Raw genomic sequence first — 55622 nt, forward strand, 5'->3', positions numbered from 1 at the left:
CGTAGCAGAAGCCGTAGTAGAGGCAGCCGGGTTCGCTCTGGGTGCGCTGCAGCATGGCCTCGCCCAGGCGCTTGAACGCCTCGACCTGATCAGGCTGGATGGCGAAGACGGGGGCCAGGCTGCAGACGGAATCGCTGGGAAGAGTGGGCATGGGAGCTCCAGGGGGCAGGGATCGTCTCCATGCGACCCCTGCGCGCGGACAGTGCTCCCGCCAGCTGACGGACGTCAGCCGCCGACCTGGGCGATCCAGTCGTTGAGGTTGTAGTAGTTGGTGACCCGCGCCACCTTGCCGTCGCGGATCTCGAAGAAGGCACCGGCTGGCAACTGGTAGGTCTGGCCGTTGGCAGCGGGCAGCCCTTCATCGCTGGCCAGGTATTCGCCGTGGACGACGAACTCGGCGGCAGCGCGCCGGCCGTTGGGTTCGCTCATCACGACCAGATCGGTCAGCCGCTCGCGATAGCAGCGATTCATGTGCGCCATGAAGGTGGCGAAGGCGGCCTTGCCCACCTGCCGCTCGCCCTGATTGATGTCGTGGACCACGTCCTCGGTGAGCAGGTCGAGGAAACGCTCCATGTCGCCAGCGTTGAAGGCGGCATAGTAGGCGTCGATGAGATCGGTCGTTGGCATGGCGGCTCCTGTCGTTATGAAAAAAACGGCGTTGCCGACACATGGTAGGGTGCCTGGACAACGCCGACATAGCCATTCACGTCTCCTGCTTAACCAGAAGAGTCCATGGACATCCAACTTCTTCACGGCGCCGCCATCGCTCCGCTGATTCCTGAGCTTGCGGCGCTGCGCATCGCGGTCTTTCGCGAGTTTCCCTACCTCTACGACGGCACCCTGGACTACGAGTCCCGCTATCTGCAGACCTACGCCAAGGCGCCAGACAGCCTCTGCGTGCTGGTCCGCGATGCCGGCCGGGTAGTGGGCGCTGCCACCGCCCTGCCGCTGGTGGACGAGACCCTGGAATTCCAGCAGCCCTTCCTCGCCCATGGTTGGCCACTAGAGCGGATTTACTATTTCGGCGAGTCCCTGCTGCTACCGGCCTACCGCGGCCAGGGACTCGGCCGGCGCTTCTTCGCCGAGCGTGAGGCCCGCGCGCGGCAGCTGGGGCGCTTCGCCTGGTGTGCCTTTTGCGCCGTGCAGCGCCCGGATGACCATCCGCGCCGTCCGGTGGGGTATCGACCCTTGCACGGTCTTTGGCGTGGCGAGGGCTTCGTCGAGCATCCGGAGTTGCTGACCCACTACCTCTGGCAGGATCTCGACGAGACGGCCGAATCGCCCAAGCCCATGACCTTCTGGCTCAAGGAGTTGCCATGATCCGCCTCGCCGCCTGCCAATACGCCATCGACCTGCTGGAGTCCTGGGACGCCTATGTCGCGCACCTGACCGACCTCTGTGAGGAGGCCGCAGCCGAAGGCAGTCAGCTGCTGCTATTGCCCGAATACGCCGGCCTGGTGCTCAGCGGCCAGCTGCCGCCCCACGAGCGTAGCGACCTGCAGGGCTCCATTGCCGGCATCCAGCCACTGATTCCGGCTTGGCGCGACCTCTGTGAAAGCCTAGCGCGCCGGCTGCGGCTGTATCTGTTGCCCGGTTCGCTTCCCGTCCTCGATAGCGACGGCCAATACCGCAATCGCGCCTGGCTGTTCGGTCCCGAGGGCTGCCTGGGCCATCAGGACAAGCTGATGATGACCCGCTTCGAGCGGGAAGAGTGGAACATCTCCAGCGGCCGCGAAGGCTTGCGAGTATTCGATACGGCCCTCGGGCGTCTTGGCATCCTGATCTGCTACGACAGCGAATTTCCGCTGCTGGCCCGCCACCTGGCCGAAGCGGGGGCTGATCTGCTCCTGGTGCCGAGTTGCACCGATACCGTCGCCGGTTTTCATCGGGTACGGGTCGGCGCCCAGGCCCGGGCGCTGGAAAATCAGCTGGCGGTGCTGCAGGCGCCGACGGTGGGCTTAGCGCCCTGGTCGCCGGCGCTGGACGAAAACGTCGGCCGCGCCGGACTCTTCGTCCCGCCGGATCGCGGCATGCCGGGCGACGGGGTGGTCGCCCAGAGTAGCGAACTCTGTCCCGCACTCAGTCAGTGGCTGTATGCCGATCTCGATCTGGAGGAGGTGCGACGGGTCAGGTCCCACGGCCAGGTATTCATCCGGCGCGATTGGCCGGACCAGTCGCGGGCATTGCAGCTCCGCCCCTGAATGAAAAAGCCCAGCACTGGGCTGGGCTTTTTCGTCGGGCGGCGCTTAGATCTCGACAGCGAGGCTGTCGGCGATCTTCTTCTGCCACACCTGCGGGCCGGTGATGTGCACCGACTCGCCACGGGTGTCGACGGCCACGGTCACCGGCATGTCCTTCACCTCGAACTCGTAGATGGCTTCCATCCCCAGTTCCGGGAAGGCCAGCACCTGGGAGCCCTTGATGGCCTGGGCCACCAGGTAGGCGGCGCCACCGACGGCCATCAGGTACACCGCCTTGTGGTCCTTGATCGCCTCGATGGCGATGGGGCCGCGTTCGGACTTGCCGATCATGCCCAGCAGACCGGTCTGGTCGAGGATCTGGCGGGTGAACTTGTCCATGCGGGTGGCCGTGGTGGGACCGGCTGGCCCCACCACCTCGTCGCCTACCGGATCGACGGGGCCGACGTAGTAGATGAAGCGGCCCTTGAGGTCCACCGGCAGCGGCTCGCCCTTGTTGAGCATGTCGACCATGCGCTTGTGGGCGGCGTCGCGACCGGTGAGCATCTTGCCGTTGAGCAGGACGGTCTCGCCCGGTTGCCAGCTCTGCACCTCTTCCGGGGTCAGGGTGTCGAGGTCAACGCGACGAGCGCTCGGACCGGCTTCCCAGACGATTTCCGGATAGGCGTCCAGTGGCGGGGCTTCCAGCGCTGCGGGGCCGGAGCCGTCGAGCACGAAGTGGGCGTGGCGGGTGGCGGCGCAGTTGGGGATCATGCACACCGGCAGGGAGGCGGCGTGGGTCGGATAGTCCTTGATCTTGACGTCCAGCACCGTGGTCAGGCCACCCAGGCCCTGGGCGCCGATGCCCAGCTGGTTGACCTTGTCGAAGATCTCCAGGCGCAACTCTTCCAGACGATTCTGCGGGCCGCGGGCCTTCAGCTCATGGATGTCGATCTCGTCCATCAGCGATTCCTTGGCCAGCACCGCGGCCTTCTCGGCGGTGCCGCCGATGCCGATACCCAGCATGCCCGGCGGGCACCAGCCGGCGCCCATGGTCGGCACGGTCTTGAGCACCCAGTCGACGATGGAGTCGGACGGGTTGAGCATGGCCATCTTCGACTTGTTCTCGGAGCCGCCGCCCTTGGCCGCGACATCGATCTCCACGGTGTTGCCGGGGACGATCTGGTAGTGGATCACCGCCGGGGTGTTGTCCTTGGTGTTCCGGCGAGCACCGGCCGGGTCGGCCAGGATCGAGGCGCGCAGGACGTTTTCCGGCAGGTTGTAGGCGCGACGGACGCCTTCGTTGATCATCTCGTCCAGGCCCAGGGTGGCGCCGTCCCAACGCACGTCCATGCCGACCTTGGCGAAGACGGTGACGATGCCGGTGTCCTGGCAGATTGGACGGTGGCCGGTGGCGCACATCCGCGAGTTGATCAAAATCTGGGCGATGGAGTCGCGCGCGGCGGCGGATTCTTCGCGCAGATAGGCCTCGTGCATGGCCTGGATGAAGTCTACGGGGTGGTAATAGGAGATGAACTGCAGGGCGTCGGCAACGCTCTGGATCAGGTCATCCTGCTTGATCACGGTCATGTACGCGCTCCTCTTGGCGGTTTCTTGCGTCTCGGCCACGGGCGGTGGCGAGACGGGCGCGCAATTCGGGTCGCACGGACCGGGCCGCGAAGGGGCCCGATCGGAGGGGTGGCCTGGACACACTGAGAGAGGCCCACCCGGCCGGGCGGCCGACCCGAGAGCGGCGCGGCAGTATAGCCTTTAAGGGGCCGTACGGCACGCCGCCTGGGACGGCAGCGGGCGATCAGCGCTCAGCGGCGCTCCAGAGCCGCCGGATTGACCAGGTCGGTCGGCTGCTTGCCTTCGAGGGCCGCGATCAGGTTGTCCACCGCCCGCTCCGCCATGGCAAAGCGCGTTTCGTGGGTGGCCGAGCCAATGTGCGGCAGGGTCACCACATTGGGCAGCTCGAACAGTGGCGAGGCGTCCAGGGGCTCGCGGGTATAGACATCCAGGCCCGCGCCGCGGATCTGGCCACTGCGTAAGGCCTCGATCAGCGCCGGCTCGTCGATGACCGGGCCGCGCGCCAGATTGATCAGGATGGCGCTGGATTTCATCAGCCCCAATTCGCGTGCACCTATGAGCCCTTCGGTAGCCGCCGACAGAGGCACCACCAGGCAGACGAAGTCGGCCTCGCGGAGCAGGTCGTCCAGCTCGCGGCGCTGGGCATCCATCTGCTCTTCCAGCTCGGGTTTGGCACTATTGGCGGTGTAGAGGATCGGCATGTCGAAGCCGAAATGGCCGCGCTTGGCGATAGCCGCGCCAATGCGGCCGGCGCCGACGATGCCCAGGGTACGGCCATGGATATCGGTGCCGAAGTGCTCTTCACCGATGCCCTTGCGCCAGAGACCGGCCTTGACGAAGGCATCCAGCTCCGGCACCCGCCGGGCGGCGCTCATCAGCAGGGTGAAGCCCAGGTCGGCAGTGGTGTCGGTGAGCACGTCCGGGGTATTGGTGAGCAGGATGCCCCGCTTGGTCAGGTAGTCCACATCGTAGCTGTCGTAGCCAACCGACACGCTGGCGATGGCTTCCAGGGTGGTGGCCATTTCCAGCTCCTTCTCACCCAGCTTGCGGCTGGCACCGATCAGGCCCTGGGCCTTGGCGGCGGAGGCAGCGAAGAGGTCGACGTTGGCACTGAAGGGAATCACCTCGACCGTGAAGTGCTGGCGCAGACGCTCCACCAGCTCTTCGGGCAGGCGGTTGAAGACCATTACGTGCTTCTTGCTCATCGATACCTCGGCGTGTGGAAAAAGGGTTAGGCCAGACCCGCCGCCGCGAAACGCGGTAGCGCGGGATGCTGGTCCAGCAGCGGCGCCAGGCCCTCGCGGGTGGGCTCCTGATTGAAGTCCAGCCCCAGGGCCTCGCGGTGGATGCCGGTGGCGGCCAACCAGAGACAATCGATCTCCGCGGCCACCGCACCCGGCACATCGGTCACCAGGGAGTCGCCGACGAACAGCAGGCGCTTGGCGCCACGCGTGGCCAGTTCCTCTGCAGCGCAGCGGAAGGCATAGGGATCGGGCTTGCCGTACCAGGTGACCTCGCCACCCAGGGCGGCGAAGCGATCGGCCAGCTTGCCGGCCGCATAGAAGGGTAGACCCCCGGATACCACGTTACGATCCGGGTTGGCGCAGAGAAAAGGCTTGTCCAGGGCAGTCGCCAAGGGCGCGAAGCGGGTCTCCAGCTCGTCTTCCGGAAAGCTGCCGACGCCGAGGATGATGGCTGCCTGGTCGATCTCCTCGACGAAGCGCTCGCGGATCTCTGCGGGCCAGCCCGCCTGGCCGGTTCCAGGGCCGGACAGGTAGATGCCGCCCTCGCGGAATTTCGCATCCTGCAGGAAGGCATCGATGGCCAACTGGCCCGAGGTGGTAATGCCGGCGAAGAGTTCGCGTGGCACGCCCAGCTTGCCCAGTTCCTCGACCATGCCGGCGGCGTCGCGGGAGGCGTTGCTGAGGAACCATACCGGCTTGCCCTCGGCCGCGCGGCGCTCCAGCCAGGCGCGGGCACCGGGAAAGGTCTCGTAGCCGTCGATCAGCACGCCCCAGAGGTCGAGAATGAAGCCGTCGTAGGCGGCCAGCGCCTCGTCCAGTTGATCGAGGCGGAGCAGGGTGGGAGAGGTCATGCAGCAGATCCGGTGGCGAGAAAGAGAAACGACAAGCCTAACCGGTTTGCCGAGCGATTGCCGAAAACGCAGACACCGGCCTTGGCCGGTGTCTGGGGATTGCCGTGAGGCGGGGCTTAGCGGGTGGACGCCTTGCCTGCCTTGGCGACTTCCAGGGCCTGGGTGTCGACGCGGCCGTAGATGTCTTCGAAGCGAACGATGTCGTCCTCGCCCAGGTAGCCACCGGACTGCACTTCGATCAGCTCCAGCGGTACCTTGCCGGGGTTGGCCAGGCGGTGCACGGAGGTCATCGGCAGGTAGGTGGACTGGTTTTCGGTCAGCAGGAAGACCTTGTCGTCACAGGTGACCTCGGCGGTACCGGACACCACGATCCAGTGCTCGGCACGGTGGTGGTGCATCTGCAGCGACAGCTGGGCGCCCGGCTTGACGGTGATGCGCTTGACCTGGAAACGCTGGCCCATGTCGATGGAGTCGTAGGAACCCCAGGGACGGAAGACTTCTTGGTGCGCCTTGACCTCGTTGCGGTTCTGCTTCTCGAGGGCGTTGACCAGCTTCTTGACGTCCTGGACCTTGTCCTTGTGGGCGATCATGACCGCGTCCTTGGTTTCCACCACGACCACGTTTTCCAGGCCGACCAGGGTCACCAGCTTGCCGTTGCCATGCACCAGGCAGTTGCGGCTGTCATGCAGGACGACGTCGCCCTTGATGACGTTGCCATTGCTGTCCTTGGCATGGACGTCCCACAGCGCGGACCAGGAACCGACATCGTTCCAGCCGGCGCTCATGGGCACCACGCAGGCGCGAGTGGTCTTTTCCATGACGGCGTAGTCGATGGAATTGTCCGGGCAGACGGCAAAGGTGGCGGCATCGATGCTGATGTTGATGCCGTCGATGCTGCTGCGCTCCAGCGCCAGCAGGCAGGTGTCATAGATGTCGGTGTCGTGCTTCTTCAGCTCTTCCAGGAAACGGCTGGCGCGGAACAGGAAGATGCCGCTGTTCCAGCAGTAGTCGCCGGAGGCCACGTATTCGGTGGCGGTGACGGCATCAGGCTTCTCGACGAAGCGCTCGACGTGGGCCACGCCCTGGGGCAGACCCTCGTTGGAGCCGGTCTTGATGTAGCCGTAGCCGGTCTCGGGCGCGGTGGCCGGGATACCGAACAGCACCATCTCGCCACGCTCGGCGGCGGCGGCGGCCTGCTGCAGGGCGGCCTTGAACTGGGCTTCGTCCTCGATCACGTGATCGGCGGGCAGCACCAGCATCAGGTCGTCCTTGCCGTCAGCGACCAGCTGCATGGCAGCGATGGCCACGGCTGGCGCGGTGTTGCGACCGAAGGGCTCCATGATCAGGGCCTGGGGCTTGCACTCGACGGCCTTGAGCTGCTCTTCCACCAGATAGCGGTGTTCAGCGTTGCAGACGATGATGGGGCAAGCGATGCTCCCCTCGCAGCCCAGGCGATTGATGGTCTCCTGGAACATGGTCTGTTCGCTGGTCAGAGCCAGGAACTGCTTGGGGTAAAGCTTGCGCGAGAGGGGCCAGAGTCGCGAGCCGCTACCACCGGACAGGATGACGGGAATCATGGGCGTTACTCCTTCAGCGTCTGCTGATTTTGTGGCCGCTGTCCCTGAGGTCGGGACGAAGCGTCCGTGCTTCGAAAGATCAACCGGCCGAATGGTCGGCCGGTACAAATTGAACGTGCGGACTGATTGCCATTGGCCATCATGGCCTAGGGCAAGGACCAGACAAAGACAGAATCAAACGAAAGTGGTTCTCAGCGAAGTTTCCTTTTTCCGGAAAGACAGCGGTTTTGAGATGTCCGGCAACTTTTCGTGCCTGGAACGCCACCGCCGCGCGGCTGAAACCTTTTTATTGGAGGGAGATGACAGTCTTTCATGGCCATACTTCCATGGTTGTGACTGTCTAGCCACTTTGATGCAAAGCGAGCCAGTTCTTCTGCCATCCGTCGATTATCTGCTATTCGAAAGGCGTATCTCTTAAGAATACCAGCTTGTCGGCTGTAGATCGCTCCGTCGAGTAGTGGTAGCCCTGATCGTCGAAATCCCGCAGGTCATCCACCAGGGTGATGCGTTGCTTGATCACATGCCGTGCCATCAGGCCCCGTGCCTTCTTGGCATAGAAGCTGATGATCTTGTAGTCGCCATTCTTAAGGTCGCGAAATTCCACATCGACGACCCGGGCCTGCAGGCGGGCGCGGCGCACCGCGCTGAAATACTCGTTCGAGGCCAGATTCAGCAGGACGTCATCGCCCTGGGCCGCGAGGTCCGCCTTGAGCCAGTCACTGATACGGTCGCCCCAGAAGGCATAGAGGTCCTTGCCGCGCGGATTGGCGAACTTGGTGCCCATCTCCAGGCGATAGGGCTGCATCAGATCCAGCGGACGCAACAGGCCATAGAGTCCGGACAGCATGCGCAGGTGGCGCTGGGCGAAGTCGAAGTCGTCTTCCTGAAAGTCTTCGGCGGCAAGGCCCGTATAGACGTCACCCTTGAACGCCAGCAGCGCCTGCTTGGCATTGTCCGGCGTGAAGTGCGGGCTCCAGCTGCCGAAGCGGGCGACGTTGAGGGTGGCGATCTTGTCGGACACGCCCATGAGCTGAGCGACCTCAGCCGGTGCGAGCGTCTTGAGCCCGTCGATCAGCTCGCGGGAGTGGTCCAGGTATTGCGGCAGGGTATGGCGGGACGTGCTCGGCGGTGTGCTGTAGTCCAGCGTCTTGGCAGGTGAAATCACCATCAGCATCGGCTTGGCTCCTCTTGGCGAGGCGCCATTCTAGAAGCCTCCGTCGCCGGGCTCCAGTGGGCCTTGCCCATGGGATCGATAGGTATTGACCACGGCCGCGGGGCGACGTTGCCTGGCCGGATGGCAAGATCGACGGGTCCGTGAAAAAAATCGGACGCGGCCAAAAAAAGCTTTTGTGCCCAAGGGCTTTTGCGTTATTACCGAAGTGTCCGTCGCATCTCCCGGGTCCCGTGCCCTTATGTTGGCCGGTCCGTGAACCCGTTGCTGGAGCGACGGCACCTTTCGCCGCGGAGCGTCTGCTGACGCTCCGTCGACTGGCTTGCGAGTCAAGCGTTTATGACGAGGTGACCGAGTATGGATGATCACGGACGTTCCCGCCCCACCCAGCCCACCCTCTATGTGCTCGACACCAACGTACTGATCCACGACCCCAACGCGCTGCTCAATTTCGAAGAGCATCACGTCGCCATTCCCATGACGGTCCTGGAGGAACTCGACAAGCTCAAGACCGGCAAACACAACGTTGCCGCCGAGTGCCGGCAGGCGATCCGCCTGATCGACAGTGTCCTCGCCGAATCCTCGCCCGAGGACGTCGAGCGGGGCGTACCCATTCCCCGCGGCAAGGGCGAGGCCAAGGGGCGACTGTCCATTCTCATGAGCCGCCGTGCCGGCCCCATGGCCTGCCTGCCCGACGACATCAACGACAACCGCATCATCAACCAGCTCGTCGAATTGCGTACCCAGCATCCCCAGGAGCGGGTGGTGCTGGTCACCAAGGACATCAATATGCGCCTCAAGGCGCGTGGCTGTGGCATCGCCGCGGAGGACTACCAGACCGACCAGCTGCTCGACGACGTCTCCCTGCTATCCCAGGGTTATCACAATCTACCCGGGTCCTTCTGGGACAACGTGAGCAAGGTGGAAAGTCGCCAGGAGCTGGGCCGGGTCTGGCACCGGGTGCAGCTGTCTGCCGAGTTGCCGCCGTTCAACGTCAACGACTTCGTGCTCGACGAGCAGGGTTTCGTTGGCTGGGTCAAGGCGGTACGCGACGGTGAGGTCATCCTGCTGGACATGCATCAGGAGCCGTTGATGCATCAGGAGGCCTGGGGCCTCAAGCCGCGGGACATCTATCAGGCATTGGCACTGTTCGCCCTGCTGGAGCCGGACATCCACCTGGTCAACCTGACCGGTGCCGCGGGTTCGGGCAAGACCATCCTGGCGTTGGCCGCGGCCATCGAACAGACCATGGTCACCAAGAGATACCGGCGGATCATCGCCACCCGCAGCGTCCAGGGCCTGGACGAGGACATCGGCTTTCTGCCCGGCACCGAGGCCGAGAAGATGGAGCCCTGGCTGGGTGCCATCACCGACAACCTCGAAGCCCTGCACATGGATGACCACAACCCCCACGGCAGCGTGGACTACATCCTCAGCAAGGTGCCGCTGCAATTCAAATCCCTGAACTACATCCGTGGTCGCAGCTTCCAGCAGAGCCTGATCCTCATCGACGAATGCCAGAACCTCACCCCGCACCAGATGAAGACCATCATCACGCGCGCCGGTAGCGGCTCCAAGGTGATCTGCCTGGGCAACCTGGCGCAGATCGATACGCCTTACCTCTCCGCCACCAGCTCGGGTCTCACCTACCTCTCCGAGCGCTTCAAGGGCTTCAACCACGGGGTGCACATCACTCTCCAGGGCGTGCCCCGGTCCATCCTCGCCGAATACGCCGAGGCTCATCTGTAAAGGCCATGATCCCCGCCTGCCCAGGGGCGGGGATCAAATCTCCCACGGCAGGTCTACAATGGCAGGTCCTTTTCAGGAGTCATGCCGTGCTGACCCATCTCGATTCCCAAGGCCGTGCCAACATGGTCGACGTCACCGACAAGCAGGTGACCTTCCGTGAAGCCACGGCCGAAGCCCGGGTGCGCATGCGTCCGGACACCCTCGAACTCATCCAGAGTGGCGGCCACCCCAAGGGCGATGTCTTTGCCGTGGCGCGCATCGCCGGTATCCAGGCGGCCAAGAAAACCGCCGATCTCATTCCGCTCTGCCATCCGCTGATGCTGACCAGCGTCAAGGTCCACCTGACCGCTGAAGCACCGGATGCGGTACGTATCGCTGCCACCTGCAAGCTGTCCGGCCAGACCGGGGTGGAAATGGAAGCCCTGACCGCAGCCAGCGTGGCGGCCCTGACCCTCTATGACATGTGCAAGGCGGTTGATCGCGGGATGATCATCGAGGCGGTGCGCCTGCTGGAAAAGAGCGGTGGCAAAAGCGGTCATTTCCGCGCCGAGGAGCAAGCATGATCCGCGTGCAATTCTTTGCCCGCTATCGCGAGGTCCTGGGCTGCGCCGAGGAAAATCTCGCCTGGGAGCCGGACTTGGCCACCGTGGGTGATCTGCGGGAGCATCTGGTCCAGCGTGGCGGGCTCTGGGCCGATACGCTGGGCGAGCGCGGGCTAATGTGCGCGCGCAATGAGGAGCTCTGTGGCCTGGCCGAGCCGTTGCACGACGGTGATGAGGTCGCCTTCTTTCCCACCGTGACCGGAGGTTGACCATGGCCATTCGTGTACAGGCTGCGGCTTTCGACCCCGGCCAGGAACTCAATGCCCTGCATGCCGCCAACACCGGCATTGGCGCCGTCGTGGGCTTCGTCGGCTATGTGCGGGACTTCAACGACGGTCGAGACGTGGGTGGGTTGTTCCTCGAACACTTTCCCGGCATGACCGAGAAGGCATTGGCGCGCATCGTGGAGGAGGCGGGTCAGCGCTGGCCGCTGCTCAACGTCGAAATTCTGCATCGTATCGGCCGGCTCGAGCCGGGCGAGCCCATCGTCTTCGTCGGCACCGCCAGCGCTCACCGTCAGGCTGCCTTCGAGGCCTGCAACTTCGTGATGGACTATCTCAAGACCCGCGCGCCTTTCTGGAAAAAGGAAGATACGGCCGAGGGTCCACGCTGGGTGGAAGGCCGCGCCAGCGATCAGGATGCCGCGGAGCGTTGGACGAAGGGATGACAGAGTAGGGTGGAAAACCGCACAGCGTTCTCCACGTGGTGAGCCGCCTGCCAGGTGGATAAGGCTGCGCCGTTATCCACCCTGCGGAGGTGCCGGCTGCCCTGGCGAGACCGGCAGGGCAGCCTTCGGCAGTGGCGCTGGTCTCAACGCTGCCGCGGGACCGGCTTGAGCAGCTCGGCCGGCGGCATCTCGCAGCCGATCTTGCGGCCTAGCAGGGCTTCGATGGGTGGCAGGGCGAAGGAGTCGTCTTCGCCGGCGAAGCTGATGGACGTGCCGGTGGCGCCAGCGCGGCCGGTACGGCCGATGCGGTGCACGTAGTCGTCCGGGTCTTCTGGCAGGGTGAAGTTGATCACGTGGCTGATGCCGTCGACGTGAATGCCGCGACCGGCCACGTCGGTCGCCACCAGCACGCGGATCTTGCCGGCGCGGAAGCCTTCGAGGGTCTTGATACGCTTGTGCTGAGGCACGTCGCCGGACATCTGGGCCGCGCTGATGCCATCCTTGGTCAGGCGCTCTTCGATGCGGCGTACCTCGTCGCGACGGTTGGCGAACACCATCACCCGCTCCCAGTTGTTCTGGGCGACCAGGTTGTAGAGCAGGCGGTACTTGTCGCTGGAGGACACGGCGTAGACGTGCTGCTCGACGGTGTCGCTGGCCACGTTTTCCGGTTCGATCTCGACAATGGCCGGATCGGTGGTCCACTGCCGTGCCAGGTTCATCACGTCATCGGTGAAGGTGGCGGAGAACAGCAGGGTCTGGCGTTCGCTCTTGGGCGGCGTCTGGCGGATGATCTGGCGGACCTGGGGGATGAAGCCCATGTCCAGCATGCGGTCAGCCTCGTCCAGCACCATCACCTCGACCATGTCCAGGTGCACCTCACCGCGTTGGTTGAAGTCCAGCAGACGGCCAGGGGTGGCGACCAGGATGTCGCAATAGCGTGCTTCGAGCTGCTTGAGCTGCTTGTCAAAGTCCATGCCGCCGACAAAGCTCATGACATTCAGGCCGGTGTACTTGGCCAGATCCAGGGCGTCGTTGGCGATCTGCACCACCAGCTCGCGGGTTGGCGCGATGATCAGTGCCCGCGGCTCACCCATGTACCTTTCCTTGGGCGGTGGGGTGGTCAGCAGCTGGGTGATCGTCGAGATCAGAAAGGCAGCGGTCTTGCCGGTGCCGGTCTGCGCACGGCCAATGGCGTCCTTGCCCTTGAGGGTAAAGCCCAGTACTTCCGCCTGGATCGGCGTGCAGTAGGGAAAGCCAAGGTCATGGATGCCGTGCATCAGGCGCGGATCCAGCTTGAAGTCGTGGAAGCGCGTCTTGCCTTCCTGCGGCTCGACCGCGAAGTCTTCCAGCTTCCAGGTGTCAACCGGCTTGGGCTTGCGCGGGCTGCGCTCACGACGCGGCTTGGCAGCCTTGTCCGCCTGAGGGCGGGGCTCCTGGGCGCGGGCTTCGTTCTGGTTCCGGGGTTTGCGTGGCGGCCGCTCGACCTGGGGCTCGAGTGCGGCCGGGGCGGGAGCGGAGGGAGCTGCGGGAGCGACGCTGGGGGTAGCTTGGGGCGCAGGAGAGGGGGTCGGCTGAGCGACCTCTTGATCCTTGCCCAGAAATTTTTTGAGTGCCTTGAGCACGGAGGGTCTCGATCATCGAAAGCGGAATGAGACCGCAGTGTAAAGCAACCGACGTGCCCGGCAACAACTACCTGCCGAACACGGGCGCAATCGGATCAGCCGCTGATCCGATTGCGCCCGGCATTCTTGGCCTGATAGAGCGACTTGTCCGCGCGCCCTACCAGCTCCTCCAGGGAGTCGGCCTTGCGCATCTGGGCCAGCCCGATCGACACCGTGACGCCCGGCAGCTTGCCGCAGGGCGAATAGAAGTCCTTGATCTCCGCCAGGCTCTGGCGCAGCCGTTCAGCGATGGCAATCGCCTCGTCGCGATCGATCTCTGGCAACAGGATGACGAATTCCTCGCCACCATAGCGCGCCATGCTGTCCTTGGGTCTCAGCTGGTCGCGCAAGGTGTTGGCGACCAGGCACAGGGCATAGTCGCCCGCCAGGTGGCCGTGGGTATCGTTGTAGCGCTTGAAGTGGTCCACATCGAGCATCAGCAGGCTCAGGGGCTGTCGATTGAAGGCACAGCGGGTGCTTTCGCGCTCGAACAGCTGCTCCAGGCGGCGACGATTGAAGAGGCCGGTGAGCGTATCGACGTTGGCATTGCGCTCGGTATCGACGATGAGCTGGTTGCCACGGCGCATCCGCTCGCAGAGGATGCCGAGCAGGTTGTGCATGGCCTTGGAGGAGCGCTCGATCAGTTCGAGTACCAGGTCGCGATGCAGGCAGAGCACCTGGGTATCGGCCTCGGCGATGACATGGGCGCTGGGCCGCTCGCTGTCCATGAAGCTGATCTCGCCAGAGCACTCGCCCGGGCCGAGCAGATAGATGGGGGGATTGTCCGGCGAGCCCAGGTGGACCCGCAGCCGACCTTCCAGAATAAGGTACATGTACTGGTTGGTCATGGCCGGTGACAGCAGGCATTCGCCTGTCACCAGGCTACGGGTGACCGAGCGGGCGATGAGCGCTTCCAGCAGAAAGTTCTCCACACCCTTGAACAGGCGGAGGTCTTTCAGAGACGCGACCGGAACTTCGGCCAGCCATACCGACAAGGGGGCAGCCATCAACACATCACCTCGGGGGCTGAAAGGAAAACTCGGACCATAGCTGCTCCATGCAAATCACGACCTTCAGGCACCCCCACTGGACCGGATGGGTACCGCAAAGTTCGTTCGCTTTTCCCTTCGTGAGCCTCTGTTTGCGACCTGATGACAGGAATTGTCGACCGGTTTCCAAAAACGTCACCGCACCGCCAGCATTCCTTTATTTTCCGCCCAGACGTGTCAGCAGCCAGGCCTGGATGTCCTGGATTTCCGCCGGAATGACTTCGTGGCGCATGGGATAGTCGCGCCAGAGCGCTTCAACGCCTGCGGCAGCCAGGGCGTCGTAGGCGGCGCGCCCCAAAGCTAGCGGTACGACGTCGTCCTGACTGCCGTGCAGGCACAGCGCCGGGGTGGTACCACCCCGGTTGGTCTGATCGTTTTCGAAGCTGGGGGCATAGGTCGATAGCGCCAGGACACCGCCGAGGGTGATGCAGGAGGTGTTGTAGGCGGTGTGCAGTACCACGGCACCGCCCTGGGAGAAGCCTGCGAGCACGATGCGTTCAGCTGCGATGCCCTGGGCCCGCTGGGCCTCGATCAAGGCATGCACGCTGGCAGCCGATTCTTCTAGCTGGGCGCGATCGATGGCCCGTGCCGGATTCATTGCCAAGATGTCGTACCAGGATGGCATGGCCCAGCCGCCGTTGATGGTGACGGGACGGGTAGGTGCCTGGGGCAGAATGAAACGGGTGGTGGTCAGGGTGCGCTGCAATAATTCAGCAACGGGTTCGAAGTCATGCTGGGTTGCGCCCAGGCCGTGCAACCAAATGACGCAGCTATCGGCGGTCCCGCTGGTCGATTCCAGCACAAGAGGTGAATTTTCCAAGGCTTTGCTCCAGTTTGGTGCCACTAAAAATGGGCGTGGTAACAGATGGTGCACAAAATGCATGTCGCATTTTCGTAATTTATTTAGCCGGTTTTTTGCTCAAGGTCTCGGGATTGCCGGGTTTGAGCCAAGTGCAGCGTTGTCGCCTTCACTGGTCCGCAAATTGCCTCAACTAGGTTGCGGCCAGGTAGTGCACTAACAGGTAACACTGACTCACTGCTTCGTCACGCCTTCCAGTGCGTCACCTTCATCCCTTGATGAAGGACGCCCAGGGATCGGGTGGGCGGGTTCCACGGCAATCAGGCGAGAGACATCGTGCTGCCGTGCGACTGGAACGTAACTCATAAACAAAGTGGAGCTTATCGATGAAGATGGTGAAGTCTACCCTGGCAATTCTGACCACCGCCGCCGCTTTTGGCCTGTCCGGCATGGCTCACGCAGGCGCTACCCTGGACGCGGTGAAGAACAAAGGTTTCGTGCAATGCGGCGTCAGCGATGGCCTGCCGGGCTTCTCCTTCACCGACTCCAAGGGTGACTACAAGGGTATCGACGTGGACGTCTGCCGGGCCGTCGCCGCGGCAGTCTTCGGCGACGCCACCAAGGTTCGCTTCACGCCCCTGACCGCCAAGGAGCGCTTCACCGCGCTGCAATCCGGCGAAATCGACGTGCTGTCGCGCAACACCACCTGGACCAGCTCCCGCGACGGCGGCATGGGCCTGATCTTCGCAGGCGTCACCTACTATGATGGCCAGGGCTTCCTGGTGAACAAGAAGCTGGGTGTGCAGAGCGCCAAGGAACTGGACGGCGCTACCGTGTGCATCCAGGCCGGTACCACCACCGAACTCAACCTGGCCGACTACTTCCGTTCCAACGGTATGAAGTTCACCCCCATCACCTACAGCACCTCGGACGAAAGCGCCAAGTCGCTGGAAGCGGGTCGTTGCGACGTCCTGACCTCCGACCAGTCGCAGCTGTACGCCCAGCGCAACAAACTGTCCAAGCCCGACGACTATGTTGTGCTGCCCGAAGTGATCTCCAAGGAGCCGCTGGCGCCGGCCGTGCGTCGTGGCGATGAAGACTGGCTGACCGTGGTCAAGTGGTCGCTGTTCGCCATGGTCAACGCCGAAGAGCTGGGTCTGACCTCCGCCAACGTCGAAGCCCAGGCCAAGGACTCCAAGAACCCTGACGTGCGTCGTCTGCTGGGTGCCGATGGCGAATTCGGCAAGGACCTGAAGCTGCCGAAAGACTGGGCGGTGAAGATCGTCAAGCAGGTCGGCAACTACGGCGAAGTTTTCGAGCGTAACGTCGGCATGGGTAGCGATCTGAAGATCAAGCGCGGCCTCAACGCCCTGTGGAATGCAGGCGGTCTGCAGTACGCCCCGCCGGTCCGTTGATCTCGGCGCCTTAGTCGCCGACCACCTTCCGGATGTGCAGATTCTCGCCCTGCAGCGCTTCCCGCGCTGTGGGGCGAGAATTTAATGAGGCTTCTAGTAGATGCAAAACGTTAGCAAACCGTCCTCGCCGGTCCGTGGGTCTCTGCTCACCGATCCGCAGGCGCGCTCCTGGCTGTTCCAGATCGTGGCCGTGGTCGCCGTCGTGGCCTTCGGCTGGTTCCTGTTCAGCAACACGCAGGCCAACCTTGCCAACCGGGGTATCACCTCCGGCTTCGGCTTCCTGAACAATACCGCCGGCTTCGGCATTCCCCAGCACCTGATTCCCTACAGCGAAGGCGATACCTACGGGCGGGTCTTCCTGGTCGGTCTGCTCAACACCCTGCTGGTGTCGGTCATCGGCATCTTCCTGGCGACCGTCATCGGTTTCACCGTGGGTGTGGCCCGGCTGTCGAACAACTGGCTGCTGCGCAAGGTCGCCACGGTCTACATCGAGACCTTCCGCAACATTCCACCGCTGCTGCTGATCTTCTTCTTCTATTTCGCCGTGCTCGCGCCCCTGCCGGGTCCGCGCCAGAGTCTGAGCCTGGGCGACGCCTTCTTCGTCAACAACCGTGGCCTGTACATGCCCGCGCCGAGCGCCGATGCTGGGTTCCTGCCCGGCTTGATCGCGCTGCTCATCGCCATCGTCGCCAGCGTGGTGCTGGTACGCTGGGCTCGCAAGCAGCGGCATGCCACGGGCCAGCGCTTCCCGGTGCTGTGGGTCGTACTAGCGCTGTTGATCGGGATCCCGCTGCTGGCGGCCCTGGTCTTCGGCAGGCCGTTGCACTGGGAAGTGCCGGAGCTACAGGGCTTCAACCTGCGCGGCGGCTGGGTGATCATCCCCGAGCTGGTCTCCCTGGCGCTGGCCCTGTCGGTCTACACCGCGGCCTTCATCGGCGAGACGGTGCGCGGCGGTATCCAGGCGGTCAGCCACGGTCAGACCGAGGCGGCCAGTTCCCTGGGGCTGCGTCCGGGCCTGACCCTGCGGCTGGTGATCATTCCCCAGGCCTTGCGGGTGATCATTCCGCCGTTGACCAACCAGTATCTGAACCTGATGAAGAACTCGTCGCTGGGTGCTGCCGTCGGCTATCCGGAGATGGTGGCGCTGTTCGCCGGCACCGTCCTGAACCAGACCGGTCAAGCCATCGAAACCATGGCCATCACCATGAGCGTCTACCTAGCCATCAGCATCAGCATCAGCATCCTGATGAACTGGTACAACAAGCGCATCGCGCTGATCGAGCGTTAAGGAGCGCGTATGAGTAACCAGACCCATACCTTCAAACCGGACCTGCCGCCGCCGCCCTCCAGCGTCGGTGCCTGGGCCTGGATTCGTGGCAACCTGTTTTCCAGCGTCGGCAATACCCTCCTGACGCTGTTCGGTCTCTACCTCGTCTGGCTGATCGTGCCGCCGGTGGTGAACTGGGCCTTCATCAATGCCACCTGGAGTGGCAGCACCCGTGCCGATTGCGTGCCAGGCGGCGCCTGCTGGGTGTTCATCAAGGAGCGCTTCGGGCAGTTCATGTACGGCTTCTACCCCAGCGATCAGCGCTGGCGCGTGGATCTGACCGTGGTGATCGCCGTGATCGGGGCGATTCCGCTGTTCCTCGACAGCTTCAAGCACAAGGCCCGTTACGGTCTGTCCTTGCTGGTGATCTATCCGCTGGTGGCCTTCTGGCTGCTGTATGGCGGCTTCGGTCTGCGCGTGGTGCCCTCCAGCGAGTGGGGCGGCCTGATGCTGACCGTGGTGATCGCCGCGGTGGGCATCGTCGGCGCCTTGCCGTTGGGCATCCTGCTGGCCCTGGGGCGCCGCTCCAAGCTGCCGGCGATCAAGGTCATCTGCGTGACCATGATCGAGTTCTGGCGGGGGATCCCGCTGATCACGGTGCTGTTCCTGTCGTCGGTGATGCTGCCGCTGTTCCTGCCCGATGGCATGAACCTGGACAAGCTGTTGCGCGCCATCGTCATGGTGATCATCTTCGAGGCGGCCTACATCGCCGAGGTGGTACGGGGCGGCATGCAGGCCATTCCCAAGGGCCAGTACGAAGCCGCTGCGGCCATGGGGCTGGGCTACTGGCGGACCACCGGCCTGGTGATCCTGCCCCAGGCGCTCAAGCTGGTGATCCCCGGCATCGTCAACACCTTCATCGCGCTGTTCAAGGATTCGAGCCTGGTGGTCATCATCGGCCTGTTCGACCTGCTCAACAGCATCAAGCGTGCTACTTCCGACCCGGCGTGGCCTGGTCTATCCACCGAAGGCTATGTGTTCGCCGCGCTGGTCTTCTGGGTTTTCTGTTTTGCCATGTCCAGCTATTCCGCCCGTCTGGAGCGCAAGCTGAACACCGGCCACAAGCGTTAGGAGTCAACAGATGAACGTAAGCAACAAGCAGCCGGTCGACAGCAGCAAGGTCATGATCCAGCTCAAGGACGTGAACAAGTGGTACGGCCAGTTCCACGTGCTCAAGGACATCAACCTGACCGTCAGCCAGGGTGAGCGTATCGTGCTGTGCGGGCCTTCCGGCTCCGGCAAGTCCACCACCATCCGCTGCATCAATCGCCTGGAAGAACACCAGAAGGGTCAGATCATCGTCGACGGCACCGAGCTGACCAACGATCTCAAGCAGATCGAGACCATTCGCAGCGAAGTCGGCATGGTGTTCCAGCATTTCAACCTCTTTCCGCACCTGACCGTGCTGCAGAACTGCACCCTGGCGCCCATGTGGGTGCGCAAGCTGCCGAAGAAGCAGGCCGAAGAGATCGCCATGCATTACCTGCAGCGGGTGCGCATTCCCGAGCAGGCCAACAAGTTTCCGGGTCAGCTGTCCGGTGGCCAGCAGCAGCGCGTGGCCATCGCCCGGGCGCTGTGTATGCAGCCGCGCATCATGCTGTTCGATGAGCCGACCTCGGCGCTTGACCCGGAGATGGTGAAGGAGGTGCTGGACACCATGATCGGCCTGGCCCAGGATGGCATGACCATGCTGTGCGTGACCCACGAGATGGGCTTCGCCCGCACCGTGGCCAACCGGGTGATCTTCATGGACAAGGGCGAAATCGTCGAACAGGCCGCACCGGACCAGTTCTTCGACAATCCGCAGAACGAGCGTACGCGCCTGTTCCTCGGGCAGATCCTGCACTGAGACGCGACCGGGGTGGACACCCATCCGCCCCGGTCTACCTGCGAACCCAATCACGGGCGTTCGGCGGGAAGGCGGGCAAAGGACTTCAAGGCGCGGTATCCTCGATGTTTGGCGCCCGGTTTCCGGGGTCGGCGGTCAAGGTCCGCCTTGCCGTTCACCGGCTTCATTGTCGATTCCGTACCGCATCGCGAGAACGTGCGGTGCAACGGGCAGTCGAAGCCGTCATCATAGAGAGACGCCCGTGAACTCCATTTCCCATCCGCTCATGCTGACAAAAGCCAAGGCCTGGGGCGCCCATGCGGTGACCTCCAGTGGTGTGATCCTCGCGCTTCTGGCGCTGCTCGCTCTGGTCGACGGTCAACCCAAGGGTTGCCTGATGTGGCTCGGCATCGCGCTGCTCGTCGATGGTCTCGACGGCACCCTGGCCCGCAAGTTCGAGGTCAAGCGGGTCCTGCCCCATTTCGATGGTTCCGCGCTAGACCTGGTGGTCGATTACCTGACCTATGTCTTCATTCCAGCGATCTTCATCTATCGCTTCGTACCCTTGCCGCCGCACTTCGAGCTGGTGGCGGTGGGCATCATCCTATTGTCGTCACTGTTCTGTTTCTGCAATGTGAACATGAAGAGCGCCGACAACTATTTCATCGGCTTTCCTGCGGCCTGGAACGTGGTGGCGCTGTATTTCTACGTGCTGGACCTGGCGCCCTGGTTCAGCATGGCGGTGGTGCTGGTACTGGCCGCCCTGACCCTGACCCGGGTCAAGTTCCTGCACCCCTTCCGCGTCCGTCAGCTGATGGCGGTGAACATCACCATCACTTCCATCTGGCTGCTCAGCAGCGCCATGATGGTGTTCCTGCACCCCGACAAGCCGCTGTGGCTGATGGTGCTCTGGTTCGCCAGCGGCATCTACTTCGTTGGCGTGTGCGTCTGGCGTACCGCCCGGGAGTGGTTCGCCTGACGGTGAGCGACATCCCCCAGCCACCCGCGCGCACCTGGTATGTCTACCTGGTGCGCGCCGAGAACCAGGCGCTCTATTGCGGCATCAGCGATGATCCCGAGCGCCGCTTCGCCCAGCACCGCAGTGGCCGTGGTGCCCGCTTCTTCGCTTCCAGCCCGGCCCAGGCGCTGGTCTATGTCGAAGCCTGCGCCGACAAGTCGGCCGCCTTGCGCCGCGAGATCCAGATCAAGAAGCTACCCAAACGAGCCAAGGAATCCCTGGTACTGGCCCTGTCCGGCCCACGGCCCACGGCTGATTCAGGAGTGCTGTCATGTCCGAGCTGATTCTGCATCACTACTGGCAATCGCCCTTCGCCGAGAAGGCGCGCCTGCTGTTGGGCTTCAAGGGTCTCGCCTGGCGTTCGGTGATCATTCCGCGGATGCTGCCCAAGCCCGAGCTGGTGGCGCTCACCGGTGGCTATCGCAAGACGCCGGTGCTGCAGGTGGGTGCGGACGTCTATTGCGACACGGCGCTGATCGCTCGCCGCCTGGAGGCGGAAAAAGCCGTACCAGCGCTGTTTCCGGAAGGCCAGGAGGCGGTCGTGGCCGCCTTTGCCGGCTGGGCGGACTCGGTGTTGTTCCAGCACGCCGTGGCGTTGATGTTCCAGCCGGAGATCATGGGGCCGCGCCTGGCCAGTCTGCCGCCGGAGCAGGCCCAGGCCTTTCTGGATGACCGCAAGGCGCTGTTCAGCGGTGGCAGCCTGAGCCGGCTGACGCCCGAGCAGGCCCGGCAGCAGTTGCCGACCCTGTTGTCGCGGCTGGAGACGCAGCTGCAGCGCAGCCAGGGTGAATTCCTCTTCGGCGCGCCCTCGGTGGCCGACATCGCCCTGGCCCACAACTTCTGGTTCCTCAAGAGCACGCCGCAACTGGCGCCCCTGGTCGACGAACGACCCGAGATCGCCGCCTGGTTCGCGCGGGTGCTGGGTTTCGGCCACGGTACCCACGAAGAGCTCCAGGCCGAGGAGGCGCTGGTCATCGCGCAGACGGCCGAGCCTGAGGCGCTACCTCGTGATCAGGCCATTCCGGTGGAAGGCTTTGCCTGGGGTGAGCGGGTCAGCGTGGCCGCGACCGACTACGGGGTGGACCCGGTGGTGGGCGAGTTGGTCCATGCCGATAACGAAGCCCTGGTGCTCTTGCGCCACGATGAGCGACTGGGTGCGATCCAGGTGCATTTCCCTCGGCTCAATTTCCGTGTCAGTGCAGGCTAAGCCATTTCGCTGGAAGGCAAAACGGCGCCCAAGGGCGCCGTTTTGCCTTCCAGCGCCGGTCGATCAGTCGGGGCGACGCATGCGGAACAGCGCCGATTCGGTGATCTCGAAGTAGTCGGCCGGGCCACCGCCACGGACGATGGGACGAGCCGCGGCAGTCTGGTAGATACCGTCCTTGAGCAGGCGCTGGTCGATATGGGCGGCGACCACCTCGCCAAGCACCAGCCACTGGTCCAGCTCGTCGCCGGCGGCGGTCTTGAGGCGCACGATCTGGCTCAACTTGCATTCGAAAGCCACCTGGGCACGGGCGACCCGCGGCACCTTGACGATCGTCGAGGGGGCAGGCTCCAGGCCGGCCAGGGCGAATTCGTCCACCTCCGGACCTACCATGGCGCTGCTGGCGTTCATCTCCTCGGCCAGCTCGCGGGTCGCCAGGTTCCAGACGAATTCACCGGTGCGCTCGATGTTGGCCACGCTGTCCTTGTAGCCCTGGCTGGAAAAGCCGATCAGCGGCGGCTTGTAGTTGAAGGCGTTGAAGAAACTGTAGGGCGCCAGGTTCAGCACGCCGCTTTCGCTATGGGAGGAAATCCAGCCGATGGGACGCGGCGCGATGATGGCGTTGAAGGGATCATGGGGCAGGCCATGGCCCTGACTGGGTTCGTAGGAGTGGTAGGAGATGCTCATCGGGGTTCCTTCAGGGGGTGAGTTCCAGGATCTCGGCCTGGATCTGGCCGGCGTCCAAGGTCAGGCGGCCGACGCTGATCGGCAATCGAAAACGGCGCGGACCGGCGCTTCCCGGGTTGACGTAGAGTACGCCGTCGCGCTCTTCGATCAGCGGCTTGTGCGAGTGGCCGCTGACCACCACCCGCACCGCGGCACCGGCGGTCTGCAGGTCCAGTTCCGGCAGAATATGCAGCATATGGATGCCGATGTCGGCCAGGGTCAGGGTGACGCGCTCGGGGATGTCGTCGGCCCAGGGTACGTCGTCGTTGTTGCCCCGGACCACGGCCAGGGGGGCCAGCTCGCGCAGCGCATCGAGAATCTCGGGCTTGCCGATGTCGCCGGCATGCAGGATGAAATCGCTGCCGGCCAGGGCCTCCAGTGCCTGGGGGCGCATCAGGCCATGGGTGTCGGCGATCAGGCCGACGCGATAGGGGCGAGGCGCAGTGGGCATGTGGTCACTCATGGGGCTCAGGATCTCTCAAGGCCTCTGGCTGGATCGCTGTCGATCACAGGCCTGGCCGTTTACGTTGAGAGGTGTCCAGGCGCGCAGGAGTTCTACGCAGAAGCCAAACGCTGGAAGCAATCGTCAGTTCAGCACCCAGCGCGCCTGGCAGGCAACTGCGCTGGGTGCCGATAGCGGGCGGTCATATGGTGGTCGGATACCGGGATGACGCCTGGCTCGTGCTGCTGAAGGGCACCGATGCAGGCGCATTGGCGATGCCTGGCGACCGCTATAGGTCGAGCACCAGATCGGAGGTGGGTTTGCTGCAGCACAGCAGTCGAAACCCGCGATCTATCTCGCGCTGGCGAATGCCGCCGGCATGCTGCATCTCCACCTGGCCGTCGAGCAGGGCCGTCTTGCAGGTACCACAGAGACCCTGGCCGCAGGAGGAGGGCACGATGGCGCCGGCGCGTTTGGCGGCGGTGAGCACGGTCTGGTCGCCCAGCATGCTGAAGACCTTGCCCGAGCGGGCCAAGGTGATGGTGAACAGGGCGTCACTGGCCGTGGTGGGTACTGTCTCGACGAAAGCCGTCGGGCTGCCGATGGTGAAGCTTTCCTGATGATAGTGGGAGAGGTCGAATCCCCCTTCGCGCAGGGTCCGCTGGACGGCGCCCATATAGCCCTGGGGGCCGCAGGTGAAGACCTCGCGTTCGCGAAAGTCCGGTACCAGTCGTTCCAGTAGGGCGAGATCCAGGCGGCCGACCGGACCCTGCCAGTCCGCTTCGGCGCCGGACGCCTCACAGATGGCGAACACCTTGAGATGACGTTGCGCGGCCTGCAAATGAGCCAGTTCGTCGCGGAAGATGATGTCCTGCGGGGTGCGGGCACTGTGGACGAAGGCGATATCAGGATCGCTCCCCAGGTCGAAGGCGGCGCGGGTCATGGCCATCAGTGGCGTGACACCCGAGCCAGCGGACAGATAGAGCAGCTTGCGCTGGGGATGCCCTACCGGGGTGAAGATGCCTGCCGGGCCCGTGGCCAGCAGGCGACTGCCGACCTCCAGGTGATCGTGCAGCCAGTTCGACACCAGGCCACCCGGCACGCGCTTGACGGTGATGGCGAAGCTGAAGGGACGGGTCGGCGTCGAGGACAGCGTGTAGCAGCGTGACAGGCTCTGGCCATCGATGGTGAGCGACAGGGTGATGAACTGGCCAGGCTCGAAGGCTAACGCGACGAAGTCAGGGCAACGGAAGACAAAGGTCCTGACATCGGCGGTCTCGATCCGAATGGCGCAGCATTCGAGGGTCTTCCGTTCGGCACTGCTCCAGGATGCACCAAATGCCGACCAGGTCTGGGCCTCGTTGAAGCGGCTGTCTTGCGTGGGGGCATAGGCAGTGAGCGCGGTCATGGTCATTCCTCACACCCCGTGGGCCGCAAGGCGGGCGGCGTACCAGCGGGTGAATTGCTCGACGTAGGTCTCGGTGAAGGCGGAGAGAGGTCCGGGCACATAGGCGGGATCCTGGGTGCCGCGATGGGTGATGGCGACGAGTCCGGCGTCCTGCAGGTTGGTCGCCTGCCAGACCTCGGTCAGGGTCTGGAGGTCGTAGTCGACGCCCTCCACGGCATCGGCATGGACCAGCCACTTGGTCCTGACCAGGGTCTGGTCCGGTCCGAGCGGGATGATGTAGGACACCACGGCGTGATCGCTCATGACGTGGGTCCAGGAATTGTGGGTCCAGAAATGCACATCGCCCAGGTCGCGGCGCGTCAGGTCGCCCAGCAAGCGGGTGCAGGCCACCTGGGTGGTCAGCGTCTGGGATTCGCCATGGTTGGCGATGACCAGGCGCTGCGAGCGGAACTGGGTGATGCTGTCCTCTTCCAGGTGTTCGACGGCGGCACAGAGGTGGCCTTGGTCTTCCCAGTTCTGACGGGCCTGGGCGTTCTTCGCCTGATAGTCCGCCAGGGCCTGGAGCGATTCCGGACTCATGCCGTCGGTACAGACGCCGAAGTCTTCCGGCAGGAAGGAGGCGTTCAGCTCGGGGTGACCGGCGGCGCAGTGATAGCACTCGCGGTTGTTCTCGATCACCAGCTTCCAGTTGCCGTTCTCGATGATCTCGCTCTCGTAGGCGATCTTGCTGTACTGCAGGGCATAGGGGGCGAAGCGTGGCGCCATCTCGGTGGCGAGGGCGTCGATGTCCTGGGGCGACTCGTCGCTCAGGCAGACCAGGATATGGGCACCCACCACCCGTACGGCCACCGGTATGAGACTGCGACAGCTGGCGTCGAAGTCCTTGCCCATGTGCGCGGCATGCTTCAGTTGGCCGTCGAGGTCGTAGGTCCATTGGTGATAGGGGCAGACCAGCATGCCCACGGTGGATTTGCCCGCTTCCTTGAGCCGCGCGCCGCGATGCCTGCAGACGTTACGAAACGCCCGGATGTTCTCGTCGTCGTCGCGTACCAGGATGATCGAGGCCTTGCCGATGTCCAGGGTGGAGACGTCCCCCGGCTCGGGAATGTCCGCGGTGACACCGACCACGATCCAGTGCCGGGTGTAGAAGACCTCGAGGTCGGTCGCGAAGACATCCGGTCGGCCATACAGCTCACCAGGAAGACCATGGCCCGGCTGGCGCTGGGCGAGCAGGTCGCGATGGCTCTTGGCGGGGGCGTTATCCATGGGGCACCTCAAGGGAGACGTTGGCCGGGGTGTGTGGCCGCAGTATCGAAGTGCCCCCGAAAGGGGTCAACGCGCTTTATTGTTAAGCTGGCATGAGCCAGGGTTATGCCAGGAACCCTGGCCTAGAGCGGCCTGCAGACGGCTGGCTCTTCTCGGAGCCAGGCAATCAGCGGATCGCCCGCTACCGATTTGCGACCATGGGGTGTCACCAGGTAATAGGCGTCGCGTGGCTTGACGATGAAGTCCGTCACCCTGATCAGTTGGCCGTCGGCCAGCAGGGGGGCGACCAGGCGATTCCAGCCCAGGGCGATCCCCAGGCCCTGGGTAGCCGCCCGGATGGTATCGGCATAGTGGGTGCAGCGCAGGCCGATGCGCAGCCGCGGTGGGGTATGGTCCAGGGCGCGGAACCAGGTGCTCCAGGTCATCCAGCCTTCCAGTGTTGCATCCGAGTCGATGAGCGGGCTCTGGTAGAGGTCCGCGATGGAGCGCGGCGCGGCATGGCTCGCCAGCCATTCGGGTGCGCAGACCGGAAAGACCTCTTCGTCGAACAGCAGGGTAGCCGTCCCGTCATCCCAGCTGCCGTTGCCGTAGCGGATGGCCAGGTCGGCCTCGCGATGCAGCGGTGGGACCAGCCGCAACTGGAGATCGGGCAGCAGTGCCTGCAAGGCCGGCAGACGGGGCATGATCCGCAGATGGGAGAAGGCGCTGGTGCAGGCCAGGACGATCTCGTGCTCGGCCTGGCCGTCGAGGATCTTGTCGAAGGTCGCCGCGATGCGCTGCAGCGAATCGCCCATGACCAGAAACAGCGCGCTGCCCTCGGGGGTGAGCTGGATGGCCCTGTGCAGGCGGTGGAACAGGCGGGTATCCAGCAATTCCTCGAGAAAGCGGATCTGCTTGCTCACGGCGGCCTGGGTTACACCGAGTTCCTGGGCGGCGACGGTGAAGCTGCCGAGGCGAGCGGCGGCCTCGAACACCAGCAGGGCGTTCATGGACGGAATGAGCCGGCGATAGCCCTTGGAACGTCGCATGGATTCGGAGCGCTGCATGGGAGCCAGCCTGAGCAGAGGGCGAGCGGTCGCCAGGGTCATGTCTTCAGCCCCGGATTCACACGGTCATGACCGTCTAGAAGCCAGGACTCACCTTCGTGCACAGAAAAAGCGCGGTGCTGTACAGTTGCCGGACAGTATTGCACGGGACAAGAGGTCGATGGCGCGACAGAGCAAGGCGCGGGACAAGGACGCGGACAGTGGCTGGCGGGGTTCGGCCGATGGCTGGCTGGAGGCGGCCTACGAGGCCTTGAAGGAGTCCGGCATCGACGGAGTCAAGGTGATGCCGCTCGCCAAACGGCTGAAGCTGTCACGAACCAGTTTCTACTGGTTTTTCGAGGATCGGGAGCAATTGCTGGCGGCACTGCTCGAGCGTTGGCGCGACAAGAATACCGGCAACCTGGTCCGGCAGTGCGAAAGCTATGCGGAAAGCATCGCCGAGGCGATCCTCAACGTCTTCGAATGCTGGTTGGACAACACGCTGTTCGACTCCCAGTTCGAGTTCGCGGTACGCAGCTGGGCGTTGCAGTCCGAAGAGGTGGCAGCGGCCATCGCCGCTGCCGACCGCACGCGCATGGCGGCGCTGTCCACCATGTTCCGGCGCTTCGGCTACGACGCCGATGCGGCCGACACCCGGGCGCGCACGCTGTACCTGACGCAGATTGGCTATATCTCCATGAAGACCGACGAGGGACTGACCGAGCGCTTCCGGCGTATTCCGCACTACACCAGCATCTTTACCGGCGAGCGGCCTGCCCAACGCGAGCTCGACCGCTTCTTCGGCAAGTTCGGCTATGCCGAGACCGAGCCTGGAGTCTTCGTACCGCTCAGCGAGACCTTCCGGCAGGCGCCGACAACCGACGAATACTAGGGCGACGGTCCTCACGCCCTGGCCCCCGATCCGGAGGCGGGGCAGGGCGTGCGGCGGCACTACAGGTCCTTCATCAGTCGCAGCGCATCGTAGATTGCCGCATGGGTATTGCGCGCGGCCACGGCATCGCCGATGCGGAACAGCTGGAAACGCCCGGCCGGGTTGGTGACGATGTTCTGCGGCTTGCCGGCGATCAGGTCCTGGTGCTCCACGGCGCCATCGTTCTTCGACTGCGGCCTTAGCTCGAAATAGAGATCGTCCAGCGGCACCGTCCCGTGGTTCACCACCACCTGATCGACCACGCGTTCCTTGTGGACGGGACCGTAGTCGCTCTTGAAGGTAGCGACCAGCCTGCCATCGCGCCGCTCGACCCGGTCGACGCGGTAGGTCACCGTGAAGGTCACGTCGAGGTCCTGCAGCGTCCTCATGTAGGGCACCAGGTTCATCGCCATGACTTCGGCGGAAAAGGCGCGGTCGGGGGTGACGATCTCCACGCCGGCGCCGCTCTTGGCGATGACTTCCGCGGCCTGCAGGGCGGCATGGTCGCCGGCGTCGTCGAAGATCAGCACCTGGCGCCCGGGTTTGACGTCGCCGGAGATGATGTCCCAGGTCGAGACGGTGAGGTCGTTGCCCTGGCTGAGGGTCTCGGTATGGGGCAGGCCGCCGGTGGCGACAATCACCACGTCGGGCTCTTCCGCCAGCACCGTATCGGCTTCCGCCCAGGTGTTGAAGGCGAACTCCACGCCCAGGCGTTCGCACTGGGCCATGCGCCAGTCGATGATGCTGATCATCTCGCGCCGTCTTTCGTTCTGGGCGGTCAGGCGGATCTGGCCACCCGGCCGATCGGCCGCTTCGAACACCTTGACGCGGTGCCCGCGTTCGCCGGCTACCCGGGCGGCTTCCAGCCCTGCCGGACCAGTGCCGACGATCACCACCTTGCGCGGCACCGCCGCCCTGGGGATGTCGTGGGGCATGGTGGTCTCGCGGCCGGTGGCGGCATTGTGGATGCAATAGGCCGCACCGCCCTGGTAGATGCGATCCAGGCAGTAGTTGGCGCCAACGCAGGGGCGGATCTCTTCTTCGCGCTTCTCGATGATCTTGCGCACGATGTGCGGATCGGTCATGTGCGCCCGGGTCATGCCAATCATGTCGACCTTGCCGGAAGCGATGGCGTGGCGCGCGGTGGCGACATCGGGAATCTTCGCCGCATGGAAGGTCGGGAAGCCGGTGGCCGAACGGATCTCGCCGGCGAAATCCAGGTGCGGCGAGTTGCGCATGCCCTGGATCGGGATCACATCGGTAAGGCCCGCATCGGTCTCGATATGGCCGCGGATCACGTTGAGGAAGTCCACCAGGCCACTGTCCTTGAGCAACTGGGAGATGGTCATGCCTTCGTTGGCATCGATGCCGCCTGGCAACGTCTCGTCGCCGGTGTAGCGAATCCCCACCAGGAAGTCCTCGCCGCAACGCTGGCGAATGCCGCGCAGGATCTCGAAGGTGAAGCGCATGCGGTTTTCCAGCGAGCCGCCATAGGGGCCGTCCAGGGTGTTGGTCAGCGGCGACCAGAACTGGTCCATCAGATGGCCGTAGGCCTGCAGCTCCAGACCGTCGAGGCCGGCGTACTTCATGCGCTCGGCGGCGTCGACGTAGTCCTTGACGATGCGCTCGATATCCCAGTCTTCGATCTGCTTGGGAAAGGCCCGGTGCGCGGGTTCGCGCTCATGGGAGGGCGAGACCACCGGCAGCCAGTCGGCCTTGTCCCAGCGGGTGCGCCGGCCCAGGTGGGTGAGCTGGATCATCACCGCGGCGCCATGCTCGTGGCATTCGTCCGTCAGGTCCCGCAGCCAGCCCACTACCTCGTCCTTCCAGGCCAGCACGTTGTTGAACACCGGCGGGCTATCGCGGGAGACGGCCGCCGAACCGGCCGTCATGGTCAGGGCGACCCCGGCCTTGGCACGTTCGACATGGTAGGCCCGGTACAGCGCCTTGGGCATGCCGTCCTCGGGATAGGCCGGCTCATGGGAGGTGGTGATGATGCGATTGCGCAGGGTCAGGTGCTTGAGCTGGTACGGCTGCAGGAGCGGATCGGTGGACATCTCGGGCTCTCCGGGCGAACGACATCAGGCGTGTTTTCGCTCAATCTGGATTCAATGTACAGGTGTGTCAACAAATAAATCTGTCGTGTACATTTCTCTTGCCGAAGGCGATGGGCTGTGGCTAGGATTGGCCCATTGCCGGTGGTTGGCATGGCCTCAATAGCCCCAGGAGAGACGATGAAAGTGCTCGTTGCGGTGAAGCGCGCTATCGATCCGAACATCAAGGTTCGTGTGAAGGCCGACGGCTCCGACGTCGAGCTGACCGGCGTCAAGATGGCGTTGAATCCCTTCTGCGAAATCGCCGTCGAGGAGGCCATCCGCCTGAAGGAAAGGGGCGTCGCCCAAGAGGTCGTGGTGGTGACGGTCGGCAGCAACGCTGCGCAGGAGCAGTTGCGCACGGCCTTGGCTCTGGGCGCCGACCGAGCGCTGCTGGTAGAGCTGCCAAGTCCCCTGGAGCCGCTCAACGTGGCCAAAGCGCTGGCCCGGGTGGTCGAGCGCGAGCGCCCAGACCTGGTGCTGTTCGGCAAGCAGGCTATCGACCAGGAAAACAGCCAGACGGGCCAGATGCTGGCGCAGCTCGCCGGCCTGCCCCAGGCCACCTGCGCCTCGGCCTTGAGCCATGCAGCAGGGGAGTGGATCGTCGAGCGCGAGATCGATGGCGGGCGTCAGACCGTCGCGCTGCGTTCGCCCGCCGTCGTGACCTGCGACCTGCGGCTCAACGAGCCTCGCTATGCCTCGCTGCCGGCGATCATGAAGGCCAAGAAGAAACCCCTGGAGGTGCTGGATGGCACGGCCCTGGGGGTTGCGACCAGAACGCACACCCGCCTGCTGGGCGTGCAGCCCCCGATCCAGCGGATGGCGGGCATCCGGGTCCAGTCCGTCGACGAGCTGGTCAGCCACCTCAAACAGCGTGCAGGAGTGCTCTGATGTCCAGTCTGATCGTCGCCGAACATCACCTTGGCCAGCTCAAGGCCGCCACGGCAAACGTCATCATGGCGGCCAGGGAGCTGACGCAACCGATCGAGCTACTGCTGATCGGGCCGGGCGCTTGCGCCGCAGCAGAGCAGGCTGCAGCCTTCGCCGGGGTAGAGCGGGTGCTGGTGGCCGAGACCGCCGAGTCGTGTGCACCCGAAGTCCTGGCCGAGCTGATCGCCAGGCTGGCGGGACGCCGTCTTGGGCATGTGCTGGCCGAGGCGAGCACCCAGGGTCGCAGCGTCCTACCGCGCGTGGCTGCCTTGCTGGATGTCGGGATGATCGCCGAGGTCATCGCCATCGACAGCCAGACGGTGTTCCGCCGACCGATCTATGCCGGCAATGCCATCGCCTGCGTCGAATCCCTCGATGAGGTGCGAATCCTGACCGTGCGCGCGTCCGCTTTCGCCAAGGCGGAGCGATGCGCGACGCCTTGCCCGATCGTGCGGCTGGAGGAGGCGCTGGCACCGGCCGCGAGTCGTCTCGTCAGCGAGGTGCTCAGCACCAGCGCACGGCCCGAGTTGGGCAGTGCGCGCGTGGTGGTGTCCGGTGGGCGTGGCCTGGGCAGTCGGGAGAATTTCGCCCTGGTCGAGCGAGTCGCCGATCGACTGGGCGGCGCTGTCGGAGCCTCCCGTGCCGCCGTGGATGCCGGCTTTGCGGGTAACGATCTGCAGGTGGGCCAGACCGGCAAGCATGTCGCGCCCGACCTCTATCTGGCCGTGGGCATCAGTGGCGCCATCCAGCATCTGGCAGGCATGAGCGGCTCCAAGGTCATCGTCGCCATCAACCAGGATGGCGAGGCGCCTATCACCCAGGTAGCCGACTACACCCTGGTGGCCGATCTGTTCGAAGCCCTGCCGGCCCTGGAACGGGCACTGTAGCGGGCCCTCCTCAAGACCCGGGCGTGCGGGAGCAGGCCTGGCCCCTCTCAACAACAACGCGTTCTTCGACTTGATACTGCCAGCAACAACAACACTACAAACGCCGGAGATAGAGCTGATGAATGTTGCACAGAACATCAAACGCAAGGTCCTGGGTCTGGTCGCCGTGCTGGGCCTGACAGTCGCCAGCCAGGGTATTCACGCTGCCCAGGGACCGGTCCGCGTCGGCTGGGTCAACTGGTCGGATGCGGAAATCACCGCGAAGCTCGCCCAGGCTGCCATCGAGGACCAGTTGAAGCTGCCGGTGAAGATGGTGCAGGCCGACATTGGCATCCAGTTCCAGGCCATGGCCAATGGCAGCATCGATCTCATTCCCATGGTCTGGCTGCCTACCACCCATGCGGTGTTCGTCGACAAGCACAAGGACAAGCTCACCGATCTGGGCGTGCTCTACGAGGGCAAGCTGGGCATGGCGGTACCCGACTCCATTCCCAAGAGCGAACTTTCCAGCGTCGAGGACCTGAAGAAGCCTGAGGTGCGGGCCAAGCTCGAAGGCAAGATCCTCTCCTCGGAAGTGGGCAATGGCCAGTACAAGCTCACCGAGAAAGCCTTCGACGTCTACCAGCTCAAGGGCTACAAGATCGTCGCCTCGTCCGAAGTCGGCATGCTCACCGAGATGGATCGCAATCTGAAGCGTGGCAAGTGGTCGGTGATCAATGCCTGGAGCCCGCACTGGATGTTTTCCAAGTGGAAGCTGCGCTATCTCGACGATCCCAAGGGCGTCTTCGGTACGGCGGAGCAGATCCATGCCATCGCACGCAAGGATTTTCCGGCCGAGTATCCGAAGATCGCCACCTTCTTCGCCCATTACCATCTGCCAGACGGCGACTTGCAGCAGCTGATGCTGCAGGCACGCGAGAGCTCCGCCGACAAGGTCGTGGCCGACTACTACGCCGCCCACAAGCAGATGTTCGCCGACATGTTCAATGGCAAGAACTGAGTGCCTAGAAGCTGGCTATCCGTCCAATGAGGACGTGCCCGGTCACCCGAGCGCGTCCTGGTTGGATCAAGACGCGGCCAGAATCTCCAAGGCGCGAGCGCGCGGCAGAGGCTGCCGCATGAGCTGGCTCAGCACCGCGGTGGCACGCTCTCGTTGGCAGGCGACTACACCCACCACCAGATCGTCGGCCAGCAACAGGGCGACGAAGGTCTGATCACCCAGGCTGCCGTCGAGGTGCATGTCATCCCACTGGCGGGGGTGGCCGAGGTATTCGTAACGCTTGCCGTGGTGCAGGGTCCAGAAGAAGGGGACGTCGGCATAGGCCTCGGCCTGGCCGAGCAGGTTACGCGCGGCCAGGCGGCCGTGCTGCTGGGCCAGGCGCCAGTGCTCGATCCGGGTGGGCCGGCCGGCATAGGGGAAGGTGGCCAGGTCGCCAGCGGCGTAGAGGCCTTCCGCGGCCTTGAGCTGGGCATCCACCGGTATGCTGCCATCGTCCGCCAGAGGCAGGTTGGCGAGGAAAGCCGTCGCCGGAGCGATGCCGGTGCCTACCAGCACGACATCGGCGGGTAGACGGGTACCGTCCTTGAGTCTGACCTGCCGGACCTGACCTTCGCCTTCGAAGCCCACCACCTCGTGGGGCGCATGAAAGGTGACGCCATTGGCCTCGTGCAGGGTCTTGAAGTGCTGACCCAGGGTCTCGCCCATCTGTTTGACGAAGGGCAGGGAGGCGGGAGAGACCACGTCCACTGCCAGGCCCTGCTTGCGCAGGGCGGAGGCGGCTTCCAGGCCGATGAAGCTGGCACCGATGATCACCGCCCGGCCCTCGTCGGGCAGGTCGGCCAGGATGGCGGCCGCGTCAGCGCGGGTCCGCAACAGGTGGATGCCCTGGAGGTTGGCGCCTGGCACGGCCAGGGGTTTGGGCTCGCCGCCAGTGGCGAGTACGCAACCGTCATAGTCCAGGGTCTGGCCATTGCTTAGTTCCAGCTGGCGTACCTGGGCATCCAGGCGCACCACCTCGGCGTGCAGGCGTTCGATGTGCTGCTGACGGAAGAAGTCGGCATCGCGCAGCGGTGGAGCCTCTTCTGGGGCCTTGTCGCCCTGGAGGACGAATTTGGACAGGGCGGTACGATCATAGGGCTCGCCCGGTTCCTGGCCGATCAGCACAAGGCGGCCGCCAAAGCCGAACTCACGCAGGGCAGCGGCGGCGGCCGTGCCTGCGGCGCCGGCGCCAACGACGACGAACAGGCGCTCGTCACGCTGGATTTCGGCCGCTTGTGCGGGCAGTGGCTCGGTACCGACCAGCACCTCGCCATCGCGCACCTCCACCGGGTAGCGCTGCAGGGCATCCAGCGCGGGTGGTTCGCAGAGGCTGCCGTCATCCACGGCGAAGCTCGCCTTGTGCCAGGGACAGACCAGCCGCCCCTGGCAGACGGCGCCCTCGGCCAGCGGGGCGCCGGCATGGGGACAGTTGGCCTGAAAGGCCCGCACCTCGTCGCCGACGCGCAGCAGCAGGATGGTGGTGTCTTCGATCTCGACCGCAGTACCGCGGTCTTCACGCAGGTCCGCAAGGCGCGCGACCGGGTGCAGGGTATTCATGGTCATCTCCCGGCGCTCTCTGGAACGCTCTCCGAATCAAGCTTGCAGATTCGAGAGAACGCAGCGGCGCCGGGTTCCGCTCAGGTGGCGGGCGGCAGGGGATGACGGTGGGGGACGTCCGGCGCATCCAGCGGATCGGCGTGGACCAGCACCTCGGCCTGGGGGTATTCGGCGCAGATGGCCGCCTCGACCTCGTCGCACAGCACATGGGCGCGCGACAGGCTCATCTGCCCCGGCAGCTCCAGATGCAGTTGCACGAATCAGTGATTGCCGGAGAGACGGGTACGCAGGTCATGGGCACCGATCACGCCAGGTACCTGGCAGGCCAGCTGCAGCATGTGCTCGCTGATGTCGGCGGGCAGTTCCTGGTCCATCAGCACGCCGAAGGAGTCACGGGCGATGCCGTAGGCGCTCCAGAGGATGTAGAGGGCGATGGCCAGGCCGAACAGTGGATCCAGCCAGTACCAGCCGAAGCCGGTCAGCGCCAGGGCGATTAGGATGCCGACGTTGAGCAGCAGGTCGGAGCGATAGTGCAGGGCGTCGGCGCGGACCACCGTGGAATCGGTAAGGCGGATGACGTGCTGCTGGTAGGCCACCAGCATGGCAGTCAGGGCCAGGGAAAACAGGGTGACGGCGATGCCCAGGGCATGGGCGCCGAGGGGCTCGGGGTGTTGCAGGCGACCGATGGCCTGCCAGGCGATGAGTACGGCGCTGACGCCGATAAAGACCGCCTGGGCGATACCGGCCAGGGACTCGGCCTTGCCATGACCGTAGCGGTGGTCGTCGTCCGCCGGTTTGAGGGCGTAGTGCACCGCCAGCAGGTTGAACACCGAGGCCAGCCCGTCGAGCAGCGAATCGGTCAGGCCGGCGAGCAGGCTGACCGAACCGCTGAACCACCAGGCCACGGCCTTGGCCAGGATCAGCGTCGTCGCCACGGCCACCGAGGCGGTCGTGGCGCGACGCAACAGCCGTTCGGTGCGGTGCGGATCGCTCATCAGGCGTGCGGGGCGAGGCCCAGGCTGGCGAGCTGCTCGGTGTTGCCGCTGCGTTGCAGCAGGCGGGGATCGTCCAGCGGCAGGTTATGGCCGGTGGCCTGCTGGATGATCGCCTTGAGGCGTGCGCGATCGACGCTGCCGTCCGGGTTGACCGCCTTGTTCAGCTCGGCCGGATCCACCTCGGCACGGCGGTTCTCGGGGAGATAGATGGCACCGGTGGCGAAGTCCACGCCAAAGGCGATCAGGCCGGGGATGATGTAGAACAGCAGGCCGATGGCATCGAGGGCGACGATGCCCGGGTCGATACGGCCACTGCCGGTGATCTGGCCGCGGCGCTCGGGGTAGAACAGGGAGCCGCAAGCGGTCAGCTGGGTGAACAGGGCGGCGGCGAGGACGCCACACACCGCGCGGGTACGCATCGACATAGACAACCTCCGGTTGGATGAGGCCGCCACTATAGCGGCCGGAATTGCGACGGGCGAGACGCTTTATACTGCCCGCCCTGTTGAGACCACCGGCCGTGCCCAATGACGCCCTTGCCCATCGATGTTGTCCTGCCCGACCTGCGCCAGGCCCTCGCCCGCCGTGATGACTGCGTGCTGGAAGCGCCGCCCGGCGCCGGCAAGACCACCCGGGTGCCCCTGGCGCTGCTGGACGAACCCTGGCTGGCCGGTCAGCGCATCCTGCTGCTGGAGCCGCGCCGGCTGGCGGCTCGCGCTGCCGCCGAGCGTCTGGCCGCGGAGCTGGGTGAAGGCGTCGGCGAGACGGTGGGCTATCGCATCCGCCTGGAAAGCCGGGTAGGGCCGCGCACCCGCATCGAAGTGGTCACCGAGGGCATCCTTACCCGCCGGCTGCAGGATGATCCGGCGCTGGACGGTGTCGGCCTGGTGATCTTCGACGAATTTCATGAACGCAGTCTGGACGCCGATCTGGCCCTGGCGCTGACCCTGAGCGGGCGCGAGCTGCTGCGCGATACGCCGCTCAAGGTGCTGGTGATGTCCGCCACCCTGGAAGGCGAGCGTCTCGCCGCGCTGCTCGGGGGCGCGCCGGTGGTGCGCAGCGAAGGCCGGATGTTTCCGGTCACGACCCGCTGGAGTCGACCGCTCGGCCAGGACGAGCGTCTGGAAGCGCGGGTGGCGGCCACGGTGCTGCAGGCATTGGACGAGGAAACCGGCAGCCTGCTGGTGTTCCTGCCCGGGCAGGCCGAGATCCGCCGCACCGCCGAGCGGCTGGCGGATCACTTGCCTGCTGCGGTGTTGCTCTGCCCGTTGCATGGTGAACTGGAACTGGCGGCCCAGCGGGCAGCCATCGAGCCGGCGCCAGTGGGCAGCCGCAAGGTGGTGCTGGCCACCAATATCGCCGAGACCAGCCTGACCATCGAAGGGGTACGGGTGGTGGTGGATGCAGGTCTGGCACGGGTGCCGGCCTTCGATCCCGGCAGCGGCATGACCCGTCTGACCACCCGCCGCATCTCCCGCGCCTCGGCCACCCAACGCCAGGGCCGCGCCGGCCGACTGGAGCCGGGCGTCTGTTACCGGCTTTGGTCGGAAGAGCTGCACCAGCAATTGCCGGCCTACGACAGCGCCGAGATCCTCCAGGCCGACCTCGCCGGGCTGGCGCTGCAACTGGCCCGCTGGGGCATGAGCGCCGAGGAGCTGGCCTGGCTCGATCCCCCGCCCGCCGCGGCCCTGGCCCAGGCCCGCGACCTGCTGATGCGCCTGGGTGCCCTGGACGACCAGGGCGTGCTCACCCCCCACGGCCAGGCCATGAGCGGTCTGCCGGCCCATCCGCGGCTGGCGCACCTGCTGTTGCGTGGTCAGGCCTGGTGCCTGGCCGAGCGCGCCTGTGAGATAGCCGCACTGTTGGGCGAGCGCGACCTGGCGCCGGGGCAGGGCGCCGACCTGCATACCCGTCTGCTGCTCCTGGCCAGCGAAGGGCGCGGCCCGCGCGGCGGGGTGGCGCGCATTCGTCAGCTGGTCCGTCAGTACCGCGGCCTGCTGCGTGGCAAGGCCGAGCGGCCGGTGGCCGATCCCGAACACCCGCGCTGGACCGGGGCCCTGCTGGCCTGCGCCTATCCGGATCGTATCGCCCAGCAGCGCAAGGCCGGCGGCCAGGACTATCGGCTGGCCAATGGCCGGGCCGCCAGCTTTGGCGAGCCGGATGGGTTGATGAAGTCGCCCTGGCTGGTGGTGGCCGACCTGGGCAGTCGCCAGGGGCAGCGCGAGGAGCGCATCTACCTGGCCGCCGAACTGGATCCGGCGCTGTTCGAGGGGCCGCTGGCCGAGCAGGTGGTGAGTCACGACGAACTGGACTGGGACGAGCGCGAAGGCGTCCTGCGCGCTGAACGCCAGCGCCGGGTCGGCCAGCTGGTGCTGAGTCGCGAGCCGCTGAAGAACCTGGACGCCACGGCCCGCAGCCGCGCGCTGCTGGGGCTGGTGCGGCGGAAGGGCCTGGAGTTGCTGCCCTGGACGCCGGAGTTGCGCCAGTGGCAGGCGCGGGTGGCCTTGCTGCGCCAGCTGGACTTGCAGCAGAAGCAGGCGAGCGACTGGCCGGATGTCAGCGACGCGGCCCTGCTGGCCAGCCTGGAAGACTGGCTGCTGCCCTACCTGGACCGTGTCACCCGCCTGGCCCACTTCGCCAATCTGGACTTGGCCGCCATGCTCCAGGGCCTGCTGCCCTGGCCGCTGCCGCGCCAGCTGGACGACCTGGCCCCGCGCACCCTGGCGGTACCCTCCGGCTCCAACATCCGCCTGGACTACGGCGAGCACCCGCCTGTGCTGGCGGTGCGGTTGCAGGAGCTGTTCGGCCTGGCCGATACCCCGCGCATCGCCGGCGGGCGCCTGGCGGTCAAGCTGCACCTGCTTTCCCCGGCGCGGCGTCCGGTGCAGGTCACCCAGGACCTGGCCAGCTTCTGGGCCAACACCTACCTCGACGTGAAGAAGGACCTCAAGGGCCGCTACCCCAAGCACTACTGGCCGGACGATCCGCTGATCGCCGAACCGACGGCGCGAGCCAAGCCCAGAGGGACCTGAGCCACTGGCGTCGATGTTGAGAGGATTGGGCAAGACCACCAGACGATCCGGCAGCGAGGGCTGCGTACCCGGGCGCTAGCATGGCCGCTTCCTACACCGAGGGAGCGAGCCATGAACGAGTACAAGACCCTTTTCATCACTGGCGTGAGCAGTGGTCTGGGCAATGCCCTGGCACGGGAAGCCCTGGTGGCCGGCCATTGCGTCATCGGGACGGTGCGCCAGGAAGCCGATCGCCAGGCGTTCGCCGCCTTGTCGCCCAGGGCCCATGGCGTCCTGCTGGATGTCACGGATCACGATCGCGTGGACGCGGTAGTGGCGGAGGCCCAGGCAGCGCTTGGCCCGGTGGACGTACTGGTGAACAATGCCGGCTACGGGCACGAGGGCATCCTTGAGGAGTCACCCCTGGAAGAGCTGCGTCAGCAATTCGAGGTCAATGTCTTCGCGGCGGTTGCCGTCACCAAGGCCTTCCTGCCGTCCTTCCGCGAGCGGCGTCGCGGTCATATCATCAACATCACCTCCATGGGCGGCACCATCACCCTGCCGGGCATCTCCTACTATTGCGGTAGCAAGTTCGCCCTCGAAGGTATCTCGGCGGCCCTGGGCCAGGAATTGGTGCCGTTCGGGGTCTGGGTCACCGCCGTGGCGCCAGGCTCCTTCCGCACCGACTGGGCGGGTCGCTCGATGCGCCGCAGCGCCCGCAGCATCGCCGACTACGATGAGCAGTTCGTGCCGATTCGCACGGCGCGCGAAGCCAAGAGCGGCAAGCAGCTCGGCGATCCGCACAAGGCCGCCCAGGCGCTGTTGCGCCTTATCGCCATGCCAGCGCCGCCCACGCAATTGCTGCTGGGCAGCGATGCCTTGCACCTGGTGCGCGAACGCCTGGCCGCGGCCAGCCGGGAGATCGACCGGTGGGAGGGCCTGACACTTTCCACCGATGGCTGAAGAGGAGGGTCCATGACCCCGAGCGATCCCGTCCCCGCGCGTCTGGTAGCTTTGCTAGGTAAGCTGGCACCACGGGAGGGCTACAACCTCAGCGCCTTGGAGGACGTCCGCTTCCTGCGCTCGGATCGCCCCCTGACCGGCGTACCGGTGCTCTACGATCCCGGTGTCGTCATCGTCTGCCAGGGTGGCAAGCGCGGCTACTTCGGCGAACGCGTCTATCGTTACGACGCCCAGCATTACCTCGTGGTATCGGTGCCCGTACCCTTCACCATGGAGACCGATGCCAGCCCGGAGGCACCGCTGCTGGCCATCTACCTGCGGCTTGATTTTCGCCTGCTCGGTGAACTGGTGCTGCAGCTCGATAGCGAACTGGGACCAACGGTCGAGCCACCCCGAGGACTCTATGCTTCGCCCCTCGATGAGCCGCTGCGCCAGTCGACCCTACGCTTTCTGGAGGTGTTGAGCGTGCCGACGGACGCCCGATTGCTGGGGCACGCCTTGCTGCGCGAGGTCTACTATCGGATCCTGACCGGTGCCCAGGGCGGCTCGTTACGCGCGGCCCTGGATCGCCAGGGACATTTCGGCCGCATCGCACGATCATTGCGTACCCTGCACGCCCGCTATGCCGAGCGGCTGGACGTCGCGTCGCTGGCGCAGGAGGCGCGCATGAGTCAGCCCAGCTTTCATCGACACTTCCGCGAGGTGACGGGTACCACGCCCATGCAGTACCTGAAGTCGACCCGGCTGCATCAGGCGCGGCTGCTGATGCTGCGCGACGCCCTGCCGGCCGCGAGCGCGGCCTTTGCCGTGGGCTACGAAAGCGCCTCGCAGTTCAGCCGCGAATTCAAGCGTCTGTTTGGCCGGACGCCGTTGGCGGAAATCGACTGGATGAAGGCGACCTACGCACTGCCGGTGCCGCCCGCGTCGGCGCTATACGTGTCTTCCCACTAGGGCAGCCCGTCCGAAAAGCCGGGTTGGCGCCGGCGCATCGGAACCAAGCGGCGGCAGTTTCGGGTCTGAATTCAGACGGGCAACACCGCCCACCCCACCGGAGCGACCCCCATGGCCGACAAGACCCTGCACGACCTGTCCAAAGCGATGAGCGATCTGGATTTCTGCATGCTGACCACCGGCACCGGACGCCTGACCAGCCGGCCGATGAGCAACAACGGCGACGTCGAGTACGATGGCGATTCCTGGTTCTACGCCTATGACGACTCGGCCAAGATCCGCGACATCGAACAGGATCCGGCGGTGGGCCTTAGCTTCAGCGAGGGCAAGAGCCTGCTGGGCAAGCCCGGCATCTTCATCGGCATCGAGGGCCGGGCCGAGCTGATCCGTGACAAGGCGCAGTTCGAGGCGCACTGGACCAAGAAACTGAACCGCTGGTTTCCCCAGGGCACCGATACGCCCGGCATGATCCTCATCAAGGTGCATGCCGAGCGCATCCGCTATTGGGATGGCGAGGAAGAAGGCGAGCTGCGTCCCTAGCGCCTCAGAAGCAGGTCGCGAAGGTCTCGACCACCTGCAGCCCCTCGTCGACGATGCAGCCCTGGCGCCACTTGTCGAAGGTCAGGCAAGGATGGGAGGTGCCCAGGGCGACGATATCGCCGATAGCCAGCTCCGTACCTGGCGCGACGACCATGAAGGCATGCTGGTCCATGATGGCGGTGACGGTGCAGCCACTCATGTCTACGGCTGCGCTAGTGGCCTGACCCGGTCGGTAGCGGCGTAATGGCAGCGGCAGGCCGGCGTCATGGGCGACGTCGCGCTTGCCCAGGGCCAGGATGGCAAAGCCGGGTTCGGGCAGCGACTGCACGTGGGCCCAGACCTCCAGCGCTGGCTGCAGGCCCTCGGCCAGGCCGGTGCGCGCCAGGACGCCGCCCTGGGCGTCGCGGTAGATGCCGTGGTCATGGACCACATAGCTGCCGGGGCGCAGGACGGCCAGGAAACGTTCTCGTACCTCCAGCCGATCGAAGGCGGCGGCGATCAGGTCGTACCAGGCCGAGCCCGAAGCGGTGACGATGGGCCGGTCGAGGGAGAAGGCGCCCTGGCCACGCAACTCCTCGGCCAAACGCACCAGGGAATCGGCGAAGGCGCGGATGTCGGTCACTGCCTCGACGCCGTGAATCACGCCCTCGTAACCTTCGATACCGGTCAGCCGCAGCGCCGGTTGTCCGGCGATGGCCTGGGCCAGGGCACGTACCTCGGATTCGCTGCGGCAGCCGCAACGACCGCCGGGCACGCCGTATTCGATCATCACCTGCAGCGCCAGGCCGCGTTCGGCGAAGAAGGCGCCCAGGGCCGTGACCTGATCGGGATGGTCCACCAGGCAATGGAAATCGAAATCAGGGTCGGCGCTCAGTAGCTCGGCGATCAGCGCCATGTTCGGCGCCCCGACCAGCTGGTTGGCCATCAGCACCCGGCGTACGCCATGGGCCTGGGCGGCGCGGGTCTGGATCGCGGTGGCCAGGGTCATGCCCCAGGCGCCGGCCGCCAGCTGCCGCTGGAACAGCGCTGGCGCCATGCTGGTCTTGCCATGGGGCGCCAGCTGCGCGCCGCGGTCGCTGGCGAAGGCCTGCATCCAGGCGATGTTGTGATCGAGCGCCCGCTGGTGGATGACCAGGGCGGGCAGGGCGATGTCGCGGAGCAGGCTGTCGCCAGGGGTGGCGGCGCCTTTCTCGGGGGCATGTAGAGCGGTCATGGATTCTCCTGGCCGCCCAGGCGCTGGGACAGGCGGCGAGCGCTGTCGACCAGCACCTGGCGGTACTCGGCATGGTGGGCCTGGGCGTCGGCACGGGGCGCGACGATGCACAGGGTGGCGATGCACAGGCCGCTGGCGTCCTGCACCGGAGCGGCGAAGCAGTGGGTGTAGGTGTCGGCGATGCTGTCGAAGGAAAAGAAGCCCTCGGCGCAGGCGCTGCGGATCTCGGCGATGAAGGTCGCCGGCGGCAGGCGGCTGCCATCGGGCAGGATGAAGTCGTCCGGATCGATCAGGGCGAGGATCTCGGCGTCGCTCAGATGGCCGAGCAGCAACCGGCCAGAGGCGGTCCAGGGAATGGGCGCGTCCTCGCCGACGTTGGAGGAGATGCGAAAGGCGCGGGCGCCTTCCTTCATCAGCGAGACGGTGTACTTGCGGCCGTTGAGCTGGCACAGCTGGGCGGTCTCGCGGGTCCGGGCGACGATGTCGTCCAGCAGCAGCCCGGCCTCGCGGGCCAGGTCGAAGTGGCGCAGGTGCGCCTGGCCGAGAAAGTACAGCTCGCGGCCCAGGTAGACCTGACCGTCGCGGCCCACGGCATCGAGCATGTGCCGCTCCAGCAACAGGCCGACCAGGTCGTAGACGGTGGACTTGGGAATGCCCAGGCCGGCGGCGATCTCGTTGGGTCGCAGCGGCCGACCCACCCGCTTGAGGTGATCGAGGATGTCGAAGGCGCGGTCCAGGCCGCGGGCTCTCTGGCGGGTAGGTTCGGTCATCTGTGTGATTTGTCTCAGGCCTTGGGTTTGTAGGCGATGCAGTCGATCTCGACCTTGCAGTCCACCATCATGGAGGATTGCACGCAGGCGCGCGCCGGGGCGTTGTCGGCGAAGTATTCGGCGAACACCTTGTTGAAGCTCCAGAAATCGCGGGGATCGTCCAGCCAGACGCCGGCGCGTACCACGTGCTCCAGACCGTAGCCGGCCTCGTTCAGGATGGCGATCAGATTCTGCATGGTCTTGTGGGTCTGGGCGACGATGCCGCCGTCGATGATCTCGCCGTTCTCCATGGCCACCTGGCCGGAGACGTGCAGCCAGCCATCGGCTTCCACCGCACGGGCGAAGGGGAGGGGTTGGCCACCTGCGCCGCGTTCGCCGGCGCCGTAACGAATGATGCTCATGGTGTTGCTCCTGTAGCGGGGGATGATTCAGAAGGAGGTCCGGCCGAGGAATTCGGCGAGACGGGTGGAGCGGGGCCGCTCGAACAGTTCGCGCGGCGGACCCTGCTCCTCGATGCGACCCTGGCTCATGAAGACGATGCGATCGGAGACCTCATAGGCGAATCTCATCTCGTGGGTCACCAGCAGCATGGTCATGCCATCCTGGGCCAGGTCCTTGATCACTGCCAGCACCTCGCCGACCAGCTCCGGATCCAGCGCCGAGGTGGGTTCGTCGAACAGCATCAGGCTGGGGTTCATGGCGATGGCGCGGGCGATGGCCACCCGTTGCTGCTGACCGCCGGAGAGCTGGCCGGGATGGTGGTCGCGCCGCTCGAGCAGCCCGACCCGACGCAGCCACTGCTCGCCGAGGGCGATGGCTTCGTCCTTGCCCATCTTCTTGACCTTGCGCAGGCCGAGGGTGACGTTTTCCAGGGCGGTGAGGTGGGGGAACAGATTGAATTGCTGGAAGGCCATGCCTGTGAGCGAACGCTGGCGGGCGACCTCGCGCTCCGGCAGGCGCTGGCGGCGACCGCCGTCTTCGCGGTAGCCGATGGCCTCGCCGGCCAGCTGGATGCTGCCACCCTGAAAGTCTTCCAGCAGGTTGACGCAGCGCAGCAGGGTGGTCTTGCCCGAGCCACTGGAGCCGATCAGGGTCACCACGTCGCCACGGTAGAGGCTGAGATCGATGCCCTTGAGCACCTCCACCTCGCCAAAGCTCTTGTGCAGGCCGTTGATACTCAGCAAGGGGTCGTTGGCAGCGGTCATGGCAGGGTCACCCGTTTTTCCAGGTAGCGGCCGAGCCGCTCGATGGCGAAGTTGATGAGAAAGAACAGCAGTCCGGCGAACAGATAGAACTGCAGGGTCATGAAGGTGCGGGCGATGACCTGCTGGCTGCTAAGCAGCAGTTCGGCCACGCCGATCACCGAGAGCAGGGTGGAGGCCTTGACGATCTCGGTGGAGGCGTTGACCCAGGTCGGCAGGATCTGGCGCAACGCCTGGGGTAGCAGTACCTCCTGGAGACTCTGCACGAAGGTCAGGCCAATGGCCTTGGCGGCCTCGTGCTGACCGCGCGGGATGGCCTGCAGGGCGCCACGGACGATCTCCGCCACATGGGAGCCGCAGAACAGCAGCAGGGCCGCGGTGCCGGCCTGAAACGGCGTGGGTCGCAGGCCCAGGGCAGGGGCCATGTAGTAGCAGGCCAGCACCAGCACGAACACCGGGGTGCCGCGGATCAGATCGGAGTAGAGGCGGAACGGTAGGCGCAGCGGCCAGCGGCCGTAGGTCAGCGCCAGGCCGCCGAGGGTACCCAGCAGGGTACCGCCCAGCACTGCCAGCAGCGAACAGGCCAGGGTGGTGGCGAAACCGGCGGCCAGGGTCTGGCGAGCGTTCCACAATTCCAGGAACCAGGAGGGGGCTTCGTACACGTTCGGGCTCCTAGCGGGTCAGGCTCAGTCGCCGCTCCAGCTGGCGCAGCAGCAGGGCGATGACGTAGCAGGTGAGGATGTAGAGGACACTGGTCACCAGCCAGGTCTCGATGACCCGGTAGCTTTCCAGGTTGATCTTGCGTGCCTGGTAGGTCAGCTCCGGCACGGCGATGGCCGCTGCCAGGGAGGTGTCCTTGAACAAGGAGATGAAGCTGTTGGAGAGCGACGGCAGGACGTTGCGCAGCATCACCGGAATGATGACGTAGGCCTTGATCTGCCATTCGCGCAGGCCGATGGCCAGGCCCGCCTCGCGCTGGCCCTTGGGAATGGCCATGAGGCCGCCGCGAAACACCTCGGCCAGGTAGGCCCCGGCATAGAGCGCCAGGGTGATGAGAAAGGAGCTGAGCTTGTCCAGGCGGATGCCGACGCTGGGCAGGGCGAAGTACAGCAGCAGGATCAGCACCAGGATCGGGGTGTTGCGCACCAAGGTGACGTAGCCCGCCGCGAGCCAGCGCAGCGCCCGCACCCGCGAGAGCAGGGCGAAGGCGGTGGCCAGGCCGATCAGGCAGCCGATGGCGATGCCCACCAGGGCCAGCTGCAGGCCGAGGGCGAGCCCGGCCAGCAGGTGATCCAGGTTCTGCCACACGGGGGCGAAGTTGAGGGTGTAGTTCATGCTCGACGTCTACCGAGAGGGCGCGGACGAACCGCGCCGGGCCAGGATCACTTGAACTCGACAGGGAAGCCGATCGCCGGAGACGGCAGCTCGACACCGAACCACTTCTTGAAGGACGCCTGGTAGGTGGGGAATTCCACACCGGTCATGGCCTCGTGCAGGGCGGTGTTGACGAAGTTCAGCCAGTCCTGTTCGCCGCGCTTGACCGCGCAGGCGTAGGTCTGGGGGCTCCAGGCATAGTCGGGCGAGCGGTAGCGACCGGGATTCTGGGTCATCAGGTACTTGACCGAGGACTGGTCGGTGGCCACGGCGTCGGCACGGCCGGTGCCCAGGGCCTGGTAGAGCAGATCGACGCTGTCGTACTGATCGACCTTGGCGCCGGGCAGCGCCTGGTGCACCAGCTCCTCGGCATAGACGTTCTGCAGCACGGCCACGGTCAGGTCGCCCTTGGCCGCCTTGAGGTCGTCGATCTGCTGGTAGCGGCTGTTGGCCGGCAAGAGCAGGGCCACGCCCTCACGGTAATAGGGCAGGGTGAAGGCGACCTGCTGGGCGCGGCTGGCGGTCACGGTGATGAACTGGCAGCTGATGTCGACCTTGTCGGTGAGCAGGTTGGGGATGCGCGCATCCGAGCCCTGGACGACGAATTCGACCTTTTCCGGATCGTTGAACAGCCCCTTGGCGATGACCTTGGAGATATCGATATCGAAGCCCTGCAACTTGCCGTCGGCGCCTTGGAAGTGCCAGGGGGCGTTGGTGCTGCCGGTACCCACTATCAGGTGACCGCGCTTGAGTACGTCATCCAGCTTGGCCGCCTGGGCGCCGGTCATGGCGACCAGACCCACCAGCAGCGCCAGTGTTTTCCACCCCTTCGTCTTGCCCGTCATTGTGCGACTCCTTTTCCGTTATAGCGGAATTATGTTCGTAACAACGGAATGGATTGCAGTCACTGTGCCAGCTTTTTCGACGGCTTTGCAAATCAATGGCTTGGCTTGAACGACGGGCAAGGAAGAGGCTCTCGGTGCCGTGGGTGGCACCGGGAAGTGGCGGAAGGTAACGGCGGCGCACCAGGTCAGGACGTTACCCGGTAGCGTTCGATCAGCAGCGTGGGAAGGTTTGCCGCAGGTCCCCGGCACGGGGCAGGAAGCGGCCATGGCGCTCGTCGATGCTCTGGTCCGGCACATAGGCCAGACGGCCATTCACCCAGACGGCGTGGATGCCTTCTGCGGGGCGCTGTGGCTCGCTGAAATCGGCCACATCGCGAATGCGGGCGGGATCGAACAGCACCAGGTCGGCATGGGTGCCCGGTTCGATCAGGCCGCGATCCTTGAGGCCGAAGCGCGCGGCGGAAAGACCGGTCATCTTGTGCACCGCGGTGTGCAGGGGGAAGAGACCGAGGTCACGGCTGAAATGGCCGAGCACCCGCGGAAAGGCGCCCCAGAGGCGTGGGTGCGGGAAGGGATCCTCGGGCAGGCCGTCGGAGCCGATCATGCTCAGCGGATGGGCCAGGATCAGCCGCACATCGGCTTCGCTCATGCCGTAGTAGACGGCCCCGGCCGGTTGCAGGCGGCGTGCGGCGCTGTCCAGGTCCAGCCCCCAGTCGGCGGCGATGGCGTCCAGGTCGCGGCCGCCGCATTCGGGATACGGGGTGGACCAGGTGATGGTGATGCGATGCCGATGGGTGACCTGCTTGAGATCCAGGGTGGAGGAGCTGGCGGCATAGGGATAGCAGTCGCAGCCAACCTGTTGGGTCTGCGCGGCCTCGGCCAGGGCGCCGAGCAGTTCCGGTGCGCGCCCCCAGTTGTCCACCCCGGCGCACTTGAAGTGGGAGACCACCACCGGTGCCCGGGCCTGGCGACCGATGTCCAGGGCTTCGTCCAGCGCTTCGTGGACCGCGGCGAATTCGCTGCGCAAATGGGTGGCATAGAGTCCGCCCAGGGCATCCAGCTCCGCGGCGAGCTGGGCCACCTCGTCGGTCGGGGCCGCCGCGGCGGACGCATAGGCCAGGCCGCTGGAAAGCCCCAGGGCACCGGCGGCCAGGCTGTCGCGCAACTCGGCACGCATGGCGGCGATCTCGGCCGGAGTGGCGGCGCGGTAGAGATCATCCAAGTGATTGCTGCGCAGCGCCGTGTGGCCCACCAGGGCGGCGACATTGACGCCGGGACGGGCCTGTTCCACGGCGGTGCGGTAGGCGGCGAAGGTGGGATAGACGAAAGCCGCGGCCGGGCCGAGCAGATTCAGCGGGTCCGGCGGCTCACCGCGCAAACGGACCGGCGCGGCGCTGATGCCGCAATTGCCCACCACCACGGTGGTGACCCCCTGGCTGAGCTTGGGCAGTTGCTGCGGCCGGCGGATGACCATGCTGTCGTCATGGGTATGGACGTCGATGAAGCCAGGCGCCAGCACCAGGCCGCTGCCGTCGCGGACCTCTCGGGCTGGTTCAGTGGCCAAGTCGCCCAGCTTTTGGATACGTCCGGCTGCGATAGCGACATCAAGCGGCCTGCCCGGACGGTCGTGGCCGTCCAGCACCAAGGCATTGCGAATCAATAAGTCATGCATGCTAGAGCTATCCGAAGACCGTTGAGGGGCGGCTTTCGACCGCCGAGTGGCAAATAGCCAGGGAAGCGAAGCGACAGCTCGATAAAGACGAAACTGTTACAAGAATTTTTGTCTATTACGTCACAAATAGGGCGGTACAGCCCTAATGACCCCTTTCGCCGCCGCCCGAGCTAGCCATGAATCTGCTGACCCCTGCTGTAACGATAATGAATCGCCTGAGGTTCCCCGCCAAGTTCGTCTGCCTCGCCACCATCGTTCTGGTGCCGCTCCTGTTTCTCAGCGTCTACCTCTATCAGGATATCCAGGAGCAGCGCGTGAGCCTGACCCAGGAGATCGACGGTCAGCGCTATCTGACGCAGCTGACCCCGGTCGCCCGACTGAGTATGTTGCAACGTGCCCTGACCAAGCGTGTCCAGGATGGCGACACCTCGGCGCAGCAGGATTGGCAGAACAATCGCGACAACCTGCTCAAGGCCTATGACGACCTGGGGCAGTTGGATCGTGAACTCGGCGGGAAGCTGGAAACCGGCGATCGCGTCAGCCAGCTGCGGCTGGGAGCCGAACGGCTGCTGCAGGGAACCTCAGGCAACTCCCTGGAGGTGTTCGAAGGCTGGAATGAGCAGCTGACCAAGACCCTCAACTTCTTCTATTACGTCTCGGCCACCTCGGGCCTGGCGCTGGATGCCGACTACACCAGCCTTTTTCTCATCGATATCACCTCGCTGCGACTGCCGCGGGAGATCAATCTCATCGGCCAGCTGCGCGGCCTGGCGAGCGGCCTGAGCGCTACCAACAGCTTCGATCCGGCCACCCTCAATGTGGCGCGTACCCTGGTGCGCCAGGAGCAGCAGACCGCCGACGAACTGGAGCAGGGTTTGCGGCTGCTGGCGCGCCAGGCGCCTGAGCTGGCGCAACGCCTCAAGGGCTCCCTGGCGCTCGCGGCGGACGACTATGCCAACTTCCGCCAGGGCATGCTGACCGCCATGAGCGGGGAGGGTGTGGTTGCCGGGCGCGCTCTGGGTGCCCAGGGCAATGCCGTGGTCGCCCGCTACTACAAGGTTTTGGAAGAGGCCCAGGGCCTTCTGTCCCAGATGCTGGCCGAGCGCCTGGCCCATGAGACCGCGCTGCGCAATATGATCCTGGGCATGATCCTGGGGGCCTTGCTGCTGCTGAGCTACACCTTCGCCGGCATCTACCAGGCCCTACGCCTGGGGATCGCCGAGCTGGTCGAGGTGACCGCCGCCGCTGCCCGGGGCGATCTGAGCCGCCGGGCCGCCTTGTCCGGGCGTGACGAGATCGCCGGCATCGGTCGTAGCCTGGATGAGATGCTGGAGGCCTTCGGTCGCTCGCTGCGCGAGGTCGATCAGGCGTCCCATGCGGTCGCCCAGGCGTCCGGCGCCCTGGCTGGCTCCATCGGTCAGGCACGCTCGACCATGCAGGCGCAACAGGGCGAGACCGACCAGGTGGCCACGGCCATCACCGAGATGACCGCCAGCGTGGCGGACGTCGCCAACAACACCGAAGGCGCTGTCGCGGCTGCTCAGCAGGCCGATCAGGCCACCCGTGACGGCGCCCGGGTGATGCAGCAGACCCAACAGGCCATCGAAGCCCTGGCCGCCGAGGTGGATCTCAGCGCCACCAAGGTCGCCGCCCTGGAAAGTCACAGCCAGGCCATCGGCGGGGTCATCGCGGTGATCCGTACCATCGCCGAGCAGACCAATCTGCTGGCCCTCAACGCCGCCATCGAGGCCGCCCGGGCCGGTGAGCAGGGCCGCGGCTTCGCCGTGGTGGCCGACGAGGTCCGCACCCTGGCCTCGCGCACCCAGACCTCCACCGAGGAGATTCGCCGCATCATCGAGCAATTGCAGGCCGCTACCGGCGAGGCCGTCGGCCAGATGCAGGCCAGCCGTGGCCATGCGCTGACGGGGGTCGCGGCCGCCGAGCAGGCCAGCGCCAGCCTGACCAGCATCGGTTCCGCGGTGGGACGCATCGTCGACGTCAACGTGCAGATCGCCAGCGCCGCGGAACAACAGGCCGCGGTGTCCGAGGACATCAACCGCAACACCACGGGCATCCGTGCCAGTACCGTGCAGGTACTGAGCGGGATCGAGTCCGACGCCGGTACCGCCGAGCGCCTGGCGGGCCTCTCCCAGGATCTGCGCAGCGTAGTATCGCGCTTTCGCCTCAGCGCCTGATGGCGCCGCTCATCGGCAGGAACCAGGTCCGACTTTACAACCTGGCTCCTGCGGATAACTGTATAAATAGACAGTTATCCGCAGGAGCACCATGTCATGTCCGTTACCGTCCTGGGTTGCCTGGCGTCGTCCGACACCCAGCTGCCGCTCTATGATTTTCGCCTGCCGTGCGGTTTTCCCTCGCCGGCCCAGGATCATCTGGAGCGCCAGGTCTCGCTGGACGAACTGGTCGACCTGCGCGCTCCTCATACCTACGTCATCCAGGTCAGTGGCGACAGCATGACCGGGGTGGGCATCTTTCCTGGCGATCTGGTGATCATTGACCGCGCCCGTCCGGCGCGGGTGGGCGATATCGTGGTGGCGGTGCGCGATCGCGAACCCACCCTAAAGCGCCTGGGCCGGCGCGGCGCGAACTTCGTCCTGCTGGCGGAAAATCCCGCCTATGCGCCGCTGGTCATCGGCGAGCGCGACGACTTCGAAGTCTGGGGTGTGGCCACCCACAGCCTGAGGCACTTTGGCCATGGCTGAGTCGGTATTGGCGCTGATCGACTGCAATGCCTTCTATTGCAGTTGCGAGCGGGTCTTCCGCCCCGATCTCGCCGGACGCCCGGTGGTGGTGCTATCGAACAACGACGGCTGCGTGATCGCCCGCTCGGCCGAGGCCAAGCGCTTGGGCATCGCCATGGCCGCGCCCTGGTTCCAGGTGCGCGAGCTGGCCCAGCGTGGCGAGGTCGCGGCCTTCAGCTCCAACTATGCGCTCTACGGCGACATGAGCGACCGGGTGATGCGCACTCTCGCAACCCTGGTGCCGCGCCTGGAGCGTTACAGCATCGACGAGGTATTCGCCGATCTGGCTGGCCTGCCCGAGCCCCTGGACGCCCTCGGCCACCGCCTGCAGGCGCGGGTGCAGAAATGGACGGGCATCCCGGTCAGCGTCGGCATCGCCAGCACCAAGACCCTGGCCAAGCTGGCCAATGCCGCCGCCAAGCGCTGGCCGGAGCGCACCGGTGGCGTGCTGGATCTGCGCGATCCGGTGGTGCATGACTGGGTGCTGAAGCATTCGCCGATCGAAGACGTCTGGGGTGTCGGCCGGCGCCTGGCCGCGCGCCTGCGGGGCGAGGGCGTCACCAATGCCTGGGAACTAGCCGCGCAGGATGCCTGGTCACTGCGCCAGCGCTACAGCGTGGTGCTGGAAAAGACCGCCCGGGAATTGCGCGGCCTGGCCTGCCTGAGTCTCGAAGAACTGGAGGCGCCGCGGCAGACCATTTGCAGCAGCCGCATGTTCGGTCGCCGCCAGTACCAGTTCGGCGCCCTGGCCGAGGCGGTGGCCAGCTACACCGCCCGCGCTGCGGAAAAGCTGCGCGCCCAGGGTTCGCTCTGTCGCACCCTGAGGGTCAGCATCCAGACCGGGATGCATGGCGCGGACGAGGGCCGCTATGCCAACGCCAGCCTGCTCAACCTACCGGCCCCCAGCGACGACACTCGGGTACTCAACGACTATGCCCAGTCCGGCCTGCGCGAGATATTTCGCGACGGTTTCGGTTATGCCAAGGCCGAGGTGTTGCTGCTCGATCTCTGCGGCCGTAGCGAGGTGGCCGCGGATCTCTTCGTTGGCGCGCCGGATCCGGCCGCTACCCGGCTGATGGCAACGCTGGACGCCATCAACGGCAAGTTCGGTCGCGAAACCCTGCGTCCAGCCCGGATTCCGCGCGATCCCGCCTGGCAGATGCGCCGCGACCTGCTCAGCCCGCGCTACACCACCCGCCTCGATGAACTCTGGTCGGTGGGTTGAGCGCCGGAACGACCCTCACCAGTCGATGGCATAGGCCAGGCTGAAGGTGCGGCCCTGGCCCTCGGGGTAGGGCGCCCGGCCGCTGGCCTGGGCCAGCAGGGTCTGGTAGCTGCGATTGGTCAGGTTGTAGATGCCACCTTCCAACCGCCCCTTGGGCAGTTCGACGGTGCCCAGCAGGTCCACCAGGGTATAGCCGTCGATGCTGCGTCCGTTGCCATCGCGATCGGCGGCGTCGTAGTCGGCCAGGCGCATGCCCTGCAGGCGCAGGTTGTAGGCCTGCTGGGTGTAGCCGAGGAACAGCGTGGTCTTGGCCGGCGAAATGCGGGTGGCGGGCAGGTCGATCCACTGGCCGTTCTGCCGGGTCTCGCCCTTGGACCAGGCGTAGCTCCCGCCCAGCGACCAGTTGTCGTCGAGCCGCCAGGTCAGGCTGCTCTCCACGCCACGCACCCGCTCGCGCTGGTCGATCAGCCGCAGAACCCGGTCAGTGGCGTCATAGAACTGGGTGACGTCCGAGGTGTTCTGGTAGAGCGTGACCTGGGCCTGCAGTGGCCGCCAGTTGCCGCGCCAGCCGAGTTCGTAGCTGTCGACCTTGATGGCCTGGGCATTGAGATTCTGGATGTCGTAGGTGCTGCCGACGTCACGCAGGAAGCGTTGGATGTCCGGCAGCGAGAAGCCTTGGCTGAAATTGGCGAACACATCCTGCTGGGCCGAGAGGTGATAGACAGCACCCAGGTTGTAGAGGGTGGCGTCGTATTTCAGGGTGCCGCCCTGCAAGGTGCCGCCGCGACCGGTGCGGACCACGTCGCCAAAGGCGGTGCTGTCTTCCACTTCGCTGTCGATCCATTCGCGACGGACGCCACCGCGGATGGTCCAGTCGCCGATGTCCCAGGCGGTCTGGGCGAACAGCGCCTTGGTCGCGGTGGCCAGTTCCGGACCGAGATCGTAGGTCACGCCGGTCTTGCGATAGTCCAGACCGTTGACCGCGTACTGGTCGCCGGTCTGCTCGGCGCGCTCGTGGCTGTAGTCCAGGCCCCAGACCAGGTTGCCCATGGCTTCGCCGATCTGCGGTAGCGGGGTATCGACCGCTGTGCGCAGGCCGTAGACGGTCTGGCGGCTGTCGGTGGCGGAATAGCCGGCGCGGCCACGGGAGATGTCGGGAAAGAACAGCGCAGCGGACTTGCGCCAGTAGCTCTCGACGTTCAGCGTCTGGCCGAAGAAGGCCGCGTCGCTGTAGTTGAGGTTGATGGCCTGGTTGGTGGTCTGCGGCTGGTCGTCCAGCTGCAGGCCCTTGACCGCCACCGCTTCCCGATTGTTGTTCGGGTCCTTGGTGTAGTCGGTGTCCTGCCGATCGCGATAGTCCTGCAGCCCCAGGGTCAGCTTGCGGTCATCGTCCAGGGCATAACCGAAGCGTCCCTGCAGATCGCGGGTGTCGGTGTCCATGTTGCTGCCCTGGGAGGTGTCCTGGGGAATGCGCTCGCCCTGGGCGTCGAATTGGTCGTTGCGCTGGGTGTAGGCGCCTGACAAGTACCAGTCGAACGGACCTTGGCGGCCGGTGGCACTCTGGAAGCCCTCGTAGGCGAAGCCCTGGCGCTGGAAGTCCTTGCCCGTAGTCAGGCCGAGCTTGCTGCTGAAAGCCAGATCCTGACCCTGGTTGCGTTTGGTGATGATGTTGATGATGCCGCCGGAAGCGCCCGCGCCGTAGATGCTGCTGGCGCCGGAGATGACCTCGATGCGCTCGATGCTCTCCGGCGCGATGCTGTTGAGCTGACGGAAGTTGTCGCGGGTGGCGTTCTGCGACACCCCGTCGATCAGCACCAGGGTATTACGCCCGCGCAGGGTCTGGCCGTAGTTGCTCATGCCACCACTGGACGGCGCCATGCCAGGCACCAGCTCACCGAGGATGTCGGCGATGCGGCGACCCGCTCCTGTCTGCTCGCGCACCTGGGCGGCATCGATCACCTGGACCGAACCGGGGATGGAGGCGATGGTGCTTTCCGCGCGAGTGGCCGAGATCACCGTGGGTTGCAGATTGGCGACCTCATCGGTGGCGGCGTCCGTGGCCCAGGCAGCCGGGCCGAGCAAGGCGGTGGCGATGAATGCAGCGAGTCGAGTGGGATGCATGACGATACTTCTTATTGAGGGGTGGTTGGGGAGGGGTTAGGCGCCTGACAAGCCGGCGTCAGGCGGGACTGGCGGATCAATCGGATGCCCAGGGCGGCGGCGAAATAGAGAGCCGCGACCAGCCAGAACGCCTGGTCCAGACCTGCCACGGCCATGGCCGTGCCGCCGAGCAGGGTGCCGAGCAAGGCCCCGGCCTTGGCCGCGCTGTTGCCCAGGCCCAGGGCGAAACCCTGCTGCCGGGCGTTCAGGGTGTTGGCGATCAGGGCATAGGCCACGGGCAGCAGCGCACCCTGCCAGAGGCCCCAGAGCAGGCGGGTGGCCAGAAAGCTCGCCCAGCTGCCAGCCAGGGCAGTGGCGGCTAGGGTAAGGGCGCAGGCCCAGGCCACGCCTTCGATGAGGGCCAGCGTCCGCGCCGGTTGCCAGCGATCGAACAGCCGCGCCCAGAGCGGCGCGGACAGCGCCAGGCTCAGGGCGCTGGCGCCATAGGTGGCGCCGATCAGCCAGCCCGGTGCCTGCAGCACCTGGGCGACATAGAGGGCATAGAAGGGCTGCGGCATGAGCTTGGCCGCCTGCACCAGCACGATCACCAGCAGGATGCCGGTCAGCCAGCCCCGGGGCAGGGCCTGCGCCTGACCGCCCTTGTGAGGGCGTGGCTGGGGACGATCCGCCGGTAGCCAGAGCGCTGCCAAAGCGCACAGCAGGCAGATGGCCAGGGCGCTGGTGCAGAGTAGGCGAAAGCCCACCGCATCCAGCAGCCAACCGCCCAGCACGGGGCCGAGCAGAGAGCCGAGGGCGGTGACCGATTGCAACTGGGCGAGGGTGCGACCGCGACTGCCGCCAGCGCACCAGACCAGCGCATAGGCCTGGGCCGCAGCCAGGAAGCCGGCCAATCCACCCTGAACGACCCGCACCGCGACCAGCGCCCAGGCGTTGCTGACCACCGCCGCCAGGCCCTGACAGAACGCCAGGGCCAGCAGCGCGCGCAGGATCATCGGCCGGTGTCCGGTACGGTCGCCAAGCCGCCCCCAGAAGGGGGTCAGCAGCATGGCCGCCAGCAACGGACCGGCATAGACTGCCGAGGACAGCAGCGCGGTGTACCGGGCCCCTTCCGGCCCGAGCAGGGTGGCGATCTGCAGTGGCCAGAAGGGTCCGCTCATCTCCATGGCGCCCATGGACAGCAACTGGATCGCCATCAGCAGCCGCAGACTGCGGCCTTCAGCAGGCATCCCGGGGCGTCCGCAACGGATTGGCCAGGCGCCCGACGACATCGGTCTGGCTGTCGAGCAGGCGCATGCGCAGAAAGGCCTTGGCTGGCCAGGGTTCCTCCAGCAGCGCCGCCCGCTCGCGCTGCCAGCGCTGCGCGTCCACCATGGGGCGTACCTCGTCGAAGCAGCGGGCGACGGCAGTGGCCAGCAGCTGCCAGGTGCAGGCCTCGGGCAGTTGCCAGTGTCGCGCTCCCAGCAGCGCGAGTTCGCCCAGGTGGCACATGAAGGTGGTGTGCAGCAGCTTGTCGCGGACATGGTCGGCATCGTCGAACAGCGTCAGGGCCGGATCGTGCAGTTCCAGGTCCAGCCCCTGGCCGTGCAGCGTGGCGCGGTCGATGCGGATGTCACCGAAGTCCCGTAGCAGCAGGCGGATCGGGCGGCCCATGGCGTCCATGACCATGAAGCTGTTCTGCTGATGCGCCTCGAAAGCCACGCCGTATCTGAGGTAGATCCCCAGCAGGGCAGGGACGGCAACGGCCA

Annotated in this window: 53 protein-coding genes and 1 pseudogene (2 of these 54 cut by a window edge); 24 read left to right on the plus strand and 30 right to left on the minus strand. The window is 65.5% G+C overall.

The features are described from left to right. Both ACWPW1_RS04485 and ACWPW1_RS04490 read right to left on the minus strand, forming a co-directional pair. On the minus strand, nt 1-151 hold the 5' end (the start) of the coding sequence (locus tag ACWPW1_RS04485; protein WP_059313629.1) for a putative quinol monooxygenase. The gene continues 218 nt to the left of window position 1, outside the view; 151 of the gene's 369 nt are visible here — the first part of the coding sequence; it begins with the start codon at nt 149-151; the stop codon falls past the left edge of the window. Nucleotides 152-225: 74 nt separating this feature from the next. Continuing rightward, a complete protein-coding gene (locus ACWPW1_RS04490; protein ID WP_271653930.1) occupies nt 226-627 on the minus strand; it encodes a ketosteroid isomerase-related protein in 402 nt (133 codons plus the stop codon). A 105-nt stretch (nt 628-732) separates the two neighbouring features. Between ACWPW1_RS04490 and ACWPW1_RS04495 the strand changes: the two genes are divergently transcribed. Together ACWPW1_RS04495 and ACWPW1_RS04500 are read left to right on the plus strand one after the other, a co-directional pair. Then, nucleotides 733-1320 (plus strand): GNAT family N-acetyltransferase, encoded by a 588-nt coding sequence (locus ACWPW1_RS04495; protein ID WP_313647391.1) that lies wholly within the window; start codon nt 733-735, stop codon nt 1318-1320. Further along, nucleotides 1317-2201, plus strand: a complete 885-nt coding sequence (locus ACWPW1_RS04500; protein WP_434775800.1) for a carbon-nitrogen hydrolase family protein — start codon at nt 1317-1319, stop codon at nt 2199-2201. Before ACWPW1_RS04495 ends, ACWPW1_RS04500 begins: the two co-directional genes overlap by 4 nt. A 45-nt stretch (nt 2202-2246) precedes the next feature. On the opposite strand, the gene ACWPW1_RS04505 is transcribed toward ACWPW1_RS04500, so the two are convergent. From ACWPW1_RS04505 to yaaA, 5 genes are all read right to left on the minus strand, one after another. Beyond that, nucleotides 2247-3767, minus strand: a complete 1521-nt coding sequence (locus ACWPW1_RS04505; protein WP_454252434.1) for a fumarate hydratase — start codon at nt 3765-3767, stop codon at nt 2247-2249. A 230-nt stretch (nt 3768-3997) separates the two neighbouring features. Next, nucleotides 3998-4972, minus strand: coding sequence for a 2-hydroxyacid dehydrogenase (locus ACWPW1_RS04510; RefSeq protein ID WP_271653934.1), 975 nt, complete (start codon nt 4970-4972; stop codon nt 3998-4000). Between the two features lie 26 nt (nt 4973-4998). Then, complete coding sequence (locus ACWPW1_RS04515; RefSeq protein ID WP_313647394.1) at nt 4999-5862, minus strand: TIGR01459 family HAD-type hydrolase; 864 nt, start codon at nt 5860-5862, stop codon at nt 4999-5001. A 116-nt stretch (nt 5863-5978) separates the two neighbouring features. Further along, nucleotides 5979-7439, minus strand: a complete 1461-nt coding sequence (locus tag ACWPW1_RS04520) for a mannose-1-phosphate guanylyltransferase/mannose-6-phosphate isomerase (RefSeq protein ID WP_313647395.1) — start codon at nt 7437-7439, stop codon at nt 5979-5981. A 394-nt stretch (nt 7440-7833) separates the two neighbouring features. After that, the gene (yaaA, locus tag ACWPW1_RS04525; protein WP_454252435.1) at nt 7834-8613 is read right to left on the minus strand and encodes a peroxide stress protein YaaA; all 780 of its coding nucleotides are present in this window, start codon (nt 8611-8613) and stop codon (nt 7834-7836) included. A 354-nt stretch (nt 8614-8967) separates the two neighbouring features. On the opposite strand from yaaA, the gene ACWPW1_RS04530 reads away from it, so the two are divergent. The 4 genes from ACWPW1_RS04530 to moaE all read left to right on the plus strand — a co-directional run bounded on the left by ACWPW1_RS04530 (nt 8968) and on the right by moaE (nt 11628). Next, nucleotides 8968-10359 carry a PhoH family protein gene (locus ACWPW1_RS04530; protein ID WP_059313638.1) on the plus strand — a complete coding sequence of 464 codons (1392 nt, stop codon included), beginning with the start codon at nt 8968-8970 and terminating at the stop codon, nt 10357-10359. Nucleotides 10360-10445: 86 nt separating this feature from the next. Then, nucleotides 10446-10922, plus strand: coding sequence for a cyclic pyranopterin monophosphate synthase MoaC (gene moaC, locus ACWPW1_RS04535; RefSeq protein WP_434775802.1), 477 nt, complete (start codon nt 10446-10448; stop codon nt 10920-10922). Continuing rightward, nucleotides 10919-11170, plus strand: a complete 252-nt coding sequence (locus tag ACWPW1_RS04540; protein WP_271653936.1) for a MoaD/ThiS family protein — start codon at nt 10919-10921, stop codon at nt 11168-11170. The genes moaC and ACWPW1_RS04540 overlap by 4 nt, the downstream gene beginning before the upstream one ends. Nucleotides 11171-11172: 2 nt before the next feature. Continuing rightward, nucleotides 11173-11628, plus strand: coding sequence for a molybdopterin synthase catalytic subunit MoaE (gene moaE, locus ACWPW1_RS04545; protein ID WP_454252436.1), 456 nt, complete (start codon nt 11173-11175; stop codon nt 11626-11628). A gap of 143 nt (nt 11629-11771) precedes the next feature. Here the strand turns inward: moaE and rhlB are convergent, their stop codons facing one another. The 3 genes from rhlB to ACWPW1_RS04560 all read right to left on the minus strand — a co-directional run bounded on the left by rhlB (nt 11772) and on the right by ACWPW1_RS04560 (nt 15140). After that, on the minus strand, nt 11772-13250 hold the full coding sequence (gene rhlB / locus ACWPW1_RS04550) for an ATP-dependent RNA helicase RhlB (RefSeq protein ID WP_454252437.1): 1479 nt from the start codon (nt 13248-13250) through the stop codon (nt 11772-11774). Between the two features lie 95 nt (nt 13251-13345). Further along, nucleotides 13346-14296: a GGDEF domain-containing protein gene (locus tag ACWPW1_RS04555; RefSeq protein WP_454252438.1), complete on the minus strand. Its 951-nt coding sequence runs from the start codon at nt 14294-14296 to the stop codon at nt 13346-13348. 199 nt (nt 14297-14495) lie between these two features. Then, on the minus strand, nt 14496-15140 hold the full coding sequence (locus tag ACWPW1_RS04560; RefSeq protein ID WP_434776588.1) for an alpha/beta fold hydrolase: 645 nt from the start codon (nt 15138-15140) through the stop codon (nt 14496-14498). Nucleotides 15141-15523: 383 nt separating this feature from the next. On the opposite strand from ACWPW1_RS04560, the gene ACWPW1_RS04565 reads away from it, so the two are divergent. The 7 genes from ACWPW1_RS04565 (at nt 15524) to ACWPW1_RS04595 (ending at nt 21932) form a co-directional block, all read left to right on the plus strand. Continuing rightward, nucleotides 15524-16552 (plus strand): transporter substrate-binding domain-containing protein, encoded by a 1029-nt coding sequence (locus tag ACWPW1_RS04565; RefSeq protein WP_434775805.1) that lies wholly within the window; start codon nt 15524-15526, stop codon nt 16550-16552. A 100-nt stretch (nt 16553-16652) separates the two neighbouring features. Beyond that, on the plus strand, nt 16653-17840 hold the full coding sequence (locus ACWPW1_RS04570) for an ABC transporter permease subunit (protein ID WP_434775806.1): 1188 nt from the start codon (nt 16653-16655) through the stop codon (nt 17838-17840). A 9-nt stretch (nt 17841-17849) separates the two neighbouring features. Next, a complete protein-coding gene (locus ACWPW1_RS04575) occupies nt 17850-18950 on the plus strand; it encodes an amino acid ABC transporter permease (protein WP_059313647.1) in 1101 nt (366 codons plus the stop codon). 10 nt (nt 18951-18960) lie between these two features. Then, a complete protein-coding gene (locus tag ACWPW1_RS04580; RefSeq protein ID WP_434775807.1) occupies nt 18961-19728 on the plus strand; it encodes an ATP-binding cassette domain-containing protein in 768 nt (255 codons plus the stop codon). Between the two features lie 265 nt (nt 19729-19993). Beyond that, nucleotides 19994-20686 carry a phosphatidylcholine synthase gene (gene pcsA, locus ACWPW1_RS04585; RefSeq protein WP_093254393.1) on the plus strand — a complete coding sequence of 231 codons (693 nt, stop codon included), beginning with the start codon at nt 19994-19996 and terminating at the stop codon, nt 20684-20686. Between the two features lie 11 nt (nt 20687-20697). Then, nucleotides 20698-21009: a GIY-YIG nuclease family protein gene (locus ACWPW1_RS04590; protein ID WP_059316820.1), complete on the plus strand. Its 312-nt coding sequence runs from the start codon at nt 20698-20700 to the stop codon at nt 21007-21009. Then, nucleotides 20997-21932, plus strand: coding sequence for a glutathione S-transferase family protein (locus ACWPW1_RS04595; RefSeq protein WP_454252439.1), 936 nt, complete (start codon nt 20997-20999; stop codon nt 21930-21932). The genes ACWPW1_RS04590 and ACWPW1_RS04595 overlap by 13 nt, the downstream gene beginning before the upstream one ends. A gap of 63 nt (nt 21933-21995) precedes the next feature. Here the strand turns inward: ACWPW1_RS04595 and ACWPW1_RS04600 are convergent, their stop codons facing one another. The 5 genes from ACWPW1_RS04600 to ACWPW1_RS04620 form a co-directional block, all read right to left on the minus strand. Then, the gene (locus tag ACWPW1_RS04600; protein WP_059313650.1) at nt 21996-22616 is read right to left on the minus strand and encodes a flavin reductase family protein; all 621 of its coding nucleotides are present in this window, start codon (nt 22614-22616) and stop codon (nt 21996-21998) included. Between the two features lie 10 nt (nt 22617-22626). Then, nucleotides 22627-23106 carry a metallophosphoesterase family protein gene (locus ACWPW1_RS04605; protein ID WP_271653940.1) on the minus strand — a complete coding sequence of 160 codons (480 nt, stop codon included), beginning with the start codon at nt 23104-23106 and terminating at the stop codon, nt 22627-22629. A gap of 280 nt (nt 23107-23386) precedes the next feature. Beyond that, nucleotides 23387-24505, minus strand: coding sequence for a 2Fe-2S iron-sulfur cluster-binding protein (locus tag ACWPW1_RS04610; RefSeq protein ID WP_454252440.1), 1119 nt, complete (start codon nt 24503-24505; stop codon nt 23387-23389). A gap of 9 nt (nt 24506-24514) precedes the next feature. Next, nucleotides 24515-25771 (minus strand): SRPBCC family protein, encoded by a 1257-nt coding sequence (locus ACWPW1_RS04615; protein WP_434775809.1) that lies wholly within the window; start codon nt 25769-25771, stop codon nt 24515-24517. A gap of 122 nt (nt 25772-25893) precedes the next feature. After that, complete coding sequence (locus ACWPW1_RS04620; RefSeq protein ID WP_059313654.1) at nt 25894-26817, minus strand: LysR substrate-binding domain-containing protein; 924 nt, start codon at nt 26815-26817, stop codon at nt 25894-25896. 160 nt (nt 26818-26977) lie between these two features. On the opposite strand from ACWPW1_RS04620, the gene ACWPW1_RS04625 reads away from it, so the two are divergent. Beyond that, nucleotides 26978-27688 (plus strand): TetR family transcriptional regulator, encoded by a 711-nt coding sequence (locus tag ACWPW1_RS04625; protein WP_434775811.1) that lies wholly within the window; start codon nt 26978-26980, stop codon nt 27686-27688. A gap of 59 nt (nt 27689-27747) precedes the next feature. Here the strand turns inward: ACWPW1_RS04625 and ACWPW1_RS04630 are convergent, their stop codons facing one another. Beyond that, complete coding sequence (locus tag ACWPW1_RS04630; RefSeq protein WP_434775812.1) at nt 27748-29784, minus strand: oxidoreductase; 2037 nt, start codon at nt 29782-29784, stop codon at nt 27748-27750. A gap of 177 nt (nt 29785-29961) precedes the next feature. Between ACWPW1_RS04630 and ACWPW1_RS04635 the strand changes: the two genes are divergently transcribed. The 3 genes from ACWPW1_RS04635 (at nt 29962) to ACWPW1_RS04645 (ending at nt 32637) form a co-directional block, all read left to right on the plus strand. Further along, the gene (locus tag ACWPW1_RS04635; protein ID WP_434775813.1) at nt 29962-30711 is read left to right on the plus strand and encodes an electron transfer flavoprotein subunit beta/FixA family protein; all 750 of its coding nucleotides are present in this window, start codon (nt 29962-29964) and stop codon (nt 30709-30711) included. Continuing rightward, the gene (locus ACWPW1_RS04640; RefSeq protein ID WP_454252441.1) at nt 30711-31637 is read left to right on the plus strand and encodes an electron transfer flavoprotein subunit alpha/FixB family protein; all 927 of its coding nucleotides are present in this window, start codon (nt 30711-30713) and stop codon (nt 31635-31637) included. The genes ACWPW1_RS04635 and ACWPW1_RS04640 overlap by 1 nt, the downstream gene beginning before the upstream one ends. A gap of 118 nt (nt 31638-31755) precedes the next feature. Further along, nucleotides 31756-32637, plus strand: coding sequence for a glycine betaine ABC transporter substrate-binding protein (locus tag ACWPW1_RS04645; protein ID WP_434775815.1), 882 nt, complete (start codon nt 31756-31758; stop codon nt 32635-32637). Nucleotides 32638-32703: 66 nt separating this feature from the next. On the opposite strand, the gene ACWPW1_RS04650 is transcribed toward ACWPW1_RS04645, so the two are convergent. The 3 genes and pseudogenes from ACWPW1_RS04650 to ACWPW1_RS04660 all read right to left on the minus strand — a co-directional run bounded on the left by ACWPW1_RS04650 (nt 32704) and on the right by ACWPW1_RS04660 (nt 35653). Then, nucleotides 32704-34233: an FAD-dependent oxidoreductase gene (locus ACWPW1_RS04650; RefSeq protein WP_434775816.1), complete on the minus strand. Its 1530-nt coding sequence runs from the start codon at nt 34231-34233 to the stop codon at nt 32704-32706. An 80-nt stretch (nt 34234-34313) separates the two neighbouring features. After that, nucleotides 34314-35228, minus strand: a pseudogene (locus tag ACWPW1_RS04655) (cation diffusion facilitator family transporter). Beyond that, nucleotides 35228-35653, minus strand: a complete 426-nt coding sequence (locus ACWPW1_RS04660; RefSeq protein WP_454252442.1) for a polyribonucleotide nucleotidyltransferase — start codon at nt 35651-35653, stop codon at nt 35228-35230. The pseudogene ACWPW1_RS04655 and the gene ACWPW1_RS04660 overlap by 1 nt, the downstream one beginning before the upstream one ends. Nucleotides 35654-35755: 102 nt before the next feature. On the opposite strand from ACWPW1_RS04660, the gene hrpB reads away from it, so the two are divergent. The 4 genes from hrpB to ACWPW1_RS04680 all read left to right on the plus strand — a co-directional run bounded on the left by hrpB (nt 35756) and on the right by ACWPW1_RS04680 (nt 40693). Further along, complete coding sequence (gene hrpB / locus ACWPW1_RS04665) at nt 35756-38260, plus strand: ATP-dependent helicase HrpB (RefSeq protein WP_454252443.1); 2505 nt, start codon at nt 35756-35758, stop codon at nt 38258-38260. Between the two features lie 111 nt (nt 38261-38371). Next, complete coding sequence (locus ACWPW1_RS04670; RefSeq protein WP_454252444.1) at nt 38372-39202, plus strand: oxidoreductase; 831 nt, start codon at nt 38372-38374, stop codon at nt 39200-39202. 12 nt (nt 39203-39214) lie between these two features. Then, on the plus strand, nt 39215-40153 hold the full coding sequence (locus tag ACWPW1_RS04675; protein ID WP_323148955.1) for an AraC family transcriptional regulator: 939 nt from the start codon (nt 39215-39217) through the stop codon (nt 40151-40153). A 111-nt stretch (nt 40154-40264) separates the two neighbouring features. Continuing rightward, on the plus strand, nt 40265-40693 hold the full coding sequence (locus ACWPW1_RS04680; protein ID WP_454252445.1) for a pyridoxamine 5'-phosphate oxidase family protein: 429 nt from the start codon (nt 40265-40267) through the stop codon (nt 40691-40693). Between the two features lie 4 nt (nt 40694-40697). On the opposite strand, the gene ACWPW1_RS04685 is transcribed toward ACWPW1_RS04680, so the two are convergent. The 8 genes from ACWPW1_RS04685 to ACWPW1_RS04720 all read right to left on the minus strand — a co-directional run bounded on the left by ACWPW1_RS04685 (nt 40698) and on the right by ACWPW1_RS04720 (nt 47769). Continuing rightward, nucleotides 40698-41906 (minus strand): amino acid deaminase, encoded by a 1209-nt coding sequence (locus tag ACWPW1_RS04685; RefSeq protein ID WP_454252446.1) that lies wholly within the window; start codon nt 41904-41906, stop codon nt 40698-40700. Continuing rightward, the gene (locus ACWPW1_RS04690; protein ID WP_454252447.1) at nt 41903-42676 is read right to left on the minus strand and encodes an IclR family transcriptional regulator; all 774 of its coding nucleotides are present in this window, start codon (nt 42674-42676) and stop codon (nt 41903-41905) included. The genes ACWPW1_RS04685 and ACWPW1_RS04690 overlap by 4 nt, the downstream gene beginning before the upstream one ends. 14 nt (nt 42677-42690) lie before the next feature. Then, nucleotides 42691-43077, minus strand: coding sequence for a RidA family protein (locus ACWPW1_RS04695; protein WP_454252448.1), 387 nt, complete (start codon nt 43075-43077; stop codon nt 42691-42693). Between the two features lie 27 nt (nt 43078-43104). After that, entirely contained in the window at nt 43105-43881 is a 777-nt protein-coding gene (locus ACWPW1_RS04700; RefSeq protein ID WP_059313668.1) for an amino acid ABC transporter ATP-binding protein, read from the minus strand. Then, nucleotides 43878-44540, minus strand: a complete 663-nt coding sequence (locus ACWPW1_RS04705) for an amino acid ABC transporter permease (RefSeq protein ID WP_059313669.1) — start codon at nt 44538-44540, stop codon at nt 43878-43880. Before ACWPW1_RS04705 ends, ACWPW1_RS04700 begins: the two co-directional genes overlap by 4 nt. A 10-nt stretch (nt 44541-44550) precedes the next feature. Continuing rightward, nucleotides 44551-45213 (minus strand): amino acid ABC transporter permease, encoded by a 663-nt coding sequence (locus ACWPW1_RS04710; RefSeq protein ID WP_184292191.1) that lies wholly within the window; start codon nt 45211-45213, stop codon nt 44551-44553. Between the two features lie 47 nt (nt 45214-45260). Next, entirely contained in the window at nt 45261-46040 is a 780-nt protein-coding gene (locus ACWPW1_RS04715; protein ID WP_454253898.1) for a transporter substrate-binding domain-containing protein, read from the minus strand. A 268-nt stretch (nt 46041-46308) separates the two neighbouring features. Continuing rightward, complete coding sequence (locus ACWPW1_RS04720; protein WP_454252449.1) at nt 46309-47769, minus strand: N-acyl-D-amino-acid deacylase family protein; 1461 nt, start codon at nt 47767-47769, stop codon at nt 46309-46311. A 176-nt stretch (nt 47770-47945) separates the two neighbouring features. Between ACWPW1_RS04720 and ACWPW1_RS04725 the strand changes: the two genes are divergently transcribed. From ACWPW1_RS04725 to ACWPW1_RS04735, 3 genes are all read left to right on the plus strand, one after another. Next, entirely contained in the window at nt 47946-49964 is a 2019-nt protein-coding gene (locus ACWPW1_RS04725; protein WP_454252450.1) for a methyl-accepting chemotaxis protein, read from the plus strand. Between the two features lie 96 nt (nt 49965-50060). Then, entirely contained in the window at nt 50061-50492 is a 432-nt protein-coding gene (locus tag ACWPW1_RS04730; protein WP_454252451.1) for a LexA family protein, read from the plus strand. Continuing rightward, nucleotides 50485-51756, plus strand: a complete 1272-nt coding sequence (locus tag ACWPW1_RS04735; RefSeq protein WP_454252452.1) for a Y-family DNA polymerase — start codon at nt 50485-50487, stop codon at nt 51754-51756. The genes ACWPW1_RS04730 and ACWPW1_RS04735 overlap by 8 nt, the downstream gene beginning before the upstream one ends. Nucleotides 51757-51771: 15 nt before the next feature. Here the strand turns inward: ACWPW1_RS04735 and ACWPW1_RS04740 are convergent, their stop codons facing one another. The 3 genes in view from ACWPW1_RS04740 to ACWPW1_RS04750 are tightly spaced (at most 11 nt apart) and all read right to left on the minus strand, a layout consistent with a single transcriptional unit that may run on beyond the window. Next, entirely contained in the window at nt 51772-53877 is a 2106-nt protein-coding gene (locus tag ACWPW1_RS04740) for a TonB-dependent receptor (protein WP_454252453.1), read from the minus strand. A gap of 11 nt (nt 53878-53888) precedes the next feature. Further along, entirely contained in the window at nt 53889-55103 is a 1215-nt protein-coding gene (locus ACWPW1_RS04745) for an MFS transporter (RefSeq protein WP_454252454.1), read from the minus strand. Beyond that, a protein-coding gene (locus tag ACWPW1_RS04750) for an IucA/IucC family protein (RefSeq protein ID WP_454252455.1) crosses the window boundary here: on the minus strand, nt 55093-55622 show its end. The gene runs 1384 nt beyond the window's last position; 530 of the gene's 1914 nt are visible here — the last part of the coding sequence; the start codon falls outside the window, past its right edge; it ends in the stop codon at nt 55093-55095. The genes ACWPW1_RS04745 and ACWPW1_RS04750 overlap by 11 nt, the downstream gene beginning before the upstream one ends.

Source organism: Pseudomonas sp. Marseille-Q7302, assembly GCF_965111925.1.

Bases quoted from the DNA above. Each gene is read 5' to 3' on its own strand.
- ACWPW1_RS04490 (WP_271653930.1), bottom strand. From the start codon at position 627: ATGCCAACGACCGATCTCATCGACGCCTACTATGCCGCCTTCAACGCT.
- ACWPW1_RS04495 (WP_313647391.1), top strand. From the start codon at position 733: ATGGACATCCAACTTCTTCACGGCGCCGCCATCGCTCCGCTGATTCCT.
- ACWPW1_RS04500 (WP_434775800.1), top strand. From the start codon at position 1,317: ATGATCCGCCTCGCCGCCTGCCAATACGCCATCGACCTGCTGGAGTCC.
- ACWPW1_RS04505 (WP_454252434.1), bottom strand. From the start codon at position 3,767: ATGACCGTGATCAAGCAGGATGACCTGATCCAGAGCGTTGCCGACGCC.
- ACWPW1_RS04510 (WP_271653934.1), bottom strand. From the start codon at position 4,972: ATGAGCAAGAAGCACGTAATGGTCTTCAACCGCCTGCCCGAAGAGCTG.
- ACWPW1_RS04515 (WP_313647394.1), bottom strand. From the start codon at position 5,862: ATGACCTCTCCCACCCTGCTCCGCCTCGATCAACTGGACGAGGCGCTG.
- ACWPW1_RS04520 (WP_313647395.1), bottom strand. From the start codon at position 7,439: ATGATTCCCGTCATCCTGTCCGGTGGTAGCGGCTCGCGACTCTGGCCC.
- yaaA (WP_454252435.1), bottom strand. From the start codon at position 8,613: ATGCTGATGGTGATTTCACCTGCCAAGACGCTGGACTACAGCACACCG.
- ACWPW1_RS04530 (WP_059313638.1), top strand. From the start codon at position 8,968: ATGGATGATCACGGACGTTCCCGCCCCACCCAGCCCACCCTCTATGTG.
- ACWPW1_RS04540 (WP_271653936.1), top strand. From the start codon at position 10,919: ATGATCCGCGTGCAATTCTTTGCCCGCTATCGCGAGGTCCTGGGCTGC.
- moaE (WP_454252436.1), top strand. From the start codon at position 11,173: ATGGCCATTCGTGTACAGGCTGCGGCTTTCGACCCCGGCCAGGAACTC.
- ACWPW1_RS04555 (WP_454252438.1), bottom strand. From the start codon at position 14,296: ATGGCTGCCCCCTTGTCGGTATGGCTGGCCGAAGTTCCGGTCGCGTCT.
- ACWPW1_RS04565 (WP_434775805.1), top strand. From the start codon at position 15,524: ATGAAGATGGTGAAGTCTACCCTGGCAATTCTGACCACCGCCGCCGCT.
- ACWPW1_RS04570 (WP_434775806.1), top strand. From the start codon at position 16,653: ATGCAAAACGTTAGCAAACCGTCCTCGCCGGTCCGTGGGTCTCTGCTC.
- ACWPW1_RS04575 (WP_059313647.1), top strand. From the start codon at position 17,850: ATGAGTAACCAGACCCATACCTTCAAACCGGACCTGCCGCCGCCGCCC.
- ACWPW1_RS04580 (WP_434775807.1), top strand. From the start codon at position 18,961: ATGAACGTAAGCAACAAGCAGCCGGTCGACAGCAGCAAGGTCATGATC.
- pcsA (WP_093254393.1), top strand. From the start codon at position 19,994: ATGCTGACAAAAGCCAAGGCCTGGGGCGCCCATGCGGTGACCTCCAGT.
- ACWPW1_RS04595 (WP_454252439.1), top strand. From the start codon at position 20,997: ATGTCCGAGCTGATTCTGCATCACTACTGGCAATCGCCCTTCGCCGAG.
- ACWPW1_RS04600 (WP_059313650.1), bottom strand. From the start codon at position 22,616: ATGAGCATCTCCTACCACTCCTACGAACCCAGTCAGGGCCATGGCCTG.
- ACWPW1_RS04605 (WP_271653940.1), bottom strand. From the start codon at position 23,106: ATGCCCACTGCGCCTCGCCCCTATCGCGTCGGCCTGATCGCCGACACC.
- ACWPW1_RS04610 (WP_454252440.1), bottom strand. From the start codon at position 24,505: ATGACCGCGCTCACTGCCTATGCCCCCACGCAAGACAGCCGCTTCAAC.
- ACWPW1_RS04615 (WP_434775809.1), bottom strand. From the start codon at position 25,771: ATGGATAACGCCCCCGCCAAGAGCCATCGCGACCTGCTCGCCCAGCGC.
- ACWPW1_RS04620 (WP_059313654.1), bottom strand. From the start codon at position 26,817: ATGCAGCGCTCCGAATCCATGCGACGTTCCAAGGGCTATCGCCGGCTC.
- ACWPW1_RS04625 (WP_434775811.1), top strand. From the start codon at position 26,978: ATGGCGCGACAGAGCAAGGCGCGGGACAAGGACGCGGACAGTGGCTGG.
- ACWPW1_RS04630 (WP_434775812.1), bottom strand. From the start codon at position 29,784: ATGTCCACCGATCCGCTCCTGCAGCCGTACCAGCTCAAGCACCTGACC.
- ACWPW1_RS04635 (WP_434775813.1), top strand. From the start codon at position 29,962: ATGAAAGTGCTCGTTGCGGTGAAGCGCGCTATCGATCCGAACATCAAG.
- ACWPW1_RS04640 (WP_454252441.1), top strand. From the start codon at position 30,711: ATGTCCAGTCTGATCGTCGCCGAACATCACCTTGGCCAGCTCAAGGCC.
- ACWPW1_RS04645 (WP_434775815.1), top strand. From the start codon at position 31,756: ATGAATGTTGCACAGAACATCAAACGCAAGGTCCTGGGTCTGGTCGCC.
- ACWPW1_RS04650 (WP_434775816.1), bottom strand. From the start codon at position 34,233: ATGAATACCCTGCACCCGGTCGCGCGCCTTGCGGACCTGCGTGAAGAC.
- ACWPW1_RS04660 (WP_454252442.1), bottom strand. From the start codon at position 35,653: ATGTCGATGCGTACCCGCGCGGTGTGTGGCGTCCTCGCCGCCGCCCTG.
- hrpB (WP_454252443.1), top strand. From the start codon at position 35,756: ATGACGCCCTTGCCCATCGATGTTGTCCTGCCCGACCTGCGCCAGGCC.
- ACWPW1_RS04670 (WP_454252444.1), top strand. From the start codon at position 38,372: ATGAACGAGTACAAGACCCTTTTCATCACTGGCGTGAGCAGTGGTCTG.
- ACWPW1_RS04675 (WP_323148955.1), top strand. From the start codon at position 39,215: ATGACCCCGAGCGATCCCGTCCCCGCGCGTCTGGTAGCTTTGCTAGGT.
- ACWPW1_RS04680 (WP_454252445.1), top strand. From the start codon at position 40,265: ATGGCCGACAAGACCCTGCACGACCTGTCCAAAGCGATGAGCGATCTG.
- ACWPW1_RS04685 (WP_454252446.1), bottom strand. From the start codon at position 41,906: ATGACCGCTCTACATGCCCCCGAGAAAGGCGCCGCCACCCCTGGCGAC.
- ACWPW1_RS04690 (WP_454252447.1), bottom strand. From the start codon at position 42,676: ATGACCGAACCTACCCGCCAGAGAGCCCGCGGCCTGGACCGCGCCTTC.
- ACWPW1_RS04695 (WP_454252448.1), bottom strand. From the start codon at position 43,077: ATGAGCATCATTCGTTACGGCGCCGGCGAACGCGGCGCAGGTGGCCAA.
- ACWPW1_RS04700 (WP_059313668.1), bottom strand. From the start codon at position 43,881: ATGACCGCTGCCAACGACCCCTTGCTGAGTATCAACGGCCTGCACAAG.
- ACWPW1_RS04710 (WP_184292191.1), bottom strand. From the start codon at position 45,213: ATGAACTACACCCTCAACTTCGCCCCCGTGTGGCAGAACCTGGATCAC.
- ACWPW1_RS04715 (WP_454253898.1), bottom strand. From the start codon at position 46,040: ATGACCGGCGCCCAGGCGGCCAAGCTGGATGACGTACTCAAGCGCGGT.
- ACWPW1_RS04720 (WP_454252449.1), bottom strand. From the start codon at position 47,769: ATGCATGACTTATTGATTCGCAATGCCTTGGTGCTGGACGGCCACGAC.
- ACWPW1_RS04725 (WP_454252450.1), top strand. From the start codon at position 47,946: ATGAATCTGCTGACCCCTGCTGTAACGATAATGAATCGCCTGAGGTTC.
- ACWPW1_RS04730 (WP_454252451.1), top strand. From the start codon at position 50,061: ATGTCCGTTACCGTCCTGGGTTGCCTGGCGTCGTCCGACACCCAGCTG.
- ACWPW1_RS04735 (WP_454252452.1), top strand. From the start codon at position 50,485: ATGGCTGAGTCGGTATTGGCGCTGATCGACTGCAATGCCTTCTATTGC.
- ACWPW1_RS04740 (WP_454252453.1), bottom strand. From the start codon at position 53,877: ATGCATCCCACTCGACTCGCTGCATTCATCGCCACCGCCTTGCTCGGC.
- ACWPW1_RS04745 (WP_454252454.1), bottom strand. From the start codon at position 55,103: ATGCCTGCTGAAGGCCGCAGTCTGCGGCTGCTGATGGCGATCCAGTTG.